This is a genomic window from Collinsella aerofaciens (genome assembly GCF_039836695.1).
In the GTDB taxonomy this organism is placed as follows: domain Bacteria; phylum Actinomycetota; class Coriobacteriia; order Coriobacteriales; family Coriobacteriaceae; genus Collinsella; species Collinsella aerofaciens_BD.
In genome coordinates, this window is the sequence record NZ_JBDPAC010000014.1 from 1 (window position 1) to 57,671 (window position 57,671).

Consider the following 57,671-nt stretch of genomic DNA (forward strand, 5'->3'; position numbering starts at 1 on the left):
CGAAAGGGCGCTGACCTTCTGGTCGCGCCCTTGAAGTTGAACGTCAGATTGTCCAAATGCGGCCCGCGCAGCGTCGACCGGTTACGGCGTTTGTAAAACGCCGTAACCTACAAGATGAGCATGGCGTCGCCAAAGCTGAAGAAGCGGTAGCGCTCCTCGATGGCGGCAGCGTAGGCATCCATGATCTGGTCGCGGGTGGCAAGCGCGCTCACAAGCATCATGAGTGTAGAGCGAGGCACGTGGAAGTTCGTGATCAACGCGTCGACCACGTGATAGGTCGAGCCGGGCATAAGGTAGAGCTGCGTTGTCGCGTTCTCGCGCACCACGATGTCGCCGCGGCCGAGCGTGTCGGCCCCGTCCTCGCGGCCCTCAAAATAGCGCGCCGTCACAGCCGGATCGGACACCGGCGCGTCCGCGTCAAACGCGCTCTCGAGCGAGCGCACTGCGGTAGTGCCGACGGCGATCACACGATGGCCCTCGGCCTTCGCCTTATGCACAGCGTCGACAACCTCCTGCGACACGTGGTAGCGCTCGGTGTGCATCACGTGCTGTGTAGGGTCGTCCTCCTCCACCAGACGGAAGGTATCGATACCCACCTCGAGCTCGACGGCGGCAAACTTCGCGCCCTTGGCCTCGATAGCGGCCATGAGCTCGGGAGTAAAGTGCAGACCCGCCGTAGGAGCGGCAGCCGAGTGCTCCTCCTTCATGGCGTAGACGGTCTGGTACTTCTCGGGATCGCCCTCGTAATCGGTAATGTAGGGCGGCAGCGGCACGTGGCCGGCAGCGTGGATGGCCTCGTCGAGCGTGCGCGGGTCGCCGGCGGCATTGCAACCGGCCGGCTCAAAGCGCACCAGACGGCCACCGCGGCTATCGGTAACAAAGTCGACGACCTCGGCCGTCAGCACCACGGGCGCGCCCTCGGGCGCATGGGCGCCGCCCGCACGATACTCAATCTGAGCACCGGGCTTCAGGCGCTTACCCGGCTTGACCAGGCACTCCCAGACATGGCCCAGCGGATCCACATCCTCGCGGCGCTTGAGCAGCAGCGTCTCGACCACGCCGCCCGAGCCGGCCTTGCGACCGATCAGGCGGGCCGGCATCACGCGCGTCTTGTTGATGACGAGCACGTCGCCCGGCTCGATATAGTCGATGATGTCGCGGAAGATGCGGTGCTCAACGGTACCGCCGTGCTCCAGCGGCGTTCCCGCCTGGGAGCCCTTGCGATCAACCACCAGCAGGCGGCAGGAGTCGCGCGGCTCGGCAGGAGCTTGGGCAATCAGTTCCTCGGGAAGGTTGTAGTCAAAATCATCGGTACGCATCTTTGCCTCTTTCACAAAGCGCGTCAGTCGAAAAAATCGACTGACGCGCGCATCATTCTCCCCTGTATCCTATCAGCTTGTTGAGAGAAATATAGTATGGAAACAGATTTGCGACTGTTTTCTCAACGCCCCGCTACTTAAGCGTTGCGTACATCACCGCCTTAATCGTATGCATGCGATTCTCCGCTTCTTGGAAAACACGAGACTTATCGGACTCAAAAACCTCGTCCGTGACTTCCATTTCGGTAACTCCAAACTTCTCAGCAATTTCGGCACCAACAGTAGTATTAGTATCGTGGAAGCTCGGAAGGCAGTGGAGGAAAATCGCCTCGGGCTTTGCCATAGACATCACCTCAGCGGTCACACGATACGGCGACATGAGCTTAATGCGGCTTTCCCACAGCTCTGCGGGCTGACCCATGCCAACCCAAACATCCGTGTAAATTACATCGGCATCACGAGCGCCTTCCTCAATATCCTCTGTAATGGTAATCGTCGATCCATGCTCGGCCGCAATACGACTACATTCTGCAAGGAGTTCAGGATCATAGGATGTAGCCCCCTCCGAATTTCCCCCGATTGGGCCGCAAGAACAGTAGTTAATGCCGAGCTTAGCGCAAATGACCATGAGCGAATCAGCGACGTTTCCGGCCGCCTTACCAAAAAATGTAAGTTTCCTGCCCTTAATCTCTCCAAACTCTTCACGCATGGTCAGAATATCGGCAAGCACTTGAGTCGGGTGAAATTCAGTAGTCAGCCCATTCCAAACGGGAACCCCAGCTTTTGCAGCAAGCTCCTCAACCTTCGCCTGTTCAAAGCCGCGGTATTCAATTCCGTCATACATGCGGCCAAGGACGCGAGCCGTGTCCTCAATCGACTCCTTTTTGCCCATCTGAGACGAGCCCGGATCCAAATAAGTTACACCCATGCCAAGGTCAAGTGCACCAACTTCGAAGGCGCAGCGAGTACGCGTGGAAGTCTTCTCAAATAGCAAAACAATATTCTTGCCTTCAAGGTATTTATGCGGAACACCGGCACGCTTCATGCTTTTGAAGTTAGCAGAAAGCTCAAGCAGATACTCAATCTCTTCCGTCGTGTAATCAAGCAGCTTCAGAAAACTGCGCCCAGCGATATTAACACCCATATTCGCCATCTCCCATCACAGTGGATTTGCAACTAAATATCTTCGCGCCAGAAGGGCATGCTCATGCAGCGCGGGCCACCACGACCGCGGGACAGTTCCTCGGAGGGAACGACCAAAAGTTCCAAACCGTTCTTGTAGAGCTCATCATTTGTGACAACATTGCGCTCGTAAACACAGACTTTACCAGGAGCAACGGCAAGAGTGTTCGACCCGTCGTTCCACTGCTCGCGAGATGCCTCAACCATATCGCCGGCACCGCACTCAATAAGCTGCACCTTCTCCACGCCAGTAGCCATTTCAAGAATATGTTCAAGCGTGTCATCAATCTCTTGAACAGCGACCATTCCCTCAGAGTCACCACGAGTCAGACGATAAACACGAAGGGTCTCAAAAATACCGGGATAAACTGTGAACTTATCGAAATCCACCATGGTGCAAACGGTGTCAAGATGCATGTAAGCATAGCCGTTGGGGATTTTAATAGCGTAAACGGTATCGATCTCAGAATTCCCAGATCCCCAGAACAAATTCTTTGCAAGCTCCTCAATCGCAGCCGCCTCAGTTCGCTGGCTAATTCCAATAGCCAAGGTATGAGCGTTAATGTTAAGCACATCACCGCCCTCGATATGCCAGGGATTCTTATGGTCGTACCAAATCGGAGTCCCTGCATAATCGGGATGGTATTTGAAAATCGCTTCGTAGAAGGGCACTTCACGATCTCGCTGTTTCCAATACATATGGTGAAGCAGAACGCCTTTGCCCACGGAAGCAAGAGGATCGCGAGAGAAATATGAACTCGGAAGAGGCTTCAACACCAAATCATCGGGCTTCGCATCCTCATTATCCATCATACTAAGCGTAGTCGAAACGCGAGGCAGCTCAAGGTCACGATAACGATACCCCCCCATAGCCTCAAGTACAAACTGATACGAATCTGAAATAGCGTCGAGCTTTTCACGAACAGCCTGCTCAAGCATAGGATTGACAATCCCGCTCTCAGCCATAAATGTATCGGTAAACTCAGCGCGAGCCGAGGGGCATGCATCCAGCGCTTCAGCAACGAGTTTCTCCATATAGAGAACCTCAACACCTTCGCTCCTCAGAAGATCCGCAAAGGCATCATGCTCCTTTTGAGCCACATCAAGATAGAAACAGTCGTGAATCCAGACATCATCGAACTCTTCTGCCTTTACGTTCACAAGGTCACGACCGGGGCGGTGAAGCACAACTTTCTTGAGCTTACCAATCTCGCTGTGTACATTCAGTCCTTTAGACATTCCTGTTACTCCATTTCAGCCATGAAACCTACAGGGCAATAAGTCCCGAGATTGCTACGAATACGATATTGATGAGCGACACGACCAAGAAGAATTTCCAAACGGTCTTCCACCACTGGCCAAGCTTGATCTTGCACACGCCCAAACCCTCTACAAGAATGGCGCTAGTAGGACAGATCAAAGACATCGTCGCGCTACCCATGGAGAGAGCCCACACGGCGGCCTCGGGATTAAGGCCCATGAGTTCGGTCAAAGGTCCAAAAATGGGAGCGGTCAGTGCTGCAAGGCCAGATGAGCTGGGAACCAGAATCGCCAGGAGGTTCTCAACCGCATAAAGAAGCGTAGTAAAGAGAACCGCCGGGATGCCGCCCAGACCAGTGGCGAGCGCATTGAGGATGGTATCGATGATCATGCCGTCAGAGGCAATGACAAGGATGCCACGCGCAAGTCCAACGACAATTGCCGAGAAAGCAAAGTCAGCGATACCCGCAACAAATTCCTGAGCGATGACGTCCTGACTAAAGCCCGCAATAACACCAGCCAACAGGCCCATGGCCAAAAAGACCGCAGAAATCTCGTTCATATACCAGCCCTGGGTCACAAGTCCCCAGATGATAAGGCACATACCAGCGATAAATACCGCAAGCACGCCTTTTTGACGACCCGTAAATTCCGCGTCAAGGGCAGATTCATCGGCAGCGAACTCGACTTTCTTGGCGATATCATCCTCAAATGTGATCGATGACTCAGGGTTCTTCTTTACCCTTCGTGCATAGAGGACAACCCAAGTAATTGCAACGGCAGTCAAAACAACCCAGGCAATCATACGCAGCCACAGCTGGGGGTTGCCCTGAATACCAAGAATACCTTGCGCAATGAGAACATTAAACGGATTAATCGTTGAGGCGATGTAACCCGTGCGCGCTCCAACGAACACGACCATGAACGCCGTCATCGAGTCGAAGCCCATAGCCATCATAATTGGCATGAAGATCGCAAAGAACGGGAGAGTTTCTTCCGCCATGCCAAAGCTCGTTCCGCCCAATGCAAAGAGAACCATCGCAATAGGAATAATTAGAATGTCTTTGTTCTTAAAGCGGCGAACGACACGACCCATTCCGCTCGTGATAGCGCCCGTTTTAGTAATAACCTGAAACGAACCGCCCACAATCAAGATGAATGCAACGACCTCAATTGCCTCTTGTATACCGCGCGTTGGAGCCTGAAGAACATCGAAGACGCCTTGTCTGAGATCTACTTCATCCCCGGTTTCCTCGTCAATATATGTCTTTTCACTCTGCTCATACGTACCTGCGACAGTGACTTCACGACCGTTCACCTCCTGACGCTGATAGGACCCAGAGGGAACAATCCACGTGAGAACAGCGAAGATGACCATAAGTGCAAAGATGATCGCATATACGTGCGGGACCTTGAACTGCTTGATGCCTTTCGAACTTTCCGCTGCCATATCTCCTCCTTCATTCCTTTTCCCATCTATCCAGCTGGCACCATAAATGTATGAGGTTGCTCAGCGGTGGTCGGCCAACCATCGCCATCGTGTCGCTTTTCACCTATGAACGGCAGCTAAAGTGACGTTATTAATCAATCTGATATTTAAAATTGATGTTATTTATCAATTACATACGTCTTTTAACTTTTCCGCAACACAACAAGGAACCTGCCTTAGCCTTATATAAAAACCAGCAGGACAGGAGACAGACATGCAAGGCGTACACATAACAAATGAAATCGGTCATTTAAAAGCCGTACTTGTCCATCGACCAGGAACTGAAACACAAAACTACCCTGATGCCGACTTCAGCCAAGTTTTCTCCCTGCGAAAATGGAGCGGTCGTTTTGACCTCGACAAAGCAATATATGAGCACGATTCCATGGTTCAATTGCTTGAGAAGCATGGCGTAGAAACCATTGAAATTAGGGACCTTCTCGAAGACTCACTTGAAACTGAGCCCCAATCACTTAAATGTTTTATTGATGACTACCTCCGTTGCAGTGGGGCAACAGGCAGAGAGTTCCTCGAGACAATAACCCAGCTGTTTGAGAACGCTAAGAACACCCAGGAATTGGTGAATATAGTACTTAACGGCATTCGCTTTGGAGACACTGAGCTATGTTCAAACCAGTCGGAAACACTACGGGCGCTCGTGCACGAGCAATTTGACCCCGCCTCGCTCTTGGTCAATCCCCTCAACACGCTTTTTTTCACTCGTGATCCTGCTGTGGTAGTCGGAGACGGCATCATCCTAAATCATATGTATTGGCCTGAGCGTGATCGTGAGGTCGCCTTATACCGGCAGATATTCACCCACCACAAGATCATGGGAGAAACCCCGGTATGTGATTTGAACAGGAGTAGTTACCATATCGAAGGCGGAGACATTCTTGTTATCAGTGCTAAGACATTATTAGTTGGAATCTCTGACCGAACTGAACCCGCCGCCGTCGAGTCACTTGCCAAAGAGCTCCTGACCTCAAATAAATTCCAGACTACCGAGCTAATTGCGATTCGAGTCCCCTCTGACGGGCTGCGTATCCACCTCGATACGTTCATAAGTAGAATTGATCACGACGCGTTCCTCATCGATCGTGAGATATGCAATGCCGTTGATGCATACAGCATTCAACTAAAACGATCCGGAAAGGGCCTTACGATCACTCCTATCGATCGCACGATTTCGGAAATACTCTCTGCAGCCTGTTGCGAACCAATAAAAGTAATTGACTGCGGAGGCGGGAATCAAACCGCCTACGAAAGAGAGCGCCGGAACAACGCAACGTCTATCCTTGCGCTCTCGCCAGGAAAACTATGCGTATATGAAGAAAACGTTTGGACCAACGAAGCGCTTGAGAAAGCAGGAATGGAATTATTCCCGTTATCCATTGACGAGCTCACCAAAGGCTATGGTGGCACAAACTGTCTATGCCTCCCTCTGTGGCGAGAGGATCTATAGCCATGGGCTTCGGGGCAAATATTCGTAAACTCCGCACCATGGAGCATCTTGGTCAGGCGCAACTTGCAGAGATGTTGGGGGTATCTAAAGAGACCGTTTGTCGTTGGGAAAAAAGTCGGTATGCCCCCCGTGAGCGCCATATTGAAAAGTTACAAGCGCTCTTCGGTTGCACCCGCGATGAACTTGTTGGCGAGGAAAACGGTTTGGCCGTAAAGCTCGCAAATAAAAGAATCGTCACCGACGAAGACCCTGCTATCCACGAAATGGAGGGCGCATTTCCCGTCATCGATATCGAATCGCAAAAGCGCCGCATCACGCACAGCCAACAAAATGCTTGCGCGCCTGTAGACGTAGCCAAGCGTCACCCACATAGCGTTTTCGTTAAAATCAAAGGTGACGAAATGTCCCGCATTTACCCTCCCGGCAGCTTACTACTTGTCGATACCACCGCAAAGCCTTGGAACGGCTGTGCTGTATTGGCGCTCGCAGACGGTAAAACACCGGTAATTAGGCGATTTGCAGAAGGAAACGACATGATTGTGCTGTCGTCCCATTCATATGCAACAGCAAGTCCGGATCTGATGTTTAACAAACGGAGGATTAGAATCATAGGAGTCGTCGTTTGGTATCAAGCGAGCCACGATCACACGCTTAATTAAATCGACTTTCCCAAAAACGACCGTACCGCACAGACAGCTCAAAGCCCCAGCCCAAAATGAACTACTTTTTGGACGCTTTGCGCTCGTCGCGGATGCGGGCGCGGTCCATGGCCGCCTCGGCAGCCGAGAAGCGGCAACCACAGTAGTTCTGCCGATACATGCCCAGCTCGCGCGAACGGCGTGTCGCCTCGGGGTAATACGGACGAAAATCGCGAATCACCGGAGTGAGACCGCGGGCGGCAGCCAGACGCTCCAACACATCATTGCAGGTTTCGAACAACTGATACGGCGAGACGGCGAGCGTCGTACCCACAAACTCAAACCCACATTCCCGGGCCACACGGCACGCCTCGGCCAAGCGCAGGGCATAGCACGCACGACAGCGACGGGGCCGATCGGCACCCAGCGGTGCCACGCCGGCCTCCCAGCGCTCACGGTCCTCCCCCGCCTCGATAAGCTCGATGTCGCCTTCGGCACACCACCGGCGCAGCTCGTCCAGGCGACGCTGCCATTCATCGTGCGGCTGAATATTGGGGTTGGTCCAGCAAATCGTGGGCTCAAACCCCTCCTCGCGCAGCAGGCGGACCGGCTCAAGCGAGCATGGTGCACAGCACGCATGCAGCAACAACGACTTCATCGACATCTCCTCACCCAAAAAAGCGCACGCCAAAGGACGTATCCTCGCAGGCGACAATGCGGCGGTCGCGCAGGGTCGTCCGCACGTAGTACCAGTCGCCCACGCAGCCCGAAAGGTGCAAACCAGCCGCCAGATAGCACAGCAGCGGATAGCCCGAAAACGCAAACCCCAGGGCAAACGCTGTCGTCACAACAACCGTCGGCGCCAGGCAAACTGCCACGTACCGCCGGCGCGAATACACAATCCCCTCGGCGCAGGCATAGATCATCGCCGTCTCGCGATTCGCCCCAAAGGTCACCTTCGCGCCCGCAGGCGCCAGCAGCTTAAAAAACACACCGTGCACCAGCTCGTGCACGGCAAATGACGCCGCAGAAACCGCAGCCAAGCCGACTATCCAACCCACGACAGCCATCCAGCCGCCCGCGTCAGCCGCATCCAAGTCTGCAGGCCCGCCCAGCAGCATAAACACCGGTACCAAGCACACGGCAAACACGCCGACGACGACCATCCCCCACACGAAGCAAGCGTGCAGAAATTCCTCGTCCTCAAACGCATGTATGTTGGAAATCTCATTCATAGCATCTTAGGATAGCGCCCCTGCCACGTACCCGTCCGCATGTGCGATAATGTCGAACGATATGCACGAATTGACCACCGCGTCGCCAGGCCTTGCGCCCGGCCGCGCTCTCACCATATGCGAAGGAGTCCCATGGCATCCAAATACTCCATGAACGACCGTCCCAGCTGGCCTCGCCGCGCCATCGTTACCGCCGGCGAGCCCTATGGCAACAAGGGCCTTCACTTTGGCCACGTTGGCGGCGTCTTTGTCCCGGCCGACTTCTTCGCCCGCTTCCTGCGCGACCGTCTGGGCCGCGAGAACGTCATCTTCACCTCGGGCACCGACTGCTATGGCTCGCCCATCATGGAGAGTTACCGCAAGCTCAAGGAGAACGAAGGCTACGATAAGTCCATCAGCGAGTATGTCGAGTCCAATCACTCCCGCCAGGCCGCGACCCTCAACAACTACAACATCAGCTGTGACATCTACGGCGGCTCGGGCCTTGAGCCGGCTGCGCAGATTCACAACGAGGTGACCGCCGAGATTATCAAGCGCCTGCACGAGCAGGGCACCATCTCCAAGCGCTCCACGCTGCAGTTCTACGATGCCAAGGCCGGCACGTTCCTCAACGGCCGTCAGGTGATCGGCCGCTGCCCCATCCAGGGCTGCAAGTCTGAGAAGGCTTATGCCGACGAGTGCGACCTGGGCCACCAGTTTGAGCCCGAGGAGCTCATCGCGCCCAAAAGCCAGCTCACCGGCGAGGTGCCCGAGCTGCGCCCGGTCGACAACCTCTACTTCGACCTGCCGGCCTACCTCGACTTTATGAAAACCTATACCGCCAAGCTCGCCCAGAACCCGCAGGTTCGCTCCGTGGTCTCCAAGACCATGGAAGAGTGGCTGCTGCCGGCTCAGCTCTACATCCAGAACAAGTTCCGCGAGGCCTTCGATGCCGTCGAGGATCAGCTTCCCGAGCACACCGTGCTGGAGCCCGAGGGCAACAAGAGCAGCTTTACCGTCACCTTCCCCAGCTGGAAGGAGCGCGACGATGCCCACGCGGTGCTCGCCAACGGCGGCGTGCGCTTCCGCAGCGGCAAGGCGCTCGTACCCTTCCGCATCACCGGCAACATCGACTGGGGCGTTCCGGTGCCCGAGGTCGATGGCGTCTCCGACGTCACCTGCTGGTGCTGGCCCGAGAGCCTGTGGGCTCCCATCAGCTATACGCGCACCGTGCTCGCACGCGATGCCAAGGCCGCCGGCGTGACCGAGGGCGTCGCCGCCCAGGATGCCGCCCTCATGGGCGAGCCCGCCGCCGATTCCACGCAGGTCCCCGCGCCCACCTACCAGCACAGCTCGCTCGACTGGCGCGACTGGTGGTGCTCGGATGACGCACAGATCTACCAGTTCATTGGCCAGGACAACATCTACTTCTATTGCATCGCGCAGACCGCCATGTGGGAGGCCCTGGGTTGGAACCTCACGCAGAGCACCGTCAGCGCCTGCTACCACCTGCTCTACATGGGCAAAAAGGCAAGCTCGTCCTCGCAGACGCCTCCCCCGCCGGCAGACGACCTGCTCAACCACTACACCTGCGAGCAGATGCGCGCGCACTGGCTGTCGCTCGGCCTGTCCGAGAAGCCGGTGAGCTTTAGCCCCAAGGCATACGACACCCGCGTGACCAGCAAGGACAAGGACGGCAACGAGGTGCACGCCTGCGACGACAAGCGCGTCATCGATCCGGCCCTTAAGGAAAGCGCCCTTTTGACCGGCGTCTTCAACCGCCTGGCCCGCAGCTGCTTCTACGGCGTCGCCGTCAAGGAGGGCGACGAGAGCCCCTATCGCAACGGTTGCATCCCCGCCGGCGCCGCCTCGGCCACCGTGGTGGAGGCCGCCGAGCAGGCCGCCCTCGCGTTTGAGCAGGCCATGTACAAGTTCGAGACGCACCGCGCGCTCGCTGTGTGCGACGACTACCTGCGCGCCGCCAACAAGCGCTGGAGCGACGCCTCCAAGGCTGCCAACAAGCTTGAGGGCGAGCAAGCCAATACCGCGATGACGCAGGCCCTCGTCGACGCCTTCACCGAGCTGCGCGTGGCGACCGTGCTCATGCACGGCATCGTGCCGGCCGGCTGCGAGCTCATCTGCGAGTACTTCGACGTTGACCCGGTCGCCTTCTTTAGCTGGGATAACATCTTCGCCTCCACGGATGAGTTTGTGGAGAGCTTGGGCGAGAAGCCCGGCGAGCACCGAGTGAAGCCGCTGCCCCCGCGCTTCGACTTCTTTAGCAAGCACGAGAGCCAGTACTAAAGCACGCCAGCAACGGCGTACCCGGAAAGTAGTCAATTTGGGACGGGAAGGAAAAACGGATGTCCAAGCCGCGTCGTCGTAAGCAGAAAAAGCAGGTTAAGCCCGAGCTCAAGCTTAGGCAGTTTGCCTCCACCGAGCTTTCCGACCAGCTTGCCGCCCTTCCCTGCGCCGCCGACCTGCCGCGCTTTATGGTCGACACGGTCGCCGGCGCCTATGCGCCCGCCGATGCCGAGCTCATGATCAAGGGCTTCGGCGCCGCGGCCACACGCCCGGTCACGCTGCGCGCCAATACGCTCAAGGCGACCGCCGAGGACATCGCTGCGGCGCTCGATGCCGCCGGAATCGCCCACAACCCCGTCGCCTGGTACCCAGACGCCTTTATCCTGCCCGAGGCCCAGGTTTCTGATCTGTGGGACCTCGACATCTACCGCGACGGCAAGATCTACTTGCAAAGTCTGTCGTCCATGATGCCGCCGTTGGTCCTGGGCGCTCAGGCCGGCGAGGACATCCTCGACATGTGCGCAGCCCCTGGCGGCAAGACAACGCAGATCGCCGCCCTCACCCAGGGCCAGGCACACCTCACGGCCTGCGAGATGAGCATTCCCCGCGCCGAAAAGCTCGAGTCAAACCTCCATCGCCAGGGTGCCAAAAACGTGCCCGTCATGCGCATCGACGCACGCGAGCTCGACGAGTTCTTCCGCTTCGACCGCATCCTGCTCGACGCTCCCTGCACCGGCACGGGCACCGTCATCAGCGGCAACGAGAAAAGCCTGCGCGGCCTCACCGAGCAGTTGCTGAGCAAGTGCGCCCGATCGCAGCGAGCACTTCTGGATCGCGCCATGGGGGCCCTCAAACCGAGCGGCACGCTCGTCTATTCGACATGTTCGATCTTGCCGCAGGAAAACGAGGATGCCCTGCAAGAGGCCCTCGACAAGCACATGGACTGCGAGCTCATCCCCCTCGACAGCACGCCGAGTGAAAGCGAAGCACGCCGCGCCCGCGAAGCCGGTGAGGAACCGCGCATCGAGTGCAACGCCCTTACCGAGGCCATTGCCGCGGGCCACGTCTCGGCCATTGCCAACGGCATGCCCGGCACGCTGACCATTCCGCCCAGTCGCGACTTTGAGGGCTTCTATATCGCCCTGGTCCGAAAACGCAGCTAGCGCACGGATTCAAAACTCAACAAACTATCTCCGTGCGCGCTTGTCCTGCTGGTCACGGCACTGCTTAAGTGCCTCGCGCTCCTTGCGCTCGGCCTTTTTGCCCTTAATGGCCGTGACCGCAAAGTAGATGACCGCGGCGGCAACGATTGCGCCCACGCATAGGCCAATCGAGCCTAACATTGCCGAGAATTCCATACCGCGTCACCTCTCTTTTGTATACGGGACATTCAAGATAGCACCTCGATTCCCGCCACCACAGCTCCTTCACGTTCGCCAGCCCTTCAGTCTAACGGATGGCGCGGCGGGGAAAAATCAACTCGTCAAACGATTTAGCAATCGTAGCGCCGGTCGCACGCTGACGGGCGCACAACATAGAAACGGACCGCCATGGATTCTCTCAACGATTTGAACGAGCGCGTCGACGCCTTTGTCGGCACCAGCTCCTTCGATACGCCCGCCGCGACCGACGATCAAGCCCCCATCGATGTGCCCGCCGAGGTTCACGAAGACGTCGTCGCCTCGGTCGACTTCTCCGAGGTTGAGCTTGCAGATGAATTTACCGAGCCCCAGGTGGCCGTAACCCCCAACGGCCTTTTGCCCATGGAGCCGCTGCCCATCGACGGACGCCTGCGCAAGGCGGCCCTCCGTATGCCCGATGAGATCGAGGAGGCCAGCGGCTTTACGCTCTTTGGCCGCCGCATCAAATCGCTCATCTACACCACCGACGTGGCGGTCATCCGCAACTCCAATGCCGACGCCGTGTTTGCCGTCTACCCCTTCACGCCGCAGCCCGCCATTACGCAGGCGCTGCTGACCGTTGCCGAGTGCCCGGTCTTTGTGGGCGTTGGCGGCGGCACTACCACCGGTAAGCGCTCCGTGCAGATGGCGGCCGTTTCCGAGATGCAAGGCGCGGCGGGCTGCGTGGTCAACTCCCCCGCTACTGCCGAAATGGTCGAGCACATCACCAACATCGCCGACATCCCCGTCATCGCCACGGTCGTTCGCTGCGACGACGATGCTCACGCCAAGGTGCGCGCCGGAGCCAAGATTCTCAACATCGCCGCCGGCAAGAACACGCCCCAGGTCCTACGCGAGCTGCGCGAGCACTATCCCAACCTGCCGCTTATCGCGCCGGGCGGCAAGACGCCCGAGAGCATTCGCGAGACCATCGCCGCCGGCGCCAACGCCATCATCTGGACACCGCCTTCGGCCCAGCAGCTACAGACCGACATGATGCAGCGTTATCGCAAGATGAAGGAAGACGCCACACCTGTCATCTCGCGCGACAACGTGCCCATTATCGACCAGGTCGCCGCCGCCGAGGTCAGCCAAGTCGAGAACATGAATCCCGATGTGCCGATTCCCGACGAAGTCATCGAGCGCGTCGCTTCGATCCACGAGCGCGTCGAGGAGCATCGCGCCAACCGCGGCCTCAAGCCGTCACTGCACGGCTTTTTCTTCCGCGGAAAGAAACGCTAGCCGCAACAGCAAGGCCCGCCCCACAAACGTGAGGCGGGCCGTTTTCGTTTGAGCAATCATGCAGCGACGTGATGGGGCAAATTAATCCACGCGCTTGTCGCCCATAAAGAAGAGCGCCACCGTACCAGGTCCGGTATGCGAGCCAATCAGAGTACCGATGTCATTGATCTCAATCTTGCCTTTAAGCTGCGGAACCTGTTCCTCAATCAGCGCCGCGACCGCCTCGGCATCCTCGCGGCACGCCGACTGCGACATGATGCACTTACCCGAATAATCTGCACCGTCCTGTACGTGTGCCATCATGGTCTTAGCCATCTCGGAAATCGCTCGCTTCTTAGTGCGAATCTTCTCACGTGGCGACAGCTTACCTTCGCAATCGACCGTCATAAGCGGGCAAATCTTGAGCGCCGTGCCGATGATCGCGCTCGCGGCCGAAATGCGACCGCCGCGCAGGTAGCTCGACAGATCGGTCGAGAAGAACCAGTGGTGCAGGTTGAGTTTATGCTCCTCGATCCAAGCGGCCGTCTCGTCGAGTGAAGCCCCGCTATCGCGCACGTCGGCGGCATATTCCAGCAACAGACCAAAGCCCGAAGACGCCCCCAGCGAATCGATGACGCGTACCTTGCCGCCCTGGGGATAGCGATCCGCAAGCATCTGCGCCGCGACGCAGGCCGATCCATACGTGCCCGAAATACCCGACGACAACGTCAGGTGCAGCACGTCTTTACCCTCGGCAACAAACGGCTCCCAAAACTCCTCGTACTCGCCCACGCCCACCTGAGACGTCTTGGGCATGGCGCCCGCGGCAATCTGGGCAAAAAACTCGTCCGGCGTAATCGACTGATACAGATCGTCCGTATAGACAACATCGTCGATCTCGTAATGAAAATACGCGACGGGAATATTGCGCGATTCAAAGAACTCACGGGTTCGGTCGGCGGCGGATTCACAGGTCAGGACAAAATCACTCATATGAGGCTCCTTACTCATTGCTGCGCAAATTATCGCACAGTGAGCCTACATGCGGTACATATGTCCACTATTTACCAAATCGAACCAAAAATAGTGAACATCTTTACCACCATCGTCTCCACCGGCCCCACGCAAAAATATCTGAGAAAACACCCTCTGTCGTCTCCACTCAACCGCCATATCTACCTCAACTAAATCGATTTACCAAACCGTTCATCCGACAATTCAGCCGCTGGCGCAAAATCGAAACAAAAGCGGCGCATACTGGTAAACGTTTGACGCTGTTTATCAGTTTTACCAGCCCCATCGGAAGGTGTTTCATGGTCGCATTCGATCGCAACCCGCAAGACTTCAAGTATCTGCGCCTGCTTTCGAGACAGTTCACCACCGAACAATCCGCGTTTACCGAGATCATCAATCTCTCGGCCATCCTCAACCTGCCCAAAGGCACCGAGCATTTTATGAGCGACGTGCATGGCGAGTACGAAGCCTTTATGCACATCCTCAACAACTGCTCGGGCGTCGTGCGCGAGCATGTCGACGAGATTTTTGGCGACACGCTCACCTTTGACGAAAAGGGCGAGCTGTGCACGCTCATCTACTACCCGCACGAGAAGATCGAGCTGGTCCGCAGCCAGCGCGAGGACTCGCCCACCTGGTACAAGACGATGCTTGACCAGCTCATCATGGTCGCTCGTTCGCTTTCAAGCCGCTACACGCGCTCCAAGGTGCGTAAGGCCATACCGCGCGATTACGCCTATATCATCGACGAGTTGTTGCACACGCACCCGGACGAGAACAACTATCGCGTGCGCTATCACGAGCGCATCGTGGAGTCCATCCTGGAGACCGCCAGCGCCGACGACTTTATCGAGTCACTCGCCTCGCTCATCAAGCGCTTGGCCGTCGACCACCTGCACCTGGTGGGCGATATCTTCGACCGCGGCGGCGGCGCTGCCAAGATTATGGACCGCCTGCTCACCTACCATTCGCTCGACATCCAGTGGGGCAACCACGACCTGCTATGGATGGGCGCTGCGGCCGGTGAGCCCGCCTGCATCGCCACGGTGCTGCGCAACAACCTGCGTTACGACAATTACGAGATCCTCGAGAACGACTACGGCATCTCGCTGCGTGAGCTTGTCGCCTTTGCCGATGCCACCTACACCGCCGGTGAGTCCATCACCCCGCTGATCAAGGCCATCAATGTGCTGCTCTTTAAGCTCGAGGGCCAGATTATCCAGCGCCACCCCGAGTTCGATATGACCGACCGTCTGTTACTCGACAAGATCGAGCACGACACCGGCACGGTCACGCTCGCCGACGGCAGCGTATGGCCGCTCACGACCAACGACTTCCCCACCGTCGATCCGGCGGACCCCTATACGCTCACGTCTCAGGAGCAGCACATCATCGACAAGCTCGTGTCCGAGTTTGTCACCGCCGATCACCTGCATCGCCATATCGATTTCCTCTATTCCCACGGCTCGATGTACAAGGTCGCCAACGGCAACCTGCTCTTCCACGGCTGCGTTCCGCTCAACGAAGACGGCACCTTTAGCAGCATGAACTGCCTGGGCACCTGGCACGCCGGCCGCGATTATCTCGATTTTTGCGACCACATCGCCCGCCGCGCGTGGCGCGTGGGCGACCGCGATGCCCTCGACTGGATGTGGTACCTGTGGATTGGCTTCAATTCACCCGCCAGCGGACGCCTGGTGCGTACCTTTGAGCGCGCCTATATCGCCGATAAGAGCACCTGGGTCGAGCCGATGGACCCGTACTTTACGCTTACCAAGTCGCCCTCGGTCTGCGACGACATCATGCGCGAGTTTGGCGTCGCGCCCATGGCATGTTCGCCGACCGGCCACATCATCAACGGCCACACGCCCGTTAAAACCACCAAGGGCGAGCAGCCCATCCGCGCCAACGGCAAGCTGCTGGTCATCGATGGCGGCTTCTGCCGCGCTTACCATCCCAAGACGGGTATCGCCGGCTATACGCTCATCTCGAGCTCGCGCGGCTGCCGCCTCAAGTCGCACCGGGCCTTTACGACGGTTGCCGAGGCACTCACGCGCAACGTGGACATCGAGAGCGAGACCAACCGTTTTGACCAAGCGGACCGTCGCCGCATGGTGAGCGACACCGATACTGGCGCCAAAATTCGCAGCCAGATCCAGGACCTGCGCCAGCTGCTCGATGCATATAGAAACGGTGCTATCGAAGAGCGCGTCTAGCCCCACCCGCGGGGATTGGCTAAACTTGCTGAGTTTGTCATCCCCATGGCGTCCCCGCGCCACCCTAAGGCAGGTACCATGCAAAAGCTCCTTGCGCAGATCATGAAATTTGGCGTCGTCGGTGTCATTGCCACGGTTATCGACTTTGGCATTATGAATCTGCTCCACTACGGTCTGGGCCTCAACATCCTAATCGCCAACACCAGCGGCTTTATCATCTCACTCATCTTTAACTACCTCGCAAGCATGAAGTACGTGTTTGCGCACAAGGAAGGCATGAGCCGCCGCCGCGAGTTCATCATCTTTGTCGTGCTGTCCGTGATCGGTTTGGTGCTCAACGACGGCATCGTGCTGGCGCTCAACGCCGGCCTGGGACTCGAGGCCAATATCGCCAAGATCTGCGCCACCGCGCTTGTCATGGTCTACAACTTTGTGACCCGAAAAATCTTCCTGGAGGGCGACGAGACAAAATAGCTCGAAACCCCTGCAGCATTACGGCGCCCACGGACGACGCGCACTCAGCGCAGTATCGTCCGTGGGTGTCGCTCGTTTACGGGCAAATTTTCAACGTTTGCGGATTAGCTCTTGAAAATTTGGCGAGTTCATATAGTTCTTGGCAAAGACCTTACGTTTCCCTTGTAAAAGCTCTAAAGTATCCTCTGCTCGATTCATCAACGCATTGGATGTGATTACGTGCGCAAGGCGCTGGCACAACCTCATACCAAGCAGTTCCTCAAGTTTGCTGTCGTGGGTCTTATCTCCTTTGGCATCGACTGGGGCATGCTCATTGCGCTCGTCGAGCTGTTCCACCTCGACTTTTTGATGAGCACCACGGTTTCGTTTATCACGTCCGTCGTGGTCAACTACTGGCTCAGCATGAAGTACGTGTTCGACCACCGCGAAGGCATGAGCCGCAAGCGCGAGTTCACGATCTTCACCATCCTGTCGGTGATCGGCCTGGGCCTCAACGACCTGTACATGTTTGTGGGCGTCACGTTTTTGAGCATCGGCTACCAGGCCATGAAGGCCATCGCCACGTTCCTCGTCACCTGGTACAACTACTTCAGCCGCCGCTTCTTCCTCGAGGGCGCACGGTCGTAGTCGATTCACTATTTGCTTGAATGTATAACCGGTTGGAATTCCCGTTCCAACCGGTTTTTTGTTTGCCGAGAGACCCGGCGACCCAGTCCCATTCGCATGAAAAACGGGCGGTCCGGATGTTGGTCCGAACCGCCCGTCTGGCGCGCTATGTCGAGGCCTCTAGCCCGTTACGTAATACCAAACGACGTTGTCACCATTGGAGAGAACGTAGTTACTGCAGGCCGTCATGGGCGTTGTGCCGTTGACGGAGTACATCCAGCCGCTCGTGCCGCCGTACTGTTTCTCGGCCAAACCACCAATCGCAGAAACATACGTGCCGTACGATGAGCCGTGTGCGTTGACAGAAAGGCCCAGCGCGCACAGGGCATCGTAAACGGTGGCGCCTTCGTTAAAGGTAAAGGTGCCGCCAGAGGACACGGGATTGCCCACAGCGCTCGATGTGACCGAAACCGTCACCGTAACGTAGTTGGACTCCTGTGAGCCGCTTTGGCTGCCCGAGGAGGCGTTTCCACCATTAGGGGATGAGGCTCCATCAGACGACTGGCCACCGCCCGAAGAAGCACCGCCAGACGCATTGGAAGTATCACCGGCTCCCGTATTTTGGGCAGCGGATTTATCGCCAGACCTCTTGCTGTCCTGGCCATCGGACTTCTTGCTATCCGAGCTTTTGTCCGATTCCTTGTGCGAAGACTCGGAATCATCCTTGGCGTCGTTCGAGCCCTTGGACTCATCTTTTGCAGCATCCGAAGATTTGGAATCCTTGGAACTGGCCTCGCCCGAAGCGGTAGACGAGCCAGACCCCTTGGTGTCCTTGGCGACGACGCTCTCCCCCGTCACGGTCTGAACGATCCAGTCAATGGACCAGGCGCCGCTCTCGGAAGGATGGACGAAGCCCAGCGAGACGACGATCAGAATGGTGCACGCGGCAGCAAGAACGCCAAGGAGCGCCTTGCGACGAGATGCGGACGCCGCCGAAGCGGCGCCCTGTTGCTTTGCATCGTCGAACTGAATGAACGAGGAATCTGGTTGCTTGGGGTCAGCGTCCTTGGATTTATTGGACACAACCCTCACCTACCGACGTTTGGTGAACACGAACACGCCGACGATGGCGAGACCGATGACGCCGGCGGCAACGCCAACAATGGCGAGCGGGTTGGTGCCAGTCTCCTGCTCGGAAGCACTAGAGGACTTCTTAGCAGTGGTCGTGGAAGCAGCACCCGTATCGGACTTCTTGTCGGACTTGTTGTCCTTCTTGTCAGACTTCTTCTCATCCTTCTTGTCGGACTTGTTTTCCTTGGTCTCGGCCTTGGTCGACACCGTCGTCTTGGTCGTCGGCTTATGACCCGGGGCGACAGCGCCGCCCTTCGAGCCGGAGCCGGAACCCGTGCCAGTGCCAGCGCCAGTGCCGGAACCAGTACCGGTACCAGAACCGCCGCCGCCATTCGAACCTGCGCCGCCATTACCGCCAGGGTTAACGGCATTCTTGGTCCACTTGGCATACAGCGTCAGATCGGCCGTCACCGGCGTGGCGAAGTCATACGCCCGCGTGCAGGCTTCATCGGTATACCAACCGCCGAAAGTGTAGCCATCGCGCGTCGGATCGGCCGGCTTGACCAGCTTGCCATCGGCCGTGGCAACAAACTTAGTGTCGCAAGCAGACCCGCCGTTGGAATTAAAGGCAACCGTCCAAGACTCAACGGCCCCAAGCTTGAACAGCGTGCCCGAGTCATTGATGTAGTACAGGTTGCCAGATGCATCGGCAATGACCGGAGAGTCACAGTACTGGTAATGGCCAGCCGCATCATAAATCTGCGTCGCCTCTGCATCGCCGAGCGTATAGCGATACACCCCACCACCAGCAGAGTAGCTGACGTAGTCCTTGCTATCCGCGCTATTAACGGTGAAGTACACATAGGTCTTGCCGCCCTGAACACTCACCAGCGGAGTAGCAGCAATACCGTTAAATCCGGCCGGCAGCTCTTTACCGTCAGCAGCGGTGACCATCGTGGTCTTACCAGTCTTCAGATTATAGAGAACCAGAGCAGATCCAGTAGCCGTCTGCCCACCGACAATCAAGTTGTCGCCAGACATCGCCGGGGCGCTCATGTTATTCGTAAGACCCAGGTCGACCGTCTTCTGCTCGCTCAGCACGCCCTTCGCCGAAAGCGAAATCACATGGAGCTTTCCGTCGTGCGTCATCTGATAGAAGGTCGAGCCATTGGACGGATCGGCGACGCAGTCAGCGTTCGCAAGGGTGCCGAGCTTCATGGTCGAAACGACATCGCCCGTTGCCTTATCAATGCACTTAAGCGTACCTGCGCTCGTGGGGACGATGGCGTACTTATCCGTCAGGGCAGCGCCAGTCCAATAATAGCCCTCAGCTGCGTCGATGTTCTGCCAAGAGACTTCGCCTGTGGTGATCTTGATGCGCGTAAAGGAACCGTTGACGTATTTCTTCCCATCAGCCGTACCTACATAGACGTACTCGCCGTCCGAAACGACGGTGCAGGAGCTCTGCGTCAAGTCCGTCAAACCAGGCGTCAGCCACTTGCAGATCAGCTTGTCTGCAGTAATCGCCTGGACCGCACCGCCGTTGAGCGGAACGATGATAAGGCCGTTGGTATAGATCGGACGGGAGGTATAGCTCACCTTGGAGGCAAGCGGCGCAGAGGCAACCTTTTTGCCCGTGGACGAATCGATCTTAATGAGCTCGTTCTCGGTCGCGATGTACACAAAGCCGTTGGCGATGACAGGTTCGCTGCAATTGGCATACTGCTGACCAGACTCGGCCTTCCAATCGAAGGCCCACTTAAGACCGGAAGCCTGCGCAGGCGTCTTGGCATCCGTTACGGTCGAACCGTTGCCACTGTTGCCGTAGCCGGCCCACTCGGCATCCCAATCAGGAGTCGTCGCGCTCGGATCCACGACAATCTTGTCGGGATCGGGCATGGGCGAATTATCGGTGGTATAGGCAAGCGTGACCTTATCGCCGCTCTTGAGCGTAATCTGATTGGCGCAGAGTAAGGAGGGCTCTCCGTTGATATACAGATGCCAATATTTATTGGTCGCAGCATCCCAACCATACGGCTTGTGATCGAACGGCGAAGTAATGGAATTCAGGAACCAGTACTCACCACTCTGGGAGCCGTTGTACGCAACGCCCTTGGCCTTCAGAACTGCCTCAATAAGGTTCTGGGCCGTGGAGCCTTCGGGCAGAGAAACATTGCTTGCCGTGCCCCAACGCGTATTGTTCCCGTTGACATCGGGACCGATAACATCGGCGGATCCAAGCACCTGACCGGGGAGGACATCGGCGTCAGCACCATACATAAAGGTGACGGCGTCACCCTCCTGGAGCTTGTAGGCACCGGCGCCAACGTCGGCGAACTTGCCATTTACGTAGAAGCGCCAATAGCTCTTGGTCGCAGCATCCCAGCCATAGGACTTACCATCAAACGGCGAAGTAATGCCGTTGAGGAACCAGCCCCAAGACGATTCGCCAGCATCGAGAGTAAGGCCGGTCTGCTCAAGGAGATCCTTGGCAGTAGAGCCTGCCTTGAGACTCGTCTGGCCCGTCGAAGCCCAAATCTGCTGCTTGCCGTCCTTGTCCTTACCAAGCACCTGAACGGAAGCATGAACGGAATCAGAGGGCAGCTGGTCGCCCCAGCCACCGTAGAACCACGTGACGGTATCGCCAACATGGATGGTGACATTGTCCGCCGTATAGTCACTCGACTTGCCGTTGATGAACAGCTGCCAATAGGTCGAATAATCTTGGGGCGTACCCAGTTCAACACCGTTGTACTTAAGGCTCAGAATGAAGGAGCCCGCAGCAACGGCGTCGATGCCATTCGCCTCAAGCGCGACCTTCGTAAGGTCAAGTGCGCTCGAGCCGGACGTCACCACATACTGCGCGTTATCGACCCAGGTCTGAGTCTTGCCCTGGGCATCGCGACCAATGACGGTCACATTTGCGGCAACCTGGTCCTTAACGACAGGGAACGAGCTACCAGCCGTATAGGCAAACTCAATCTTCTGCCCCTGGGTGAGCTTGACGCTGCTCGCGCCAACCGAGGAAGACGCGCCGTCGACGAACAGCTGCCAGTAGGCATAGGTCGTCGGATCGTAGGCAAGCGTGCGGCCATCGCTCGGGGATGTGATGCTTTCGAGGTAGAAACCGTATGCCGTGTTCGGATCGTACTTCGCCTTGAAGCCCGTCTTCTCCTGCAGCTTAATGAAGGCATCCGCAGCCGTCGCGCCCTCGTCGAGCTTGAGCTGCGTAGGTGCCACCCAGGTCTGAGCCTTGCCGTCAGCATCGGTGCCGATAATCGAGAACGAGACCTCGACCTGCTTCTTGGCAACATCGCCGGTTTCTGTCGGGTTCTCTGTCTGAACGGCAGCCGCGGCGGCAGATCCCACTTGGCCAGCGGATGCCGTCGAAGACTGCTCGCTCGTGGCAGGGCTCTCCCCCGTCGCCGAGCCTTCGTCGCCAGTTGCTGCCTCTGTTGTGGCTGCACTAGCTGCAGGCGCGCCCTCGGAATCCGAAACCTCGGCGCCGCTCTGCTCAGCGGTACCGCCCGCAAGCGCTGCGTCCTCGCCCGGCGTCGCAGTCTGAGCCACAGCCTCGGCAATGCCCTCGGCGCCCTCGGCCCACAGCTGAGCCGGTGTGGTGCCAAAGGCCATCGCGAAGGCCAGGAATGCCACCAGGCCGCGCTTGGCTACGCCGCGCGCAATTGCGCCACGGCGATGCGAGACGCGCTGGCACTCGTCCTCAAACATATCCATTTGTCTCCTACTGTCTGCACTTGGAGCGTTGCCTTGAGACTGCCCCACGTCATCGCGCATGTTGCGCTCGAGTTCCCCCATCGGGGTCCCCCTTCCCTCCAGAGCCCTATGCACACCGGCGGCAAAAGCCGCAGCCGCATGCAAGACGGGAGGCGATCCGACTTAACCTTAACGACTCGGGCACGTCGTCCGATCTGCGACGCGAGCATCCCGAGCCAAGAGGAATTACGGTTACTGGTACAGCTGGGGACTTGCACCCCGATTCTCCCAAATGCGCAGGATAACCGCGCATTCGTGCGTCTCCGCACCACCATCTAGGCCATCGATTATTACCGTCAAAATGGTATCACGCAAAAGGGCCTCGCACGCAGGCGAAGCCCAAGGTAAAAGCTATTGTTTGCGATAGGAAAATGCGGTGACGGCCGCAGCCTCTAGTGCTTGCCGCCGTGACTGTTGAGCCAGATATTGCGGCCCAACATAAGCGCCAGCACCAGCGCGCTCACGTAGCCCATAAAGCCAATGACCGGGATACCAAACACAACCGGCTCGATGCGCGCGTAGTACACCACCGACGAACCGATAAACAGACCGGCGATCACAATTGCCATCGACATGCGGTCGATAATCCCACCTAGCTGTCGCAGCGCCTTATCGCTGCTCATGATCTGCGTGTTCACCTTAAGCTGGCCGCGCGTAAGCATACGCGAAGCCAAGCCCAGATACTCGGCCGCCTCGAGCGAGCCCTTCGCCGCGCGATAACTGCTCGCTGCAAAGTCGCGGCTCATCTCGCGCATGCGCGCATAGGTGCTTTTCTCGTTTTTAATATGCGTCTGGATGATTTGGATCATGTTGACGTTGGGCATGTACTCGGTCAACAGGCCCTCGAGCGTCACCATGCCGCGGGCGAACATCGTCACCACGCTCGGCAGCTCAACGTCATTCTTACGCGCGAGGTTTAACAGCGAGGTCAAAAACTCGCCGATATCCAGGTCTTTAAGGTCGAGCCCGGCAAAGTCGGCAACAATAAAGTCCAAGTCGGACAAAAAGGCCGAATGGTCAAGCTCGGCCGAATCGCCGCGCGTCACGGCAAAGCGCATGAGCGAATCCTTGAGCTTTGGCACGTCGCCCTCGGCCACGGCAAAGATCATATCCTTGACGATGCCACGGTCGTGGCTCGACATGCGTCCGACCATGCCCAAGTCGATAAAGTAGACAATTCCGTCTTTGAGGATGATGTTTCCCGCATGCGGGTCGGCATGGAAAAAGCCGTCGTCGAGCACCTGCGTCGAATAGTCCTCGACGATTGCGGCACCGATCTTTTCCAAGTCATAGCCCTCGGCCACTAAGCGTTCAGGATCGGCGATCGAAATGCCGTCGACGTAATCCATGACCACCACGTGCTCGGTGCACAGGTCCAGATAGGATTTAGGGCACGTCACGCCATGAACGCTCTTATGGAACTCGTAGAAGTCGTTGAGGTTTTTGGCCTCGGCCAAAAAGTTGGTCTCCTCGCGAAACGAGGTCCACAGCTCCTCGACTACGCCGTGCAGGTCAACGAATTGATCGGTATTGACGAACTTGGAAACGATACGCACCACCGAGCGGATGATATCGATGTCCTGTGCCATAACCTGCTGCGCACCGGGGCGCTGCACCTTGACGGCCACGTCCTCGCCCGTCACCAGACGAGCGCGGTGCACCTGCGCGAGCGATGCGCTACCAAGCGGATTGGGGTCGATCGCATCGAACATCTCCCCCAGGCGCAGGCCGTATTCCTCTTCCAAGCAGCGGAGCACTACCTCGTACGGCACCGGCTCCACGTCGGAGCGCAAGCGGCGCAGCTCATCGCAAAAGCGTTGCGGCAGAATCTCGGACCGGTTGGCCAGAATCTGCCCCATCTTGACGAACATGGGGCCGAGTTCCTCGAGCAGGCGGCGCAAACGAACCGGCGTGAGGTTATCCCACACGCGGTACTTTTTAACCAGGCGAACAATCTGCCCGATACGCTCGCGGCGACCCGCCGGCGTGAGCTGGTATTCCTCGTCCGGCGCCATCGCGTCGGGCTCCTCGGGCACCATATCGACAGCGCGCGGCTTCTTGCGAGCGCCCGAGACGGCGGCGTCGACCTCATCGACAACCGCCGCCTCGTCACCCAGGGGATCTAGTTTGTTGTAATCGGTGGTGGAATCTGCCATCTGCGCTGCTACTCGGCCTCTTCGGTATCCTTCGCATCGTCGGGCTCAACGGACTCGACGGGCACCGAGGTCACGTTGTCCTCGACCGAATCGACGATGTCGCGCACGTGGGCCAGGAAGGCCGTGCGCTCGGACGCGGTCATAACGCGGACGCGAGCAAGGATGAGCTCATCGAGCACGCGCTGGGCCGCGGTCTCGCCCTGCATGCCCAGACGCTCGGTCAGATCGGAGATGGTACCGCCGGCCTGCTCGAACATGTCGGACACACTGCGGGCGATATCGGGAGCGCCGGCGTCCTTGCGAACCTGCTCGCCCTTGGTATTAAGGTCGTCGAGAACCTTCTTGCCGCCTTCGACAGCAACGGCGGCAGCGCCAAAGCCCACGTTAATGGCGCCGTTAACAAGCTGATCGAGTTTCATAACCATGGTTGTCTCCAATCACAAACAACTGCATTGGCGTTCTTGTACCCAAGATTGAGCGAAAGCGACAAAGCGTTTTAGCGCTATTCAATCGACGGGAAATCCCTACCTCACGTTGTCGTTCATCGCGAAAGAGTTCTTCATGGCGCAGCTCGTGGTGTAGAGCACCTTGCCCAACAGGGCATCGGTCTCCACGCGCACGAGCTCGGCAAAGGCCTCGTTGGCGCGGGCGAGCTCGGCAGGCACCTCGGCCTCGGGCAGCGCGGCTACGACAGCGTCAACGTCGTGAATCTGCTTGTGGCCCATGCCGCCGACCTTCTCCTGGTAGTCCTCCACAGCGCGGCCGCACTCATGGAAACGGACGTCAGCCAGGGCGCCGATCAGGCGGTTGGCCCAGTAGAAGTTTTCGGACGTCACGCGAGCCTGCGTGTCGGCATAGTACTCGGGCATGGTCTCGACGTTGGCGTACAGCGGAACCAGCGCGTTAAACGAGTTGGAGCCAAAGGCCATCCACTGCACGGCACGGTAGGCCGGCTGCGCATAGGGGCGCAGCTGCAGCACGGCGAGCTGGCTGTTGCGATTGATGCCGATGGGGCGATAGGCGCCGCGCGTGGCGGGCGTGCCCTTGCTGCCGTAACAGTCGTACTCCGTGCCCTGGTAGTGGCTCGAAAGCACGTACTTGATGTCCTCGATGGTCACCTTACGCTCGGGCACGCGGCTCCAGGGGATATCGTCGCTCTCGGGCGTGTAGTCGGCGTCGGGGCCGTCCCACACGTCGCCGGGGTTGAGGCAGCGCTGCATGTACCAGGCGCGCGGCGTGTTGTAGACATGGTCGCTGTCGCTGTGCGAGCCAAAGGCCTCGCGCGGGTTAAAGACCGTTGCCGGACCGTCGCCCTCGACGCCCAACGTCAGGTCCAGATGCCACTCGGCCATCCAGGAGCGCAGGTCGGCCGAGCACATGTGGTCGGTCTGGGCGCCCTCGGCGTCGTCTAGGTCAAAGCTGTCGATACCCAGCTGGTTGGGCATGGTCACATAGGCGTCATCAGGCACACGCTTGGCGATCCAGTGGTGGCCGCCGATGGTCTCGAGCCACCAGATCTCGTCCACGTCACTAAAGGCGATGCCGTTGTTCTCGTAGGTGCCGTAGCGCTCGAGCAGGTCGCCCAGGATACGAACGCCGTCGCGGGCGGACTTGGCGTACGGCAGGACCAGGGTCACCATATCCTCCTCGCCCAGGCCACCAGGTTGCGCCGGCACATAGCCGTCCTCACCCTCGTTGCCCTTGGCGGGTACGTAGTCGACGAGCGGGTCGGCACCGCGGACGCGCTCGTTGGTGGTGAGCGTCTCGGTTGCGGACATGCCCACATTGAGCTCGTTGAAACCGGCCTCGGCCCAGATGCCGTGGCCCGGGACAACATCGGGGACGCTCGTGTAGCGCATGGGGTTATTGGGCAGTTCAACGGTCAGGTGGCTCAGGACGCTTGTGTAGACGCGCGGCTGCTCGTCGGGATGCACCACGCGTATACGTTTGGGCTCAAACACCCCGTTGGACGAGTCCTCGTTACGCGCGACCAGGGTCGACCCGTCGTAGCTTGCGTTTTTACCGACCAGAATCGTTGTGCACGGCATGCGCATCCTCCTTGAGCGAAGAAATCAAACGGCAACAGTGTATCGCTTCGGCGCAGAAAGGGCGAAACCACGGCGCTGGCAACCCCTGTGGTCAAAAAATGCCAAATATGAGTACTGTCACTAATTTAGTAACAGCAATTTTGCTACGCATGGGTGTCGAAAGTCTACATTTGTTCAAAAATTAGATGATGTACTTCCCCATAGGTCCAATAAAATAGGCTTCTATCGATAATAAATATCGTTAGAGAGCCAAATTAACCTAAAATATATGTGACTATCTTGGCAACAGTACTCATATTTGGCATTTTTTGTCCACGGGGTATAGAACTAACCCCTCAAACAGCCCAAACGCCTATTTCGATGCGCGCTCCGCCGCCTCAATCACGTGTTTGGCGAGAATCGCGGTGGTCACAGCCCCCACGCCGCCCGGCACGGGCGTGATGGCGTTAACGACCGGCTCCGCAGCATCAAAATCGATGTCCCCGACCAGCTTGCCAGCAGCCTCGTCCCAGTTAATGCCAACATCAATGATCGTCTGGCCCTCGCGAACGGCATCCGCGCCAATCGTGCTCGCGCGTCCAACGGCCGCAACAACGATATCGGCAGAACGGCACTCGGCAGCAAGATCGCGTGTATGCGTATGGCACGTCGTCACCGTGGCATTGCGAGCCGTAAGTGCGGCGGCAACGGGACGCCCGATCACCAGCGAGCGCCCGACCACAGCAACCTTAGCTCCATCCAGCTCAACGCCGTAATGATCCAGCAAAGCCAGCACGGCTTCGGCTGTGCAGGGGGCAAAACCCTCGCCGCGCCCCGAAAGCGTGGTGAGCAGCGAAGCCGGCGTCATGGAGTCAACGTCCTTGGCGGGATCGAGCGCTGCGGCGACGGCGTTCTCGTCAAGGCCGGCGGGCAGCGGGCGGAACATCAAACAGCCATGAACAGCCGAATCGGTATTGATGTCCTCGATGGCCGTCAACAGCTCGTCCTGCGAAACATCGGCAGAAAGCAAAACGCGACGAGCCTCAATCCCCACTTTTTCGCAGCGCTTGAGCGCACCGCGCTCGTAGGATAGGTCGTCCTCGCGTTCACCTACACGCACGATAGCCAACGTCGGAACAACGCCCCGCTCGCGCAGGGCTGCGCAGCGAGCAGCAAGTTCCTCAGTCAAAGCGCGAGCAACGGGAGCACCCTTCAGCAGTTCAGCCATGGCTATCCTCTCTTCCTTGCAGCGTCGGAGGCGCGGCGCGCCAGCGCATCGGCGCGCGGCAACCATGTGTCGAGCAACTCATCACACGCCGTCTCGAGCTCCTTAGCACGAGCGCGATCCTTCATAGACGTGGTGTTCGCAAAGAGCGTCAAGCTCGCGCCCTGCATAGCGGCACGGCAGAACACGGCGCCGCACGCCACATCGGACAGCAGTTGACGCGAACCCTTGTCGGCCATGTCCTCGAGCAGCGCCAGCGCACGCCCGCAGGCATCCATAATGCGATACGGCGGCAGAGCGGCCACATGCAGCGCATCCTGAATCGCGGTCGCTCGAGTCGGATCGTCACGCGGAATACCGTACGCCGCGGACACCTGGCCGTACGCACGAACGTCCTCGGCGACCAGACCCACAAGTTCCTGCGCCAACTCATCCGCCTGGGCAAACGCGCGCGTCAGATCGTCTGCGCGATCGGCAAGCGCAGGGTTTGTCGCCCCATAGCGAGCAACCATCCCGCAAAGCGAGGCGCCCAGTGCACCTACAAAGGCGCTCGCGCTACCGCCGCCGGGAACCGGCTCGCGTGCGGCAAGCGCCTCGGCAAACTCTCGACATGTTTTATCCATCATCTCTTGGCTCATACGCACGCACCTTCAAGTCATATACATCGGTCGGGTGGCAACCGCCGACCGACCGCATCAATCACATAATGGTGCTAAGTCTAGCCCATAAGTACATGAGCGTCAGCGCACCTGGCCATCGCGGATTTCTATGACGAACGATAGGCCTCGGCACCGCAAACATGGGACACATGGCCCACCTTTCGAGACTTCCGGACGTCAAAAACTGAGGCATATCTATAAACAAGGAACCTGTTGGGGCAACGCCCACGCACGCGCGCCCCATTAAATCAACGGGCACCTCACCCCGGGGAGGGCCGACAGCATCGGCCCTCCCCTCTTTTGCGACCGCACATATTGCCACTTGTCGGCGCAATTCCAGCCCCCAGAATGGGACACATGGCCCACCCTAGCGAGCCGTCCGCGCGTACAGTAAAGGCAGGTAATCCATGGGCGGTTACAGATCGAGGAGGACACGACCATGAAAAAGAAGGCCTTTGCGATTCTCACCCTCTGCATCAGTCTCTTTGCCGCGGTTGCCCTGGTGGGTTGTGGCGGAAACGGCGACGCTACCGGCAGTGGCGGTGACGGCGGCGCGGAAAAGCCAGCCGTGGATATGAGGACCGACTTCATTTGGTTTAAGGTCGAAGTCCCCGAGGGCGTCGAAATCACGGACGTCGCAGGCGATACCGCCGACAGGGCCCAGTTTAAGTTCACCGAGAGCGAGCATGCCAGCGACCGCTTCATCCCCGTCTTCGATCCTGACAAGAACGCCGATGAACTGTTTGACTACGAGGCAAAGTGGAAGGCCAACTCCGGATGGACCGAGAGCGATCCCGTTAAGTACAACGGCAAGACCTGGCGCAGCGCCTACTTTACGCACTCGGGCGGCGTGACGACCGAGTACTTCACTGACGTTGACGGCGGCAGTGTGTACGTACGTATCGACAATGTCGAGGAGCACAAGGACGCCGTCGAGACCATGATGAAGTCTCTGGAGTTTGCCGACGACATCGCCAAGGCCAAGACCGAGGCCATGGACGTCAAGCTCGAGGATATCGAGATCAAGCGCTAAGCGACTGGCGAGCACAACGGGAAACACGGACGCAGTGCAAACAAGCGACGGTATCCCAGCGCTTCGTACCCAGGGAGGGCCGGTAAGCCGACCCTCCCCATTCTTATGCCGGTAGCCGACGAACGCAGGATGCCGGGCTCCAAAACCATCCCAGACGTGATAACAGCACAAATAGACAAGTGCCCCAACACGTCCGCCCGCCGATTTATAACGCCGCGCAGGCAATTTAAACCGGCGTCTTTAAACATCTGGGCAGTATAGTGACCAAAACAAGTGCATAACCGCACCCTGCGAACGGAGGAGATATGACCGAACACCATGCCATCAGCCGCCGAGCGTTTACGCTGGGCCTAGGGCTTGCGGCGTTGTCACCACTTGCAAGCCTGCCTGAAACCGCAGCGCCGGGCATTCCCCTGCGAACGGCATTTGCAGACAACACACCCGCACCGTCGGACAGCCTCGACAATTTCGTCATTCGCCTTCGCCCCGCGGGCTATTTTCGCACCGCGAGCGTCAACCAAGACGGCAACGTTCGCGGCAACGTCTGCCACCTGTTTAACGACGGCACGTCCAGCAAGCTCATCCTTGAGAACGTAACGACCAAGAATGACGATACAAACTGGTATGCTATCCGCACCTTGCTCAATTTCGAAGAGCATAAAAAGACGGGCTACAGCATTTGGTCGGTCGACGACGACTCGGACAAAGATGGAAAGGTCATCCACGTATGGGGCGGCGAGTATGACAACAAGCCCAGCCGCGCTTTTGCGTTCGAACGTCAATCAAACGGAACCTATATCATTCGAGACCGCACGGTCGAGAAAGAAACCGAGAAAAAAGACATTAAGTACCTGGCAATAGAATCGGACGGCAAAGACCAGGACAACAATAAGATCTGCCATAAGAGTAAGAGCATTCCGTGGGAGCTAGAACTTGTCGGTTACGACATGGGCAAGATCAATACCACAGTTAGAAGTATCGACTGGACCACGTATAGCAGCTACGTCGACGGACCATGCTGGATGAAATACGTCGACGACAACAAGTACCTCGACGAGCTGAGTATCCCGGGCACGCATGATTCGGGCACCTGCAGCGTGGACAACGACACCGAGCCCCAATCCTCACAAGCAAAGTGCCAGCAGGATTACATCCCGACGCAGTTGCTCGAAGGCATTCGCTATTTTGATATCCGACTCGGAAGGAACGACGAGAACGGCGACCCCGGTATCGACCATGGAAGATGCTACCTGCTCAAAAAAGACGGGGGCTTTATGCATCTCTCCGATGTCATCGGTTACTTCAAAACATTTTTGAACGAAAACCCGTCAGAAGCGCTCATCATGCTTGCGTCACGAGGCAACGACGAGGCTACCGACGAAAGCGTTACGACGGCTTTCGCCAAGGTTATGCACGATAATCCCGATCTGTTCTACACGTCGAGCCGAATCCCCACACTGAACGAGGTGCGCGGAAAGATCGTCCTGCTGCGTCGATTTGTACTCGCCGGCAACAGCGTAAGCAGCCACACGTGGGGCCTCGATCTCACCCAATGGGACGACAAAATCAAGGCGCATTCCGGGCAGTCGATGTGCCTCGTCCAAGACGCGCGAGGCTTTGAGACTACGGGCAATGCGGGCGACAAAGAGCCCTATTGCACCAAGGTATACGCCCAGGACCATTTTGAATGCACCGGAACCGACAAGATTAGCTGGGTCGATATGGCGCTGCGAGAGACGACCAATCTCACGCGCAACAAGGTGGACGTCGAGGACAATGATGGCGCCAAGGTGCAAGTCCTGGAACGCTGCTGGTCTATCAACTACACCAGTTGCACGAATTACAAACAAGGAAGCAATCCTTTTACCGCGGCGCGAGTGGTCAACGAGCATCTGTACAAGAGCCAGTACATCAATCCCAGCGGCAGCGATAAAACAAAGTCAGATTGCCTCAAGCACGTTGGCATTATCGCGTCCGACTTTGTCGATTCGGCACTGGCCCGGAGCATCTACCAACGCAATTACGACGCGAAGCACAAGCCAACAGTTTCATGCTGCCTCCCGGACCGCATGCACATGACGTATGGAGACTCGCTGAGCGATGCCTCGCTCCAAGATGGCAAGACCGTTGGCGAGGGCCATTTCCGCCTTGTCGACAGCAGCAACGTACTCAACGTGGCCGCTTCTGGCAGCGCGTTTGCCATCGAATACGTGGATGTCGACGCCCTGGGCAACGAGACCGTTACGGGGCTGCAGGGCTCTGTGCCCATCGATATCGATCGACGCGCGCTGACGCCCCATTTTGAGGGACTCGAAGGCCTTAAGGCCGGCGAAGACGTGCGCGCCAAGATTGCGGCATCACTCGAGGGCAAGCTCGAAACCGATGCCTGCACGGCCCAGCTCGAGTTTGTGCACGACGCGAACGGCGCTCCGGGCACGGCAATGGCCGAGGGCGAAACATTTGCCGCAGGGACGTACTGGGTGCGCGCGAAAGACCTTTTGGGCGACGCGGCACAGAACTACATGCTCGCCAGCGATGGAGCCGTAAGCTTTACCGTAGCGGCCTCGGGCAGTGCAGGCGGCACCGGCAGCGGCACGGGTTCCAACGCAGACGGCGCCGACAAGAACGGCGGCGGCAACAAGAGCAAGGACTCGGGCGGAAAACTCGCCGACACGGGCGACGGCTCTGGTATCGCCGCCGGGCTCGCCGCTGCCGCCGTGGCGACAACGGTCGCTGGCGCGGCAAAGCTTGCCAGTGACCGCGAAGACAGCGAAGGCGCTAGCGAATAGGCAAGCCGGCCTTTTAAACACATCGACTCAATCGGGAGCGTAGGACACCGTTCTGTGCCCCCGATTTTTACCTTGGCCCGAACGCCGCCATAGGCTACATCACTATGTTCAGCACGTTGACGAATTCCTGAGCCTGGGAGCGGCTGCTCAGGCTAAAGACACAGGCAGTCAACAGCCTGTTGCGCAGAAAAACGTCGCGGCCCTTGATCCTGCTGACCCCCGTGATGTCCTTAAGGTAGACAATCTCGGTGTGCTTGCCGCCGAAAGTGCCCTTCTTGAGTACCTCAATGCGATTAGGGTAGATCTTGACGTCTTTAAACCTGCCCGAACCCTTACCCTGGAATAGCAAAGTGTTGTTGTCCATACACATCGCTCCCCATGGTTAGAGTTAAAACTGCCTCTATGGTCACATTTTAGTCACTTCGGGAATCCTGCACGAAGGCGCTAGGCGACATTGAAATTCGAGTCCGCGCGAGGCTTTAAGATAGGCATGATCAGCCGCATCAATGCGACTGGCAATGCTTCTAGGAGTACGCCTCGTATTATTCGCCATTAGAGGAGGTCTTACCTGGTTTACGCATGGGAATTCGAGTTCTTTGATTCGGACGGCATTGAACTTCCCGCGCCAGACTTCGGACATGAGCCGCGACACGGCGGCAAGATTATCGCCGTAGCCGTCAGCCGCGAACTCGCCGACATCCCCGCCGTCACCGCAGCGAATGCCGCGCGTATACTCGGTGTTAGCTCAGCGCGGGTATCGCAACTGATAAATGCAGGGCTGTTGGATTCATGGAAGGATGGCACCAAGTGAATGGTGTCCAAAGCTTCCATCGAGGCACGACTCGCCGACGCACCAAAGGCAGGGCGCCCAAAAGAGGTCCCTATTGCTGTATAAGGCGAGGCTACTGCGCACTTTTATTCCACACGATGTTTTCAGCCTGGTATAAACAAGTTCAATACCAGAATGCAAATCCAACCATCGTGTCTAATTACGAAAGAATTTTCGCCTTTTCTGCAGCAAACTCTTCCTCGGTAAGTACTCCACTTTCACGCAGCGCTGCAAGCCTCTCGAGCCTTGCAGCTACATCACCACTATCCACCAGCGTCTCAATAGTCTGTGAGACCTGCGGATACTGCTCGAGCTCCTTCGATAGGGCATCGACTATCTCGGCAATATTCTTTGCATTTTTGCCCCCGTTTAATACGTTTGCCCTGACCTTAGATGACGAGATGACAGTAACGCCAGATCCGCCTTCAACTGGAACAACCGAAATACTGATATTTTCACCCCAGGACCAAAGGCTCATACCAATCTCGGCTGCAACTGTTCTTGTTGTGGGCGATGCGCTATCAACTTTTACTTTAGGTAGCTTTTCCATAGCTGCCTTCAAGGCATTAAACGTGTCGTCAGGAGAATACGGTACCTGAATCTGAAGCTGCTGATCCGCAAAACCCATAATCCGGCCTCCGCTTCTACAAGATTAAGGCTATCGGCAATGTTAGCACGTTCCCAGCACTTTTAAATTCATCTAATGACCTTGTGATGCAGCCCGACACCCCGGCGCCACTCCCCTACTTCCCAAATAGCGCACCCAGCAGGCCGCGACGTTTGGGCTTCTCCTCTCGGTAGGAACCCTCGACGGCGGCTGCAACCTGGCGCGGTTGCTCGCAGCCTCCACGGCGTACGATCTGGTATAGGAACGGCGATTTAACGTATTTGACCTCGATGGGCGTGGCGTGCACGGTGCTTTCGCTCGACAGCATCACGTTGGGATTGAGCGGTGCCACCACATGCGTCTCGCGCTTGTCACTAAACACCACCGCAGCCGCGCGGCCCGTCTGGCCGTTCACGGCGATGCGCACCTGTTCGCCATCGCGACTATCCGAGGCAGGACGATCGACAAAGTACACCGGCACCATAACCAAGCCGTCCTTGTGCTTGCGGGCCTTGCGCGCCCACGTGCGGATGCTCTTTTTATTGAATCCCAGCACCGCCTCGGCGTCGTTGCCCGCAACGTCGAGCGCCAACTTATCAATAACCACCTGGTCCTTGGTAGACGCATCGACGGAGACAACGCGAAAGTCACCTTCCTGCATGGCCGGGTCAAACGGCCCAACCTTGGCAAAGTCCCACGGCTCCAAAATGCCCATGAGGCGAACGTCCAGGTAGTTTGCCCTGGGATATGCCCAGTCGAGCACCTCGTAGTACACCAAGGTCTCCTTGCTCAGGCCCTTGCCCGGGAAGGACGCCATCATGCGCAGGTCCGCCAGCGCCATGGGGAAATAGAAGAGCATCATGTCGTTTTGGATCGCATCTTCCACGTCGTGCCCGGCAAAGGATTCCGCATACTGGCGCACCAGCTGCAGTGCGTTGGCACGTGCCTGCTGCGGCGAGATTTCGCAGGGAATGCCCTGCTCCGGCACATACTCTGCACCCACGCCCATGGTCAGACGCTTGCTGAAGGTACCGGGCTTGAGCAGGTCGGCAATGCCGATCTTGTTGCCGCAGGACGGGCACTCAAACACGCGCTGCGTTGACTCGCCCTCAAAGGACGCCCCGCAGAAGGGGCAAGGAATGCTCACATGCGTGACCTCTTGGAACTCTTGCGCCGTGCCGCGATCCTCCCACAGCAGATGTTCCAGGACCGACTGATTGCGCCAGTGCGCGTTGAAGAAATACCAGTCCGGGTCCTCCGGGCGCTCGAGTTGCGACACATGCGTGAGTTTGAGCAGTCCATCCACCACCGTCAACGGCGTATGGCGAATACCCAAAGCGCTCTTGGGCTCTCCGGCGTCCGCCTGCCACGGAACGACCGTGCCGCAATAGGCGCACTCAAAGCTGCGCTTAGCTTGGTGCGAGTACATAGGGCCGCCGCAGTTTTGACATTTAATGGCAAACATCTCGTCCATGGAAACGTCCTCCTTTGCACAGGGGCTGTCGACATTAAGTATGTCGAGCAAACAGGCACATGCCCATACCCATGTGGCCCAAAATGGACCACCCAGGCAGACAAGAAGGCTCGCTCGTTAGCACCGGCAGACTATTGCTGCATTTTCTGAGCATCGGTGCACGGCGCCCCCGCGCGAGCTACACTATCCCCTTAAACATGATTGTGAGGACGACCGCTATGCTATTTGTAAATCGGCTGGTACATACGCTTGTTCCCGGCGGCGAGGACGAGCCGGTCGATGCATCTTGCCGCACCAACGCGGGTTTTGCCGCAAGCCTCATCTGCATTGGCCTCAACATCACCCTGTGCCTGGCCAAGGGCATCGCGGGCCTGCTCGCCGGTTCCGTCTCCCTCATCGCCGACGCTTTCAACAACCTCTCCGATGCCTCGAGCAACATCGTGAGCCTGCTCGGGTTCCGCCTTGCCAGCCGCCCGGCAGACGAGGGCCACCCTTACGGCCACGGCCGCTACGAGTACCTGGCTGGTCTGTTTGTCGCCGTCCTGGTTTGTGCCGTCGGCATCAACCTAATCCTCGAGTCGGTCACCAAGATCATCAAGCCCTCGCCCACCGTGTATTCGGCGCTCTCCATGGCTGCCCTTGTTCTGTCCATGCTCGTCAAATTCTGGATGGCAGCGTTCAACCGCACGCTGGGCGATCGCATCGACTCCGAAACGCTCATCGCCACGGCGCAGGACTCCAAAAACGACGTCATCACCTCGGGCTCGGTCTTGGTGGCGGCGCTTATTTCGCAGACGACCGGCTTTGATCTCGATGGCTGGGCAGGCCTGGGTGTGGGCATCTTCATCTGCATCAGCGGCCTGGGCCTGGTGCGCGACGCCATCAGCCCGTTGCTGGGGCAAGCGCCCGACCCCAAGCTCGTCCAGGCAATCCGCGACAAGATCATGTCCTATCCGCAGGTCTTGGGCACACACGACCTCATGGTGCACGACTACGGCCCCGGTCGTCAGTTTGCCAGCGCCCACGTGGAGATGCCCGGCGAGGGCGACGCGTTTGAGCACCACGAGATTCTGGACACCATCGAGCACGACATCAAGCGCCAGATGGGCATTGGTATCACACTGCACTGCGACCCCATCGCGACAACCGGCGATGACTTGCGCGGCTGGGTCAAGCGCGGCGTCATGCAGATCGATCCCGCGCTCTCCATCCACGACCTGCACGAGCACGACGGGTTCGTTTCGTTTGACCTGGTGCGTCCCGACGGCTTTGACATATCCGACGAGGAGCTGCTGGGGCTCGTCACGCGCATCGTGCACGAGCGCCGACCCGATGCCTCATGCGTCGTCACCTTTGATTCGGGCTTTAGCTCGCCCGACCGTCCGGCCGAGCAACTGTAGCCTGCTTAACAGCTAGTTTCCCTGCGCGCCCGAGATGCCGTTTTGCAGCGCGTCCCAGGCATTGGTAGCCATATCGCCCAGATTCTGAGCAGTATCGCCGAGGTTTTGGGCTGTATCGCCCAGCTCTTGTGCCTTGTCTCCCAACTCCTGTGCCTTGTTGCTCAAATCCTCCAGCGTATTGGAGCTCGAGCTGTCGGTACCGCTTTGGCCGCCGGACGAGTTGCCATAGCTGTTCTTGTGCGTGAGCTGAATCTCCAGGTTGCCGTTGTCGTTATAGTAGGCATTCGTAACAACCCAGTTGGAATCGATGACGGGCGTTGAGCCATCGTCGGTCAGGATCACGGCGTTCGAAAGGTCGGCTCCGCGTGACTTGAGGAGCTTCTTGGCGTTGGACCAGTACTGTCCCGGGATATCGCTCAGGTCGACGGCAGCAGACTGGGTGGTCTCGGCCTGCTCGGTCGTGGCATCGGTCGTGGCGCCCCGCTTGTTGAGCATGCCCGACACGATGGCGAACACGACCGACAAGGCAAAGAAAATCGCCAGCACGATGAGGATCTTCTTGATCACGCTCGACGAACGCGACGGCTTCTTCTCCTCGTCCTCGCCATATTGCGGAATCGACTTGGGGTACTCGCGATACGGCTCGCGCGACTCGTAGCGAGGCTGCGCCGTGCGAGGCATATACGTCGTCTGCTGAGGCTGCGGAATGGGATTTTGCGGCAGGTTGTCATAGGGATTCGGCGTCGAGGCAGCATAAGAATCCTGCGGCGCGTAATCAAACGGATCCGGAGCTGCGTTGCCATAGGGGCCTTGCGAAGATGCAGCGTAAGAATCCTGCGCCGTGTCGCCATAGCCCATAACCCGGGTGGGCTCGGCAGAAGGCTGCGTCGCGGCGGGGTCGGTATAACCGGGGTTGGGAACAACGCGGGTCGCATCGGCGCTATCGCCAGCCTGCGCGGAACCGTAGCCGCCCATCACGGTTGTCTTGTCCTGATCCATGCAACGATTCCTTTCCGTCGCGCGTGAGTCTCAAGTTATCCATGCATTCTACCCGCGCAAAAGCCTATGATGGGCAGAGTCCGTCGGTATCTACAAGACATGCGCGGTCCTAAGGATCAAAAAGCCCCGCCGGGCCTTGTGGGCACGGCGGGGCGGGCAAGCGGCTATGAGCAGCAGGCTTAGAACAGGCCGGTGATGTTGCCGTCGTTGTCGACGTCGATGTTCTCGGCCGCGGGAACCTTGGGCAGGCCGGGCATGGTCAGAACGCTGCCGGTCAGCGCGACCACAAAGTGGGCACCGGCGGAAACCTTGAGCTCGCGCACGGTGATGTGGAAGCCCTCGGGAGCGCCCAGCGCCTTGGCGTTGTCGCTAAAGCTGTACTGCGTCTTGGCCACGCACACCGGCAGGTTGCCAAAGCCGTTCTCGCGCAGCTCGGCGAGCTGGCGCTTGGCAGCCGGCGTAAAGTCGACGCCGTCGGCGCGGTAGACCTTGGTGGCAACGGCCTCGAGGGCGTCGGCCACATCGGCGCCGTCCTCGTAGGCAAACTTGAGCTCGCTCGGCTGCTCAATCAGACGCATGACCTCATCGGCCAGGTCGAGCGCGCCCTCGCCGCCCTTGGCCCAGACCTCGGAAAGCTTAACGCTGACGCCGAGCTTCTGGCACTCGGACTCGATGAGCGCAAGCTCGGCCTCGGTGTCCGTCGGGAAGCGGTTGATGGCGACCACGCAGGGCAGACCATAAACGTTCTGGATGTTGTCGACGTGACGCAGCAGGTTGGGCATGCCAGCCTTGAGTGCTTCGAGGTTCTCCTCGTTGAGGTCGGCCTTGGCGACGCCACCGTTGTACTTAAGCGCACGAGCGGTAGCGACGATCACGACGGCGCTGGGGCGAACGCCCGTCATGCGGCACTTGATGTCGAGGAACTTCTCGGCACCCAGATCGGCACCGAAGCCGGCCTCGGTAATGGCAACATCGCCAAAGCGCATCGCCATACGCGTGGCCATGATGGAGTTGCAGCCGTGGGCGATATTGGCGAAGGGACCGCCGTGGACAAACGCGGGCGTGCCCTCGAGCGTTTGCACCAGGTTGGGCTTGAGCGCGTCCTTAAGCAACGCGGCCATGGCACCCTGGGCCTTGAGGTCGCGGGCACGGACGGGCTCGCCGGCAAAGCTATAGCCGACGACAATCTCACCCAAGCGTTCCTTGAGGTCGCTGATGCTCGTAGACAGGCACAGGATTGCCATGACCTCGGAGGCGACGGTGATATCGAAGCCGTCCTCGCGCGGCACGCCCTGGGCCTTACCGCCAATGCCGTCGATGACGTGGCGCAGCTGACGGTCGTTCATATCGACGACGCGCTTCCAAGTGATGCGCTTAACGTCAATACCGAGCTGATTGCCCTGCTGGATGTGGTTATCAAGCATGGCGGCCAGCAGGTTATTGGCGGCACCGATAGCGTGGAAGTCGCCGGTAAAGTGCAGGTTGATATCCTCCATGGGGATGACCTGAGCCCAGCCGCCGCCGGCAGCACCGCCCTTAACGCCAAAGACGGGGCCGAGCGAAGGCTCGCGCAGGGCAACGGCACTCTTGACGCCGCGACGACGCAGGCCGTCGGCCAGACCGATGGTCGTGGTGGTCTTGCCCTCGCCCGCGGGCGTTGGGTTGATAGCGGTCACGAGGACGAGCTTGGCCTGGTGATCAGTCGGCTCGTTGAGCAGTGAATAGTCGACCTTAGCCTTGTCGAAGCCGTACGGAATAAGGTGCTTAACGTCGACGCCGGCGTTCTTGGCCACCTCGGTAATAGGCAGTGGCGTGACAGAACGTGCGATTTCGATGTCAGTAGGCATGGGCGGTCCTTTCGTTACCGAATGAGAAAAAGACCAATTCAGCATAGCACGGGCGCGCAATAGTAAAACGCCCATAACCGATGAACGGCGATATGTTTACCCGATGCCCAGCGATAGTCCAACAGCCCGCCAAAACAAAGCGCCCTAAACGGTAGGTTCAATCCCCAGGTGCTCAAAGGTGCGAAGGGTTGCCTGACGGCCCTGCGGCGTACGAATCATCAACCCGCACTGCAGCAAATAGGGCTCATAGACATCCTCGAGCGTGCCCGGGTCCTCGCCCACCGCACTGGCAAGGGTCGTAAGTCCCACGGCACGACCGGAGAACGTTTTAGCGAGCGTCTCCAAAATGCGAATATCCATCCAGTCCAGACCGAGCTCGTCGATCTCGAAAAACTCGAGCGCCTGGCGGCAGATATCGAGCTCGATAGGGCCGCTGCCACGCACCTGTGCGTAATCGCGCACGCGCTTGAGAAGGCGGTTGGCAAGACGTGGCGTGCCGCGCGAACGCGAGCCGATCTCGAGTGCACTGGGATGGTCGATCGTCACGCCCAGGATAGTCGCCGAGCGCGTCACAATCTGCGCGAGCTCCTCGACCGTGTAGTAATCCAGGCGATACGAAATGCCAAAGCGGTCGCGCAACGGGCCGGTCAACATGCCTGAGCGGGTCGTTGCCGCTACCAGCGTAAACTTGGGAATATCCAGGCGAATCGAGCGCGCCGCCGGACCCTTGCCAATCACGATATCGAGGGCAAAGTCCTCCATCGCGGGGTACAGGACCTCCTCGACCGAACGGTTGAGGCGGTGGATCTCGTCGATAAACAGCACATCACCCGGCTGCAGGTTGGTAAGGATGGCCGCCAGGTCACCCGTGCGCGCGATGGCAGGGCCACTCGTGGTCTTGATCTGAGCGCCCAGCTCGTTGGCGATAACGGTGGCCAGCGTGGTCTTGCCCAGGCCCGGAGGACCCGAGAAGATCACGTGGTCGAGCGTCTCGCCACGGCTCTGCGCCGCTTCGATCAACACGCGCAGGCTCTGCTTGATGTGCTCCTGACCACAGTAATCGTCCAGGCGCTGGGGGCGCAAAGTGCGGTCGACATCGAGGTCCTCGGCCGTCAGCTCCGAGCCCACCATGCGCTCGCCGTGCGCCATGGATGCCGCCGGCGAGTTGCCGGGCGTCGCCCACAGGTCCTGAGAGTCATCGGCTTCCCACATCACGCATCCATTCCGAGTCGCTTAAGCGCCGCGCCGAGCAGATCCTCGACACGCATATTCTGCCCATCATACCCGCTCAGGGCAACATCGGTCTCCTGCGGGCTAAAGCCCATGGAAAGGAGCGCCGCACGGGCATCATCGATCGCCGAGGGAGCGGCAGCGGGCACGGGCATCGCAACCTGTCCGGGAATCACGTCGACCGGCACAAAGCCCTTATCCTTGGCAAAGGTGCTCTTGAGTTCCAGGATCAGGCGCTGAGCTGTCTTTTTGCCCACACCGGGTACCTTGGCCATGCCCTTGTCGTCCTCGGCCATCACCAGCGAATACAGCTGCCCCACGGTATAGGTGGAAAGCACGGCAAGCGCCAGGCGCGGGCCAACGCCCGAAACGGACACGAGCCGGTCGAACATCGTGCGCTCATCCTTTGAGGAAAAACCGAAAAGTGTCATGGCGTCCTCGCGCACCTGCATACGCGTGTAGAGGCGGACCTCGCCACCGGGCGTCGGCAACGTGGCCGCAGTGCTGCCCGAAATGCCGAGCTCAAAGCCAACGCCCGACACATCGACGACAGCAGAGCTCATCGTGGCCTCGACAAGCGTTCCGTGGAGCTGGGAAATCATCAGTATCCGGTTCCTCTCTGTTGATAGAACTCGCCACCGGTGAGGGCGCGGGTGCGGCTGAGGTTTACGTGGCAGATGGCGCAAGCCAGGGCATCGGCGGCATGGTCGGGATGCGGGTCGTGGTCGAGCTGCGTTAGCGTGCGTACCATGTAGGCGACCTGCCGCTTGTCCGCGGCGCCGGTGCCCACCACAGCCTGCTTGATCTGCATGGGCGTGTATTCGCCAATCTCGAGCGCGCATTCCGACAGCGCCACGAGTGCAGCCCCGCGGGCATGCGCCGTAGGAATTGCCGAGCGAACGTTAGCACCAAAGTAAATGCTCTCGATAGCAGCGGTATCGGGTCGATAACGCTCCACGACACCCTTGAGGTCGCGGGCGATATGCGACAGGCGCACCGCGAGCGGACTTCCGGCACTGGTCTCGATGCAGCCGTAGGCACGGCAGCGAACCTCGCCGCGCCGCTCCTCGATAATCCCCCAACCCGTATGGGCCAAACCGGGGTCGATACCCAAAATGACCAAGCCGACCTCCCCTCGCCACAAGCACAGCGCAAGACAAGGCCCCGCGCATCATTCACGAACGTCTGTTCTAGAATAACACAACGGGGCCGAAATGCTTAGTTGAAGTATCGGGGCTGGGAGCGAATCCTATCCCATAGTTAGTTCTGCGAGAAAAAGGGGAACTGCCTCGGATCCACCGGCGGATGCGGCATCGGACCACCCTGGGGCCCACCCTGCGGACCGCCCTGACCGCCCATCATCTTATCGATGGCGTCCTGAACCTCGCCCTCGAACTTTTTCATACCCTCATGCAAACGACGCTGGCCATCCTCAGAGCGCAGCTCCTCCATCTGCTCGGGCGAAATACCCAGTAGCTCGCCCAGCACGCCCATCATCTCGTTTCGCACGCGCTCGCTCGTATCCTCGTCAGCAAAACGGCGCACCTCGGCGCGCGCCAGCGAATCGACCGTCATACGCTCCTTGCCGTTAAGCCCCAGGTCGGACCACGCGAGCATATACGGCCAGGCACGCTCGGCAAACGAACGGGCCGAGACGATCGGCGCCATCGGCAACATGCGGCGGGCAGCCTCACCCTGTCGAACGAGCATCAGCAGCAGCGAGCAAGCCTCAGGCTTGCCAGCGGCCATCGGGATGTCGTCGAAAGATCGATTGCGGTCCACGTGCGCCTCGAGCGCGCCATCGACCTCACCCGGCTCAAGCCCGCCGAGCAGCTGTGCCGCGCGGTCGAGCATATCGACCGGACCGTCGAGCGTCGAGAGCGCTTGCGCCAGCACGCGCTCCATACAATCTTCCACCGCGTTGAGCGTCACGAGCTCTTGGGGCACCACGGCAGACGTGCGGTTGCGCACACGCGCCACAAACTCAAGCGTCGACAGGTACACATCGCCAAAGGGCGCGTAATCGCCCTGGTAGCCGCCGCAAAGCGCCGGCGCCGCCAGCGCGTACTCGGTTTTGGACAGCGGGCTCAGCGCCATCGCACCCAGCTCGAGCGCCGTGTCCTCCAGCATGAGGCCCAACGTGCGCGAGCGCAGACGCTCGGCATCGCCCGCCGACACGTCGCGATCGAGCACACGCGCCGCATCCGGTGCATCGCGCTCGACGGTGCGAATGTGCAGACGCTCGGCGATGGCGCGGACGGCGGCACAGCGGGCAGCCTCGGCCTCTTCCTGCGCCGGCGTAAAGATACGGTTGCGCCCCAGCACCAGGCCAATCACATTGCGCGGGCCCAGAGCGTCGACGGCCAGCGCCGCCAGCAGGGACGACGGCAAGTCACCCTCGAGTGTCACCACAGCACGCGACGCACCGTGGGCTCGGGCGTTGTCGCGCACGGCGAGCACCAGCGCCTGCCACAGCCACTCCTCGGAACGGAACTCGGGCAGTTCGTGATCCTCCAGGGCATCGAGCATCACGCCGCGCTGAATCTCCTGAACCAGCAGGCTCTCCTCAAAGCACGGCGCCTGGGCCACCACGCGACCGCAGTCGTCGAGCACAAACGAACCGCCGGTATACACCGACTCGTCATAGGCACCGACCGGCGCCATGCAGGCAAACCACACGCTGCGCTTGGATGCGATCTTGCGGTAGGCGCCGCTGCGAACGGCAGCAATGGCGGCAGTCTCGCGGTCGGTCATGTCAAACGCGTTGAATTGGAAATACGCAATGAGGTCAACACCGGTCGGCAACATCTCGAGTTCGCGGTCCAAGTCAAAAATCACGGCAATGCGCACGCCGTCCACGTCGAACACCGGCGGCGCCCAACGTGTGTCGTTGTTCTCGCCACGCTGCAGGGCAATGCTCGAACGCGCCGGCACCACATGACCGTCCTTGAGCATCATGTAGTCGAGCAGCGGCTGGCCCTCAAACGAAACCGCCGCGGGCACGATGCAGATCATGTCAAGCTCCTGGATACGCTCGGCGACACCAGTCAAACCGGCAAGCACGTCGTGCTCAAAGTCGGCAGCGCCCACCAGGCCACCGGGCATGGCGCCCATAAAGAGCGGAGCCGGAACGCACAGCACGCGCGCCCCGCGCTCGTGGGCCAGACGAGCCTGGTCCTCGATGCGGCCGCAAATGCCCTCAATATCACCCAGGCGCATATCGATCTGTGCAAGCGCGAGCTTCATGGCCCAGCCCTTTCCGTCGTAAACCATCGAAATCGTAGTAAAAGCGCCGGCCGCATAATGCAGCCGGCGCTTGCATGTGCATATGCTAGTTATGATACCCCGAGCGGGGGCACGCTCCTAGAATGTCGCGGACCACAGCCCGTGCAGGTTGCAGTAGACATAGACGGTACCGGTCTTGGAGCCGCCCGCGAAAAACGTCGCGGGTTTCATGCCGGGCTCAAGGTAATGAACCTCTAAGCGGCCCTCGGCCTCAAGCGCAATCCACTCAATGTAGTGTTCGGGCAGGCTGGGGTGCTCGACCGAGCCAACGCGTGCACGAATCACGTGACCGTCGCGCTCGGTCTCGACAACAGGCACGTGCTTCTCGTGCGCCGCGTCCTCAGTGTTTGCGGTCAGTTCCGTGCAACCGGCAGGGGTCGCAACGTCGTCGCCAAGGGCAGCGATGAGCTTACCGTCGGGGTCCTTAAAGAATTTCGCCATGATGTTCTCCTTTGCTGATGTGCCAATGTTCTTGATGGTTCTTATGCCCAAAGGCAGACAAACCATCCACGGCATTGCAAATGAACACATAACGGACCAGGCAAGCGGTCGGGCCAAAATGCGTCGACCGTTCTGCCCACTCCAGCAGTCCCACCCCGCGCGCGGCTAGCGCCCGTCGCCGCCGAGCAGCGCCAGAACATCCTCGCGCGTGAACAGTGCCGACGAGATGCCGTCGCCGCCGAGCACGCTGTTGACCAGGTCGCGCTTGGACTCCTGCATCTGCATAATGCGCTCCTCGATCGTGTCCTTGGCGATGAGCTTGTACACGGTCACGGTATGTTGCTGGCCAATACGATGCGCGCGGTCAGTCGCTTGGTCCTGCGCCGCCACGTTCCACCACGGGTCGTAGTGGATTACCACGTCGGCCGCCGTCAGGTTAAGGCCCACGCCGCCCGCCTTGAGCGAGATCAAAAAGACCGGCACCTCGCCCGCCTGGAACTGTGCGACCATCTTGGCGCGGCTCTCTTTAGACGATGCGCCCGTGAGCTTAAGGAAGGCGATATCCTCCTTGGCCAGGCGCTTACCGATAATATCGAGCATACCCGTAAACTGGCTGAACAACAGGATGCGATGTCCGCCGTCGAGTGCGCCGTGCACGAGCTCCATGCACGTATCGAGCTTGGCGCTCCCCGCCTTGTAATCCTCGTAGTGCAGACGCGGGTCGCAGCAGATCTGGCGCAGCTTGGTGAGCTCGGCAAGTACCTTGAGCTTGTCCTTCTTAAACTCCCCGGCCTCGCGGTGCTGCACCTGCTGGGCGATGCGGTCCTGGTTGGCCAGGTAGAGCTTGCGCTGCTCGCCGGTGAGCTGCGCCATGACCGTGTCCTCGATCTTTTCGGGCAGATCGGCCACCACGTCCTCCTTGACACGGCGCAGTACAAACGGCGACACGAGTGCCTGCAGACGAGCGGCGCTGTCGCCCTCGGCGTGCTCGACCGGGCTTTCGAAGCGCTTGGCAAACGACTCGCGCGTGCCAAGCAGGCCCGGCATCAAAAAGTCGAAGATGCTCCAGAGCTCGGACAAGCGGTTTTCGATGGGCGTGCCCGTCAAGGCAAAGCGCACGCCGGCAGGCAGGCGCTTGGCGGCACGCGCTACCTGCGTGAGCGGGTTTTTAATGTACTGGGCCTCGTCGAGCACCACGCGGGCAAAATCCTGCTCGACGTACTCGTCGATATCGCGCCGCATAAGGTCATACGACGTCACGACCACGTTATGCTCGGCAACGCCGGCAATCTGCACGCGACGCTGCGCCTTGGCGCCCACGATGGCGCACACATCGAGCGACGGGGCAAAGCGCTCCAGCTCGGCGGTCCAGTTGTACACAAGCGACGCAGGGCACACCACAAGCGTGGGCTTGGCGTCCCCCGCTTCCACGCGCGCCAGGATATGTGCGATCATCTGCGGCGTTTTGCCCAGGCCCATGTCGTCGGCCAAGATGCCGCCAAGGCCCAGGTGTTCGAGCGAGCCGAGCCACTGGTATCCGTCGACCTGATAGCCGCGCAGTGTGGCCTTGAGCGAGACCGGCACCGTAAAGTCCATCTTGCCGAGCGTATCCAAGCGCTCGACGGTGCGGCGGAACGCGGCGTCACGATCGGCCTCGAGCGCGGGCGTGCGCGCGAGCATGCTATCGACGAATAGGGTACTCGACGCGGGAAGCGACACGCCGTCGAGCAGGTCGACGGCATCGACACCCAGGTCCTCGGCGAGGCCAAACGCGGCTCGGGCGCCCTCGTCCAGGCGAATGATGTCGCCGGACGTGAGACGCGCAAACGTCTGGTGACGCTTGTACGAATCGAGATAGACGGCAAGGTCCGCGGCCGAAAGCCCGCTCGCACCCAGCTCGACATCGAGCAGATTGCTCTTGACGGTCGCACGCACCGAAAGCTTGGGCGCAGGGCGGACCGAGATCTGGCGCAGACGGTCGCTGAGCATGACCTCACCCAGCTCGGACAGGGCGGACAGGCCCTCGGTCAGCAAGCGGAACAGGCGGGCGTCGTCGCGCTCCTCAAACGCCAGGCCGCCCTCGTAAAAGTCGAAATACAGGGCCGCCGTGTCCATAACGCGAAACTCTGCTATCTCGTCGCGCGGCGGCACGCCCGGGCGCTGTTCTTCGAAGGGGCTTCCCGGAGCACCCAGGCTAAAGAGATCTGCCGACCAATCACCGTAGGCAACCGTAATCTTGCAGGTCACGAGCCCGTCGTCGACACCGATTGCCATGGCAAAGCTCGGCTCGGGCGCCACGGTGTCGAGCACGGCGGGAGCGGTGAGGTCAGTGTATTCGCGCAGCACGGGCAGTGCCATGCGGCAGAATTCGCCCACCTGTTCGGCGGCGATATGGACCGGCGTGCGACAAGGCAGCAGACGCGACAGAAACGGTGCGGCATGCTGAGCAAACGCTGCATCGGCGCGGCGCGCGCGGTGCGTGTCGACCAGATAGGCCGCGTCGCCTGCGACAAAGCAGTACGTATCGGCCGGCAGGCGCAGGTCGTAGCTGCCACCGGCCGCCGGCGCGATCTTGGCGGCAAGGAGTGGCGGTTGTTTTGCCGAGGCCTCGTCCTCCCCCACCGGCAACAACTCAACCGCCACCTCGTAGGAACGATGCGTCGTCGTTCCCCGCGACCAGGCGGGCTCAAAGGAAATGGTCCGGCCACGCAGCAGGTCCAGCATGTATACGATGTCATGCTCGGACAGCGGCAGCTGGCGCTCGGCGACAAAGCCGCTGCGTGCAAAATCGTACGACGCCGAACGCGAACTTGTGATGTCGCTCAGATACACAACCGTTGCCACAACAAGGTCGAGTAGACGCACCGAAACCTCGTCGAAGGCCTCAGGTGTATGGAGGAATGTGAGCTTTTTGCCGTACGAGAACGTGCCGCCGCGCACGTAGGCGGCGGCCATGCCGTCGATGTCCTTGACCACGTAGGACACCGAGCCGCAGCGGATGCGAAGCTCGAGCGCCCAGCTAAAGCGGTCGGCAAACAGCGGATTGTAGTACGGTACCAGCGAGGGCTCCAACACCGCCTTGGGGGCATCGGGGTCGACAGTGCCGGCGAGCTTGCGGCGCATGCCCGCCAACTCATCCATGCGCGCGTCCGAAAGATCGGAGAGCGCCTTCATGAGGCTCGGGCTCGTGGGGACGGGCGCCGGGAAGGGAAAGTTAGGGTTGACCGCCGGTGCGGCAGACGCAGGACGCGCGGCTTGCTTAGGCGCCGCCGTAAACGTGCGGACCGGCGTGCGCAGGCCCTCGACGGGCTCAATGCCGCTTGCGTCCAGATACGCAAGCGCCGTGGCGATGGCGTGCTTGCACATGCCGGGGTAGCGATAGGCAGCGGGGCAATCGCAGTCGTAGTCGATCACCTCGTGCTCGTCCATGTCGAGCGCCACGTGCGTCTTGTACAGGTCGCCGCGCGAGCCGCGCACTGCACCCTCAACCGTCACGTTTTTGGAGAAGCGCGAGCCGCTGTCCTCGATCGACAGCACGGCGCCGTTGAGCATGAGCGAACGCCCCTTCATAAAGGTGCCGCTCAGCGCCGCCTCTTTCCGGAGCGCCTGCACAAACGTCCCCTGCGCCATCACTTCCTCCAATCCACACAGGGTAGCTAATTTGGGACGGGGCTATTTTAGCTACCCCTCATATGTCGGTTGAGATGTATTCCGACCCTGGCTTATTCGCCGTCAGTCAAAGGGTAGCTAAAATAGCCCCGTCCCAAATTAGCTACCCCGGCAAAATCATTTTAGATAACCGTCACTCTGCCCTGGTTACCCACGATGGCCTTGGCCTCGGCCAGCAGCGGAATCGAACGCGCGTTGACCTTGGCAGGCACCTCGGCGCGCAGCACGCGCCCGTCCACCTGCTCGATAAAGATCTCCACGCGGTCGCCGCCCGGGTTAGTGGTGAGCACCGTGGCCAGGCGCGCCATGTTGCCCTGGCTAAAGCGGCTGTTGGGCACCATGACCTCAAACACCTTGGGCTTGTTGTTCTCCTCGTTGAGCTCCAGCGGCACGATCTCCTGCGCGATGATCTGGTCGCCGCGGTCCGAGCGCTCGAGTTTGCCCTTAATACGAACAAACGCATCGGACAGCTGTGCGCCGGTCTCGGGATCGACCTCGCCGTACAGATACCCCTCGGCCTCCTTGTAGGTCTTGGGGAACACCACGACGGTGGCCTCGCCTTCCATGTCCTCGAGCTGCACGATGCCCATGGGGTCGCCGTTTTTGGTCACGCGCTTGGACACGCTCGAGACCATGCCGGCCCACCACAGTGCCTTGCCCTCGGGGATCTCCTGGTTGATGGTGCCGCCCGTGGGGTTTTGCACTTCGTAGCCGGTATCGATCTGCGAGAACGAGAAGTCGCGCGCTTTGCTGAGCGCATACTCAAACGGGCGCAGCGGGTGGTCCGAGACATAGATGCCCAGAACCTCCTTCTCCTGGCTCAGCTTGAGGTGGCGGTCCCATTCCTGGCCGTCCGGATCGGGCACGCTGACCTCGAAGCCCGAGCCCTCAACATCACCAAACATGTCGAAGAACGAGGTCTGGCCGCTCGCGCGGTCCTTCTGGCGCTTTACCGCGGCATCGATGATGTTCTCGGGGTTGTTCTTGTCCACAAAGTGCATCATCTGGCGGCGCGGATAGCCCGTGGAGTCGAAGGCGCCTGCCTTGATCAGCGACTCGATCACGCGGCGGTTGGCCTGGCTCGAATCCACGCGCTCGACAAAGTCGTGCAGCGTCTTAAACGGGCCGCCTGCCTCGCGCTCGGCGATAATCGCCTGCGCCACGCCGGTACCCACGCCGCGGATGCCGGCCAGACCAAAGCGCACGCCTTCCTTGGTAGCCGTGAACTCGGTGCCGGACTCGTTGACATCTGGCGAAAGCACGGGAATGCCGTCGTGACGGCATGCCGAGACGTAGTGCACGATCTTGTCGGTCTTGCCTGTGTAGGACGTCAGAACGGCCGCCATGTACTCGTGCGGATAGTGCGCCTTGAGCCACGCCGTCTGCATAACCAGGATGGCGTAGCCGGCGGAGTGCGACTTGTTAAAGGCGTAAGACGCGAACTCGAGAACATCGTCCCAAATCTTCTGGGCGACCTCGCGCGTGTAGTTGTTCTTGATAGCGCCGTTCATCCAGTGGTCGTAGGTGGTCTCGTCCGAGCCATCCTCCCAGTGCAGCACCGTCGACGTGAGCAGCTTAATCTTTTTCTTAGCCACGGGCTTACGGATACGCGAGTCCGATTCGCCCTTGGAGAAGCCGCACATCTCGACAGAGATGAGCATAACCTGCTCCTGGTAGACCATGGTGCCGTAGGTTTCGCCCAGGATGTCGTCCAGACGGTCGTCGTAGGAGACGGCCGGCTCCTTGCCGTTCATACGGTTGATGTAGGACGAGACCATGCCGGCGCCCAGCGGGCCCGGGCGGTACAGGGCGATCAATGCTACGACGTGCTTGTACTCGGTGGGCTTCATGTTCTTGATCGTGGCCGTCATGCCGGCGGACTCGACCTGGAAGACGCCGGCGGTGTGGCCGGAGCCCATGAGCTTAAAGATCTCGGGATCGTCAAAGGGAATCTCTTCCTCTTTGATGTCGATGCCGAAGTTCTTTTTGATGTTGGCCTTGGCCTTGGAGATAACCGTCAGCGTGCGCAGGCCCAGGAAGTCCATCTTGAGCAGGCCCATGTCGGCAACGGTATGGCCCTCGTACTGGGTAATCTCGACGCCGCCCTTGGTGTCGAGCTTGGTGGGCACGTGCTCGTTGACGGGGTCGCGGCAGATTAGAACGGCACACGCGTGCACGCCCTCGCCGCGGGTGAGGCCCTCGATCGAGAGCGCCGTGTCGATGATACGGCGGGCGTCGTCGTCCTTTTTATATGCCTCGGCAAAGTCGGGGTTAAACAGATCCTCTTTGCCAGGTTGTTTGTCGAGCACCTGCTTGAGCTTGACCTTGGGGTCGCTCGAGACCATCTTGGACAGGCGCTGGCCCATGTAGACCGGATAGTCCAGGACGCGCGCAGCGTCGTTGATGGCCTGCTTGGCCTTGATGGTCGAGTAGGTGATGACGTGGGTGACCTTCTCGGGGCCGTAGAGCTGGCGAACGTGCTCCACGACCTCGAGGCGCCGCTCATCGTCGAAGTCCATATCGATATCGGGCATCTCGGTACGCTGCGGGGACAGGAACCTCTCGAACATCAGGCCGTTCTCGAGCGGGTCGAACGCGGTGATGTTCATGGCGTAGGCGACGATAGCGCCGGCGGCAGAACCACGGCCGGGGCCGACGCCGATGCCGTTGTCCTTGGCCCATTGCACGTACTCGGCAACGATCAAGAAGTAGGCGGCAAAGCCCTTGTCGCAGATGACCTTGTATTCGTACTCAAAGCGCTCTTTGATGTTGACTCCGCCGATCTCGCGCGTGGCCCAGTCGTCACCGTAGTGCTGGCGCAGGCCCTTCTCGCACTCGCGGCGGAACTGGCTCTCGTGCGTCTCGCCGGGATCGAGCAACGGGAAGCGCGGCAGGATGATGGAGTCCCAGTCGAGCTCCACGTAGCACTTGTCGGCAATCTCGAGCGTGTTGTCGCAGGCCTCGGGGCAATACGGGAACATCGCCCGCATCTCCTCCTCGGTCTTCATGTAAAACTCCGAGCCGGTCATGCGCATGCGGTTGGGGTCATCGACCTTGGCGTTCATGCCGATGCACATGATGACGTCCTGCACGGGCGCGTCCTCGCGGCGCAGGTAGTGGAAGTCGTTGGTCGCGATGACCTTGACGCCCACCTGTTTGGCGATGTCGATGAGCGTGCGGTCCATCTGCTCGTCGGTCAGACCGTTGTCGGTGGTGATGCCGTGTTCCTGGATCTCGATGTAGAAGTCGCCGGGGTCGAAGGTGTCGCGGAAGGTCTCGGCCCACTTGATGGCGCCTTCCATGTCACCGCGGTCGATGTATTTGGGGATGATGCCGGCGATACAGGCGCTGGTGCAGATCATGCCCTTGGCGTGGCGGCGCAGGTTGTCGAGCGTCACACGGGGCTTGTAGTAAAAGCCCTGTACGGCGGCCTCGGAGACCGTCTGCATCAGGTTGACGTAGCCCTCCTGGTCCTTGGCCAGAAGGATCATGTGGTAGAGCTCGGGCTTGTGGTCGCGGGCGAGCGTCTCGTCCGGCGTAAAGTAGACCTCGCAGCCAAAGATGGGTTTGATGACCAGGGGCGGCTTGAGCTCGTCGATGTTGCCCTTCTCGTCCCACATGGCCATGTCCTTCACATACTGGGCATGCTCGCGCGGGTTTTCCTCGGGATCGGGCTCCACCAGCTCGTCGCGGCGGTCCTTTTCCAAGAAGGCCTTGTCGTGGCTCCAGGTTTTGTACTCGGGCGTGTTGTGGTTGACGGCGTCGCAGGCCAGCGCCAGGTCGGGCACGCCGTACATGTAGCCGTGGTCGGTGATGGCCACGGCGGGCATGCCCAGCTCAACGGCACGGTTGACCATATCCTGGATACGGGTTGCGCCGTCGAGCATGGAGAAAACAGTGTGATTGTGCAGATGGACGAATGCCATGTGATGAGCTCCGATGCGGGTTCGTGTTCTGACTGAACGATTTTACCCCACGGCACGGACAGCACCCGAACCTAGCCAAACCCACACGGCTCCTCTTGCAGTTGCGGTGAAATACGGACTGTTTGGCGGCTTTTTTGGCCAAAACAGTCCGTATTCCACCGCAAGTTATCTGAGGGCTAGAAGTTGTAGGTGACCACTTGAGGTTCGGCGGGTTCGACGAAGAGGGTCGGATCCGGCTGCTCCACGCGGACGAACTTGACGGTCACAGCCTCAAAGCCCGCCTTGTGCAACACGTCGGCGTAAACGCGCGCCTGCAGGGCGTGCTTCTCGAGCAGCTGGTCCGGCGTCTCGTCCGGCGTGCCGCCCGTCTTGTAATCAATGACCAGGGCGCGCGACGGATCGGCCGGGTCGGTGGCCAGTGCATCGATGGCGCCCTCGGCATAGGCACCGTAGCGAGCGATGTCCTCGTCCTCGCAGCCCAGCGAAAAGAACGGCACCTCGGCGCGAACGCACGGCCACGCGAGCAGATCGGCACGAACAGCCGACTTGAGCCAGCGGTTCAGGGCAACGTCGAAGCGTTCGCGCTGCTCCGGCGTCAGGCGCCACAGGCGCGCCAGAGCATCGGCACGCTCAGCGGGCAGCGCATCGGAACCCATCTCGATCAGCCACTGGCAGGCGGCATGGAACGCCGAGCCCAGCGCCATGGGGTTGCCGGCGGGCTCGACAGCGGCCACGTCCGCATCCGTCATCTCGGAACCATCCGACTCCGCATCATCGCCAGCCTCGTCCATGGGCACACGCGCCTCGGCGGCACGGTCTTCTGTCTCGGCATGGAGCGCCGCGGCGATTGACGAGTAGCTATACGAGTCACGCACCGGAAACGGACAGATGCCCATGCGCACGCCCACTGCCTGGGGATACACAAGCTCAAACGAATCGGGCTTGGGGTCGGCAGGACCGGGGACGATTGTACTGGCCGAATCGTCGGCAGCATCTGTATCGGCATCGCCACGAACAAGCCTGCCCTCGACATCCAGCGAAGCGTTGGCCTCAAACGCCTGCTCGCCAAAGGTAAAGTCCGAAAGCGAAATGAGCTCGTAGTCGCCCGGTTGGGAGTTGTCGAACACCAGGCGGTCGGCATCGAGCTGCGGCATGTCCAGAGCGTCCGTCGGCAGAATGCGACGCAGGACATCGTAGGTCAGATCCGTCTCGACATCGAAGGTCGGCGCCGTCACCTTGCCACGGCTCACGCCGGCATCCATCGCCAAGATCACCAGCTCGCGCGCACGCGTCATGGCGACATAGAGCAGACGAGCCCGCTCCTCGAGCGAAAGCTGCAGGTCGTCGTTGCGCAGGCGAGCAAATGCCTCGGCGGGAGAACCCGTCGCACAGACGTCCTCCATGAGCTCCGGCGGCAGCCACAGCGACGTGCCCTTGCCCTTAAACGCGTGCTCAAACTGCTTTTTGACGTCGTCGCCCTTCACAAAGGTACCGTCGGCAAGCTTAACGCCGTCGAAGCGTGCCGGCAGTGCCACGACCTGCGCTCCGCCCTCGACGCGACCCATCTGTGCCGCACCCGAGGACTTACGCACGCCAAAGCACTCGGCGACCGCCACGACCGGATATTCCAGACCCTTGGAGGCATGCACCGTCATGATGCGCACCGCGCCGTCGCCTTCCTCGTTGAGGGCACCCGGGGCTTCCTTGCCCGCCAAGAAGCGGTCGAAGGCCAGCGCGATGGAACGCGGCGAGTTGCCGAACTCGGCCTCCGCCTCGGCCACGGCGTCGAGCGCCTTGAGCACGTTGGCGGCAATGGCCTTGCCCTCGGGACCACGCTGCGCCAGACGCACAAACCAGCCGGAGGCGTTGACCACGTCGCGCGCGATGGCGGCGAACGAATCGCGGCCCACGCGACGAAGCGCATACCGCAGCACCTCGCGGGCGCGCGTCACAAGCGGCAAGTCTTGCAAACCCGGCACATCGGAATCGCTCATGATGCCCGCATCGATGTTGCGGCGCGACGTCTCGCCCGTCTGATCGTCGAGTTTGGTCGCCAGCGCCAGGAACTCCTGGGCGCCGAGTGCAAACATCGGCGAGGCGAGCAGCGGCATAAGGCCCTGCGCCGTATCGGCCGGATTGGCGAGCGCACAAACCAGGGCGCGCACCGTCTGCACCTCGGCTGCTTGGGCAAAGACCGAGCCGCCCGTGATGACGCAGTCGAGCCCCTGGTCGCGGAAGGCCTGGGCGTAGACGTCGGCGTTGGTCATGCGGCCCAGCAGCAGCACCATGCCGCCCTGGGGCTGGCCGGCATCGGCAAGCGCGCGGAAGCGCTCGGCGATCGCACGGGCCTTGGCCTGTGTGCGCTCCTGCGTACTGCCGCCGGCAACAAAGAGGGCCTGGCGACGCGAGGCGTCTGCCACCAGCGTGTCCTTGCGGCCGTCGCTCGCCTCAAGATCCAAAAAGCCCTGCATCAGGCCGCCGTCATCGCCATCGAAGACGCGCGCCACGTAACGCAGCACCTCGTCATGGCTGCGGAAGTTGCGCACGAGCTTGACGAGCTCACCGGCCGGTGCCCCGGACGAGGCCGACACCTCGGACGAAGCGAGGACGGCGCCCGGGGTGCTGGCAGCTGCCGCCGCGCCCGAAGCGCCTACCTTGCGCTCCTGGCGACGGAACACCTCGACCTCGGCGCCGCGGAAGCGATAGATCGACTGCTGTGCATCGCCCACGGTGCACAGCGCGCGCTCCCCCGCGCCCGTCAGGTAGCGGATCAGATCGACCTGCATCTGATCGGTATCCTGGAACTCGTCGATCATGACCATCTTAAAGCGGCCCTCGTACGCAGCACGAATGGCAGGGTAATCGCGCAACGCCTCGTACGCCATGCGAAGCAGGTCGTTATTATCGAGCGCGGACTGGTCGGCCTTGAGCGCACGGTACTCCGCCTCCACAGCACGGGCAAGCCCCACCAGCGCATCGAGCGCCGGGGCACCACAGGCAAGCACGATATTGATAAACGCATCGGCGGCCTCGGCCTTGAGCAGCTCGACCTGCTCCTTAGGGAATGCCTTGCTCGCGCGCGGCATGGTGCATGACATCATGAGTCGCGCCGCATCGACCATGGTCTTGCCGCTCGCCTCGAACGCGTCGATGGCATCGAGCGCCGCCTGCGCCTTCTCGGTCGAGGCCTTGCTTGCGCCCAGCGCCGCGCGATAGGCATCGGCAAGTGCCGAGGTATCGGCCTGGCCGCGCGCCACGCGCACGTCGTCCATACCGCCCGGCAACTGGCTCGACAGCTCCAGCAGGTCGCGCACCAGACCCTTGATGGTCGTACCGCCGCCAAAGGAACCGCCCTCGCCCGCCATGGGATACCAGGCATAGAGGGCCTTGAGCGATGCCGCGAGCTCGGGGGCGGCATCGGGTGCCGTCGCGCGACCCAGCACATGCTCAACTGCCTGATCCATGAGCTCATCGGTATCGGTGAGCACCGTGAACTCAGGGTCGATGCCCAGCTCCAACGCGTGCGCGCGCAGGATACGCGAGCACATGCCGTGAATAGTCGAGATCCATGCGTCGTCGACGGCCAGCGCCTCCTCGTCCATGCCCTCGTCGATAAGCGCACGGCGCACGCGGTCGCGAATCTCGGCCGCGGCATCCTTGGTAAAGGTGATGGCGAGCACCTGGTCCAGATGCTCGACGAACGGACCGGATTCGGGCGAGAGCGCGTAGACGATGCGGCGCGTGAGGGTAAAGGTCTTGCCCGAACCGGCGCCCGCCGAGACAAACAGCGGACGGTCGAGCGTCTTGACGATCTGCAGCTGTTGCGGCATCAAGGTCGAAAGATCCATGGTCTACACGTCCCTCCTTACAAACGTTCCTTGGTGGTTATACGAGCAGCGCGCATGCGCGGCCTGAGCCGACGTCGGGTCGACGGCGGCAACGTTGCCTGCCTCGAGCTCGCGCAGGCGCTCGGCGATGCCGGCCTCAACGCGATCGAGCAGGGCGTCGAAGTCCATGCCGCCACCCTCGCCGGGGAAACCTTTCTTAAGGCCCGGGATGCGACCGTCGCCGCGCTCTTCCTCGAGCAGCTCGGCGCTCGCGGCACCGCGCAACGCCGGCTTGCCGCCCTTGGTCGAAAAGTAGAGCGCCGCGCGGGTGTCCAAATCCAGCGCCCGGCGCATGGCCTGGGCGTAGATGAGCGTTTGGGTATGAGGTGGCAACCAGCGCGGATCGTCGATGGGCGCCGTGCCCGATTCCTCGTCGCGCACCGTAGGGTCGGCGAGCTTAAACTCCTCAACGCCCGTGCGATGCTTGTAGTCGATCACCACGGCACGATTCTCGGCGTCCACGTCCACGCGGTCGATGCGCCCGCCAAGCGGCCAACCGGCATACTCGACCTTGAGCTCGTTGAAGGCGAACTCCAGGTAGCGCGGGGCAAAGGGGGCAAGTGCCTCGGACTCGTAGGCAAGCACACCCTCCAGCTGCGGCAAGATCTCGGCCACCTGGCGCTCCTCCACCGCAGAGAGCGGCACCAGCGGGCCCTCCGTGCCGCGCTTGCCAGCGTGCTCGGCCAAGGTCTCGTCAAAGACCTTACGCAGCAGCTCCTGCGCCCGGGGCAGATTCATGGGCGTCACGCGCTCTATGCCCTCTTGGGGCAGACGGGCATGCAAGTGCTCCAGCACATCGTGGACAAAGTTGCCCTTCTCCATGTTGCCAAAGCCCGCGTCAATCGACTGGGGCTTGACGCGATACGACACGAACCAGCACAGCGGGCAGGTGGAATAGGCCTCGATCTGCGAGGCGGACGTCAGGCGCGGCACAAGCGGCGCCCCCTCGCCCCCGCCATCGCGACGGCGCAGGACCAAATACGGAATGGCTTCATCGCTCAGATGCTGAGGAGCTTCGCAGGTCACGCGCTCGCGCCTAAGACCTTCGCCTGCAGCGGGATCAAAGTCGGCGATGATATCGCCCTCGCCCACGCGCGTGGGCTTGGCAGCGCCAGCGGCCTCGGCATGTGCCCGCAGCTCGGTCCATACGGCTGCCGGGTAGCACTCGCGTGCCTGGCGATCGTGCGTCACGCGGGCGAGCGCGACCGGACCGCTCGCCGCCTGCATTGCACGGCCAAAGCGCACGCGCAGCAGGGCGGCGGGCTCCAAAGACACGCCGTCGCGGCGCAGCTCGGCCGTCAACGTGGCAAGCGGGCCCTCTTCGTGCGAAAGCGGGTAGCTGTCCAGGTCGACATCGACAAACAGCACGGCATCGTAGCCGCCAGGGCGCAGAACCGACGCATCGGCAAGCGACACAAAGCGCACTTGTGCCCGTGGTGTGCGATCGACCTCGTAGGTCTCGTAATCGTAAGCGGTACTGCGCTTGTCTACCTTGGTTCGAACGCCGTCGAGGACCGGTACGGTCGCGGCCTGTGACACGT

Annotated in this window: 40 protein-coding genes (1 of these 40 running past the window's edge); 11 read left to right on the top strand and 29 right to left on the bottom strand. The window is 60.0% G+C overall.

Features of this window, described 5'->3' with window-relative positions:
- Positions 1-107 precede the first annotated feature (107 nt).
- From queA to ABG996_RS07330, 4 genes are all read right to left on the bottom strand, one after another.
- The gene (gene queA, locus ABG996_RS07315; protein ID WP_343000696.1) at positions 108-1,319 is read right to left on the bottom strand and encodes a tRNA preQ1(34) S-adenosylmethionine ribosyltransferase-isomerase QueA; all 1,212 of its coding nucleotides are present in this window, start codon (positions 1,317-1,319) and stop codon (positions 108-110) included.
- 133 nt (positions 1,320-1,452) lie between these two features.
- On the bottom strand, positions 1,453-2,463 hold the full coding sequence (argF, locus tag ABG996_RS07320) for an ornithine carbamoyltransferase (RefSeq protein WP_055285784.1): 1,011 nt from the start codon (positions 2,461-2,463) through the stop codon (positions 1,453-1,455).
- A gap of 32 nt (positions 2,464-2,495) precedes the next feature.
- A complete protein-coding gene (locus ABG996_RS07325) occupies positions 2,496-3,740 on the bottom strand; it encodes an arginine deiminase (protein ID WP_148332090.1) in 1,245 nt (414 codons plus the stop codon).
- Between the two features lie 28 nt (positions 3,741-3,768).
- Positions 3,769-5,211 carry a YfcC family protein gene (locus ABG996_RS07330; protein WP_347478865.1) on the bottom strand — a complete coding sequence of 481 codons (1,443 nt, stop codon included), beginning with the start codon at positions 5,209-5,211 and terminating at the stop codon, positions 3,769-3,771.
- 253 nt (positions 5,212-5,464) lie between these two features.
- Between ABG996_RS07330 and ABG996_RS07335 the strand changes: the two genes are divergently transcribed.
- Complete coding sequence (locus ABG996_RS07335) at positions 5,465-6,715, top strand: arginine deiminase (protein ID WP_347478867.1); 1,251 nt, start codon at positions 5,465-5,467, stop codon at positions 6,713-6,715.
- Positions 6,716-6,717: 2 nt separating this feature from the next.
- A complete protein-coding gene (locus ABG996_RS07340; protein ID WP_052044062.1) occupies positions 6,718-7,374 on the top strand; it encodes an XRE family transcriptional regulator in 657 nt (218 codons plus the stop codon).
- A gap of 61 nt (positions 7,375-7,435) precedes the next feature.
- On the opposite strand, the gene ABG996_RS07345 is transcribed toward ABG996_RS07340, so the two are convergent.
- Complete coding sequence (locus tag ABG996_RS07345; RefSeq protein WP_347478869.1) at positions 7,436-8,011, bottom strand: epoxyqueuosine reductase QueH; 576 nt, start codon at positions 8,009-8,011, stop codon at positions 7,436-7,438.
- Positions 8,012-8,021: 10 nt separating this feature from the next.
- Positions 8,022-8,588, bottom strand: a complete 567-nt coding sequence (locus tag ABG996_RS07350; RefSeq protein ID WP_347478871.1) for a DUF3267 domain-containing protein — start codon at positions 8,586-8,588, stop codon at positions 8,022-8,024.
- A 132-nt stretch (positions 8,589-8,720) separates the two neighbouring features.
- Between ABG996_RS07350 and ABG996_RS07355 the strand changes: the two genes are divergently transcribed.
- Both ABG996_RS07355 and ABG996_RS07360 read left to right on the top strand, forming a co-directional pair.
- A complete protein-coding gene (locus ABG996_RS07355; protein WP_195234927.1) occupies positions 8,721-10,871 on the top strand; it encodes a methionine--tRNA ligase in 2,151 nt (716 codons plus the stop codon).
- A gap of 59 nt (positions 10,872-10,930) precedes the next feature.
- Complete coding sequence (locus tag ABG996_RS07360) at positions 10,931-12,034, top strand: RsmB/NOP family class I SAM-dependent RNA methyltransferase (protein WP_347478872.1); 1,104 nt, start codon at positions 10,931-10,933, stop codon at positions 12,032-12,034.
- Between the two features lie 24 nt (positions 12,035-12,058).
- On the opposite strand, the gene ABG996_RS07365 is transcribed toward ABG996_RS07360, so the two are convergent.
- Positions 12,059-12,229 carry a hypothetical protein gene (locus tag ABG996_RS07365; RefSeq protein WP_195234931.1) on the bottom strand — a complete coding sequence of 57 codons (171 nt, stop codon included), beginning with the start codon at positions 12,227-12,229 and terminating at the stop codon, positions 12,059-12,061.
- A 192-nt stretch (positions 12,230-12,421) separates the two neighbouring features.
- Here ABG996_RS07365 and ABG996_RS07370 point away from each other — a divergent pair, with 192 nt between their 5' ends.
- On the top strand, positions 12,422-13,513 hold the full coding sequence (locus ABG996_RS07370; RefSeq protein WP_342996742.1) for a beta/alpha barrel domain-containing protein: 1,092 nt from the start codon (positions 12,422-12,424) through the stop codon (positions 13,511-13,513).
- Between the two features lie 81 nt (positions 13,514-13,594).
- Here the strand turns inward: ABG996_RS07370 and ABG996_RS07375 are convergent, their stop codons facing one another.
- Positions 13,595-14,485, bottom strand: coding sequence for a DegV family protein (locus tag ABG996_RS07375; protein ID WP_152068287.1), 891 nt, complete (start codon positions 14,483-14,485; stop codon positions 13,595-13,597).
- Positions 14,486-14,805: 320 nt separating this feature from the next.
- On the opposite strand from ABG996_RS07375, the gene ABG996_RS07380 reads away from it, so the two are divergent.
- The 3 genes from ABG996_RS07380 to ABG996_RS07390 all read left to right on the top strand — a co-directional run bounded on the left by ABG996_RS07380 (position 14,806) and on the right by ABG996_RS07390 (position 17,823).
- Positions 14,806-16,722 carry a fructose-1,6-bisphosphatase gene (locus ABG996_RS07380; RefSeq protein ID WP_347478874.1) on the top strand — a complete coding sequence of 639 codons (1,917 nt, stop codon included), beginning with the start codon at positions 14,806-14,808 and terminating at the stop codon, positions 16,720-16,722.
- Positions 16,723-16,800: 78 nt separating this feature from the next.
- Complete coding sequence (locus ABG996_RS07385) at positions 16,801-17,196, top strand: GtrA family protein (protein ID WP_022095122.1); 396 nt, start codon at positions 16,801-16,803, stop codon at positions 17,194-17,196.
- 219 nt (positions 17,197-17,415) lie between these two features.
- Positions 17,416-17,823: a GtrA family protein gene (locus tag ABG996_RS07390; protein WP_022095123.1), complete on the top strand. Its 408-nt coding sequence runs from the start codon at positions 17,416-17,418 to the stop codon at positions 17,821-17,823.
- A 159-nt stretch (positions 17,824-17,982) separates the two neighbouring features.
- Here the strand turns inward: ABG996_RS07390 and ABG996_RS07395 are convergent, their stop codons facing one another.
- The 7 genes from ABG996_RS07395 to ABG996_RS07425 form a co-directional block, all read right to left on the bottom strand.
- Complete coding sequence (locus ABG996_RS07395) at positions 17,983-18,885, bottom strand: DUF4430 domain-containing protein (protein ID WP_347478875.1); 903 nt, start codon at positions 18,883-18,885, stop codon at positions 17,983-17,985.
- A gap of 9 nt (positions 18,886-18,894) precedes the next feature.
- On the bottom strand, positions 18,895-22,689 hold the full coding sequence (locus ABG996_RS07400) for a DUF4430 domain-containing protein (RefSeq protein ID WP_347483835.1): 3,795 nt from the start codon (positions 22,687-22,689) through the stop codon (positions 18,895-18,897).
- Between the two features lie 350 nt (positions 22,690-23,039).
- Complete coding sequence (locus ABG996_RS07405; RefSeq protein WP_347478878.1) at positions 23,040-24,803, bottom strand: ABC1 kinase family protein; 1,764 nt, start codon at positions 24,801-24,803, stop codon at positions 23,040-23,042.
- An 8-nt stretch (positions 24,804-24,811) separates the two neighbouring features.
- Complete coding sequence (locus ABG996_RS07410; RefSeq protein WP_347478879.1) at positions 24,812-25,228, bottom strand: hypothetical protein; 417 nt, start codon at positions 25,226-25,228, stop codon at positions 24,812-24,814.
- 99 nt (positions 25,229-25,327) lie between these two features.
- Positions 25,328-26,851, bottom strand: a complete 1,524-nt coding sequence (locus ABG996_RS07415) for a C69 family dipeptidase (protein ID WP_347478881.1) — start codon at positions 26,849-26,851, stop codon at positions 25,328-25,330.
- A 352-nt stretch (positions 26,852-27,203) separates the two neighbouring features.
- Positions 27,204-28,058 carry a bifunctional 5,10-methylenetetrahydrofolate dehydrogenase/5,10-methenyltetrahydrofolate cyclohydrolase gene (locus tag ABG996_RS07420; protein WP_347478883.1) on the bottom strand — a complete coding sequence of 285 codons (855 nt, stop codon included), beginning with the start codon at positions 28,056-28,058 and terminating at the stop codon, positions 27,204-27,206.
- Between the two features lie 2 nt (positions 28,059-28,060).
- Entirely contained in the window at positions 28,061-28,693 is a 633-nt protein-coding gene (locus tag ABG996_RS07425; protein ID WP_346978923.1) for a cyclodeaminase/cyclohydrolase family protein, read from the bottom strand.
- Positions 28,694-29,153: 460 nt separating this feature from the next.
- On the opposite strand from ABG996_RS07425, the gene ABG996_RS07430 reads away from it, so the two are divergent.
- Both ABG996_RS07430 and ABG996_RS07435 read left to right on the top strand, forming a co-directional pair.
- Positions 29,154-29,747 (top strand): hypothetical protein, encoded by a 594-nt coding sequence (locus ABG996_RS07430; RefSeq protein ID WP_346978925.1) that lies wholly within the window; start codon positions 29,154-29,156, stop codon positions 29,745-29,747.
- Between the two features lie 305 nt (positions 29,748-30,052).
- Complete coding sequence (locus tag ABG996_RS07435; RefSeq protein WP_347478885.1) at positions 30,053-32,536, top strand: phosphatidylinositol-specific phospholipase C; 2,484 nt, start codon at positions 30,053-30,055, stop codon at positions 32,534-32,536.
- Positions 32,537-32,630: 94 nt separating this feature from the next.
- Here the strand turns inward: ABG996_RS07435 and ABG996_RS07440 are convergent, their stop codons facing one another.
- From ABG996_RS07440 to ABG996_RS07450, 3 genes are all read right to left on the bottom strand, one after another.
- Positions 32,631-32,900 (bottom strand): hypothetical protein, encoded by a 270-nt coding sequence (locus tag ABG996_RS07440; RefSeq protein ID WP_346978928.1) that lies wholly within the window; start codon positions 32,898-32,900, stop codon positions 32,631-32,633.
- A 625-nt stretch (positions 32,901-33,525) separates the two neighbouring features.
- The gene (locus tag ABG996_RS07445; RefSeq protein ID WP_347478887.1) at positions 33,526-33,993 is read right to left on the bottom strand and encodes an SHOCT domain-containing protein; all 468 of its coding nucleotides are present in this window, start codon (positions 33,991-33,993) and stop codon (positions 33,526-33,528) included.
- Positions 33,994-34,108: 115 nt separating this feature from the next.
- Positions 34,109-35,446, bottom strand: coding sequence for a TFIIB-type zinc ribbon-containing protein (locus ABG996_RS07450; RefSeq protein ID WP_347478889.1), 1,338 nt, complete (start codon positions 35,444-35,446; stop codon positions 34,109-34,111).
- 218 nt (positions 35,447-35,664) lie between these two features.
- Between ABG996_RS07450 and ABG996_RS07455 the strand changes: the two genes are divergently transcribed.
- Complete coding sequence (locus ABG996_RS07455) at positions 35,665-36,846, top strand: cation diffusion facilitator family transporter (RefSeq protein ID WP_260699241.1); 1,182 nt, start codon at positions 35,665-35,667, stop codon at positions 36,844-36,846.
- A 12-nt stretch (positions 36,847-36,858) separates the two neighbouring features.
- On the opposite strand, the gene ABG996_RS07460 is transcribed toward ABG996_RS07455, so the two are convergent.
- The 11 genes from ABG996_RS07460 to ABG996_RS07510 all read right to left on the bottom strand — a co-directional run.
- Positions 36,859-37,845, bottom strand: a complete 987-nt coding sequence (locus tag ABG996_RS07460; RefSeq protein ID WP_347478890.1) for a hypothetical protein — start codon at positions 37,843-37,845, stop codon at positions 36,859-36,861.
- A gap of 179 nt (positions 37,846-38,024) precedes the next feature.
- Positions 38,025-39,692, bottom strand: a complete 1,668-nt coding sequence (locus tag ABG996_RS07465) for a formate--tetrahydrofolate ligase (protein ID WP_347483834.1) — start codon at positions 39,690-39,692, stop codon at positions 38,025-38,027.
- 144 nt (positions 39,693-39,836) lie between these two features.
- Complete coding sequence (gene ruvB / locus ABG996_RS07470; protein ID WP_117769533.1) at positions 39,837-40,904, bottom strand: Holliday junction branch migration DNA helicase RuvB; 1,068 nt, start codon at positions 40,902-40,904, stop codon at positions 39,837-39,839.
- Positions 40,904-41,524 carry a Holliday junction branch migration protein RuvA gene (gene ruvA / locus ABG996_RS07475; RefSeq protein ID WP_055310211.1) on the bottom strand — a complete coding sequence of 207 codons (621 nt, stop codon included), beginning with the start codon at positions 41,522-41,524 and terminating at the stop codon, positions 40,904-40,906. Before ruvA ends, ruvB begins: the two co-directional genes overlap by 1 nt.
- On the bottom strand, positions 41,524-42,045 hold the full coding sequence (gene ruvC / locus ABG996_RS07480) for a crossover junction endodeoxyribonuclease RuvC (RefSeq protein WP_035137351.1): 522 nt from the start codon (positions 42,043-42,045) through the stop codon (positions 41,524-41,526). Before ruvC ends, ruvA begins: the two co-directional genes overlap by 1 nt.
- A 137-nt stretch (positions 42,046-42,182) precedes the next feature.
- Entirely contained in the window at positions 42,183-44,168 is a 1,986-nt protein-coding gene (locus ABG996_RS07485) for an NAD(+) synthetase (RefSeq protein ID WP_347478892.1), read from the bottom strand.
- A 117-nt stretch (positions 44,169-44,285) separates the two neighbouring features.
- Positions 44,286-44,648, bottom strand: a complete 363-nt coding sequence (locus ABG996_RS07490; RefSeq protein ID WP_347478893.1) for a desulfoferrodoxin family protein — start codon at positions 44,646-44,648, stop codon at positions 44,286-44,288.
- 165 nt (positions 44,649-44,813) lie between these two features.
- Positions 44,814-48,278, bottom strand: a complete 3,465-nt coding sequence (locus ABG996_RS07495) for a DEAD/DEAH box helicase (protein ID WP_347478894.1) — start codon at positions 48,276-48,278, stop codon at positions 44,814-44,816.
- Positions 48,279-48,439: 161 nt separating this feature from the next.
- A complete protein-coding gene (gene dnaE / locus ABG996_RS07500) occupies positions 48,440-52,243 on the bottom strand; it encodes a DNA polymerase III subunit alpha (protein ID WP_347478896.1) in 3,804 nt (1,267 codons plus the stop codon).
- 176 nt (positions 52,244-52,419) lie between these two features.
- The gene (locus ABG996_RS07505; RefSeq protein ID WP_347478898.1) at positions 52,420-56,091 is read right to left on the bottom strand and encodes a UvrD-helicase domain-containing protein; all 3,672 of its coding nucleotides are present in this window, start codon (positions 56,089-56,091) and stop codon (positions 52,420-52,422) included.
- Positions 56,092-56,094: 3 nt separating this feature from the next.
- On the bottom strand, positions 56,095-57,671 hold the 3' portion of the coding sequence (locus ABG996_RS07510) for a PD-(D/E)XK nuclease family protein (protein WP_347478899.1). The gene runs 1,522 nt beyond the window's last position; only the last 1,577 of its 3,099 coding nucleotides appear in the window; its start codon lies off the right edge, out of view; its stop codon occupies positions 56,095-56,097.

Excerpts from the sequence above, each read along its gene's own strand:
- queA (WP_343000696.1), bottom strand. The coding sequence starts at position 1,319 with ATGCGTACCGATGATTTTGACTACAACCTTCCCGAGGAACTGATTGCC.
- argF (WP_055285784.1), bottom strand. The coding sequence starts at position 2,463 with ATGGGTGTTAATATCGCTGGGCGCAGTTTTCTGAAGCTGCTTGATTAC.
- ABG996_RS07325 (WP_148332090.1), bottom strand. The coding sequence starts at position 3,740 with ATGTCTAAAGGACTGAATGTACACAGCGAGATTGGTAAGCTCAAGAAA.
- ABG996_RS07330 (WP_347478865.1), bottom strand. The coding sequence starts at position 5,211 with ATGGCAGCGGAAAGTTCGAAAGGCATCAAGCAGTTCAAGGTCCCGCAC.
- ABG996_RS07335 (WP_347478867.1), top strand. The coding sequence starts at position 5,465 with ATGCAAGGCGTACACATAACAAATGAAATCGGTCATTTAAAAGCCGTA.
- ABG996_RS07340 (WP_052044062.1), top strand. The coding sequence starts at position 6,718 with ATGGGCTTCGGGGCAAATATTCGTAAACTCCGCACCATGGAGCATCTT.
- ABG996_RS07345 (WP_347478869.1), bottom strand. The coding sequence starts at position 8,011 with ATGAAGTCGTTGTTGCTGCATGCGTGCTGTGCACCATGCTCGCTTGAG.
- ABG996_RS07350 (WP_347478871.1), bottom strand. The coding sequence starts at position 8,588 with ATGAATGAGATTTCCAACATACATGCGTTTGAGGACGAGGAATTTCTG.
- ABG996_RS07355 (WP_195234927.1), top strand. The coding sequence starts at position 8,721 with ATGGCATCCAAATACTCCATGAACGACCGTCCCAGCTGGCCTCGCCGC.
- ABG996_RS07360 (WP_347478872.1), top strand. The coding sequence starts at position 10,931 with ATGTCCAAGCCGCGTCGTCGTAAGCAGAAAAAGCAGGTTAAGCCCGAG.
- ABG996_RS07365 (WP_195234931.1), bottom strand. The coding sequence starts at position 12,229 with ATGGAATTCTCGGCAATGTTAGGCTCGATTGGCCTATGCGTGGGCGCA.
- ABG996_RS07370 (WP_342996742.1), top strand. The coding sequence starts at position 12,422 with ATGGATTCTCTCAACGATTTGAACGAGCGCGTCGACGCCTTTGTCGGC.
- ABG996_RS07375 (WP_152068287.1), bottom strand. The coding sequence starts at position 14,485 with ATGAGTGATTTTGTCCTGACCTGTGAATCCGCCGCCGACCGAACCCGT.
- ABG996_RS07380 (WP_347478874.1), top strand. The coding sequence starts at position 14,806 with ATGGTCGCATTCGATCGCAACCCGCAAGACTTCAAGTATCTGCGCCTG.
- ABG996_RS07385 (WP_022095122.1), top strand. The coding sequence starts at position 16,801 with ATGCAAAAGCTCCTTGCGCAGATCATGAAATTTGGCGTCGTCGGTGTC.
- ABG996_RS07400 (WP_347483835.1), bottom strand. The coding sequence starts at position 22,689 with ATGGGGGAACTCGAGCGCAACATGCGCGATGACGTGGGGCAGTCTCAA.
- ABG996_RS07405 (WP_347478878.1), bottom strand. The coding sequence starts at position 24,803 with ATGGCAGATTCCACCACCGATTACAACAAACTAGATCCCCTGGGTGAC.
- ABG996_RS07410 (WP_347478879.1), bottom strand. The coding sequence starts at position 25,228 with ATGGTTATGAAACTCGATCAGCTTGTTAACGGCGCCATTAACGTGGGC.
- ABG996_RS07415 (WP_347478881.1), bottom strand. The coding sequence starts at position 26,851 with ATGCCGTGCACAACGATTCTGGTCGGTAAAAACGCAAGCTACGACGGG.
- ABG996_RS07420 (WP_347478883.1), bottom strand. The coding sequence starts at position 28,058 with ATGGCTGAACTGCTGAAGGGTGCTCCCGTTGCTCGCGCTTTGACTGAG.
- ABG996_RS07425 (WP_346978923.1), bottom strand. The coding sequence starts at position 28,693 with ATGAGCCAAGAGATGATGGATAAAACATGTCGAGAGTTTGCCGAGGCG.
- ABG996_RS07430 (WP_346978925.1), top strand. The coding sequence starts at position 29,154 with ATGAAAAAGAAGGCCTTTGCGATTCTCACCCTCTGCATCAGTCTCTTT.
- ABG996_RS07435 (WP_347478885.1), top strand. The coding sequence starts at position 30,053 with ATGACCGAACACCATGCCATCAGCCGCCGAGCGTTTACGCTGGGCCTA.
- ABG996_RS07440 (WP_346978928.1), bottom strand. The coding sequence starts at position 32,900 with ATGGACAACAACACTTTGCTATTCCAGGGTAAGGGTTCGGGCAGGTTT.
- ABG996_RS07445 (WP_347478887.1), bottom strand. The coding sequence starts at position 33,993 with ATGGGTTTTGCGGATCAGCAGCTTCAGATTCAGGTACCGTATTCTCCT.
- ABG996_RS07450 (WP_347478889.1), bottom strand. The coding sequence starts at position 35,446 with ATGGACGAGATGTTTGCCATTAAATGTCAAAACTGCGGCGGCCCTATG.
- ABG996_RS07455 (WP_260699241.1), top strand. The coding sequence starts at position 35,665 with ATGCTATTTGTAAATCGGCTGGTACATACGCTTGTTCCCGGCGGCGAG.
- ABG996_RS07460 (WP_347478890.1), bottom strand. The coding sequence starts at position 37,845 with ATGGATCAGGACAAGACAACCGTGATGGGCGGCTACGGTTCCGCGCAG.
- ABG996_RS07465 (WP_347483834.1), bottom strand. The coding sequence starts at position 39,692 with ATGCCTACTGACATCGAAATCGCACGTTCTGTCACGCCACTGCCTATT.
- ruvB (WP_117769533.1), bottom strand. The coding sequence starts at position 40,904 with ATGTGGGAAGCCGATGACTCTCAGGACCTGTGGGCGACGCCCGGCAAC.
- ruvA (WP_055310211.1), bottom strand. The coding sequence starts at position 41,524 with ATGATTTCCCAGCTCCACGGAACGCTTGTCGAGGCCACGATGAGCTCT.
- ABG996_RS07485 (WP_347478892.1), bottom strand. The coding sequence starts at position 44,168 with ATGAAGCTCGCGCTTGCACAGATCGATATGCGCCTGGGTGATATTGAG.
- ABG996_RS07490 (WP_347478893.1), bottom strand. The coding sequence starts at position 44,648 with ATGGCGAAATTCTTTAAGGACCCCGACGGTAAGCTCATCGCTGCCCTT.
- ABG996_RS07495 (WP_347478894.1), bottom strand. The coding sequence starts at position 48,278 with ATGGCGCAGGGGACGTTTGTGCAGGCGCTCCGGAAAGAGGCGGCGCTG.
- dnaE (WP_347478896.1), bottom strand. The coding sequence starts at position 52,243 with ATGGCATTCGTCCATCTGCACAATCACACTGTTTTCTCCATGCTCGAC.
- ABG996_RS07505 (WP_347478898.1), bottom strand. The coding sequence starts at position 56,091 with ATGGATCTTTCGACCTTGATGCCGCAACAGCTGCAGATCGTCAAGACG.